The sequence below is a fragment of the Paracoccus zhouxuedongae genome, from assembly GCF_041927815.1.
Taxonomy (GTDB): Bacteria; Pseudomonadota; Alphaproteobacteria; order Rhodobacterales; family Rhodobacteraceae; genus Paracoccus.
Genome location: NZ_JBHFHM010000012.1, coordinates 1 through 52,513, shown reverse-complemented (window position 1 = coordinate 52,513; position 52,513 = coordinate 1). Strand labels below are relative to the sequence as shown.

At 67.2% G+C, this 52,513-nt stretch carries 59 protein-coding genes and 2 pseudogenes (1 of these 61 cut by a window edge); 16 read left to right on the top strand and 45 right to left on the bottom strand.

Annotation, left to right across the window (positions count from 1 at the left end):
* The 7 genes and pseudogenes from ACEYYA_RS13115 to ACEYYA_RS13085 all read right to left on the bottom strand — a co-directional run.
* A protein-coding gene (locus ACEYYA_RS13115; RefSeq protein WP_374801351.1) for a hypothetical protein crosses the window boundary here: on the bottom strand, positions 1-200 show its 5' portion. Its footprint begins 166 nt before the window's first position; 200 of the gene's 366 nt are visible here — the first part of the coding sequence; its start codon is at positions 198-200; the stop codon falls past the left edge of the window.
* Positions 201-420: 220 nt separating this feature from the next.
* Entirely contained in the window at positions 421-678 is a 258-nt protein-coding gene (locus ACEYYA_RS13110; protein WP_374801350.1) for a hypothetical protein, read from the bottom strand.
* A complete protein-coding gene (locus ACEYYA_RS13105) occupies positions 678-1,358 on the bottom strand; it encodes a YcbK family protein (RefSeq protein ID WP_374801349.1) in 681 nt (226 codons plus the stop codon). The genes ACEYYA_RS13110 and ACEYYA_RS13105 overlap by 1 nt, the downstream gene beginning before the upstream one ends.
* Positions 1,359-1,490: 132 nt before the next feature.
* Entirely contained in the window at positions 1,491-1,799 is a 309-nt protein-coding gene (locus tag ACEYYA_RS13100) for a hypothetical protein (RefSeq protein ID WP_374801348.1), read from the bottom strand.
* 10 nt (positions 1,800-1,809) lie between these two features.
* Positions 1,810-3,716, bottom strand: a pseudogene (locus ACEYYA_RS13095) (DUF2793 domain-containing protein).
* A gap of 32 nt (positions 3,717-3,748) precedes the next feature.
* On the bottom strand, positions 3,749-7,756 hold the full coding sequence (locus tag ACEYYA_RS13090) for a baseplate multidomain protein megatron (RefSeq protein ID WP_374801347.1): 4,008 nt from the start codon (positions 7,754-7,756) through the stop codon (positions 3,749-3,751).
* A gap of 9 nt (positions 7,757-7,765) precedes the next feature.
* Positions 7,766-8,254 (bottom strand): NlpC/P60 family protein, encoded by a 489-nt coding sequence (locus ACEYYA_RS13085; protein ID WP_374801345.1) that lies wholly within the window; start codon positions 8,252-8,254, stop codon positions 7,766-7,768.
* A gap of 31 nt (positions 8,255-8,285) precedes the next feature.
* Between ACEYYA_RS13085 and ACEYYA_RS13080 the strand changes: the two genes are divergently transcribed.
* Complete coding sequence (locus ACEYYA_RS13080; protein WP_374801344.1) at positions 8,286-9,173, top strand: dihydrodipicolinate synthase family protein; 888 nt, start codon at positions 8,286-8,288, stop codon at positions 9,171-9,173.
* 9 nt (positions 9,174-9,182) lie between these two features.
* On the opposite strand, the gene ACEYYA_RS13075 is transcribed toward ACEYYA_RS13080, so the two are convergent.
* The 4 genes from ACEYYA_RS13075 to ACEYYA_RS13060 are packed head-to-tail and all read right to left on the bottom strand — an operon-like array spanning position 9,183 to position 13,047.
* A complete protein-coding gene (locus ACEYYA_RS13075) occupies positions 9,183-10,067 on the bottom strand; it encodes a DUF2163 domain-containing protein (protein ID WP_374801343.1) in 885 nt (294 codons plus the stop codon).
* Entirely contained in the window at positions 10,064-10,690 is a 627-nt protein-coding gene (locus ACEYYA_RS13070) for a phage distal tail protein, Rcc01695 family (protein WP_374801341.1), read from the bottom strand. The genes ACEYYA_RS13075 and ACEYYA_RS13070 overlap by 4 nt, the downstream gene beginning before the upstream one ends.
* 11 nt (positions 10,691-10,701) lie before the next feature.
* On the bottom strand, positions 10,702-10,869 hold the full coding sequence (locus ACEYYA_RS13065; protein WP_374801340.1) for a hypothetical protein: 168 nt from the start codon (positions 10,867-10,869) through the stop codon (positions 10,702-10,704).
* 3 nt (positions 10,870-10,872) lie between these two features.
* Complete coding sequence (locus tag ACEYYA_RS13060) at positions 10,873-13,047, bottom strand: phage tail tape measure C-terminal domain-containing protein (RefSeq protein WP_374801339.1); 2,175 nt, start codon at positions 13,045-13,047, stop codon at positions 10,873-10,875.
* A 59-nt stretch (positions 13,048-13,106) separates the two neighbouring features.
* On the opposite strand from ACEYYA_RS13060, the gene ACEYYA_RS13055 reads away from it, so the two are divergent.
* Positions 13,107-13,448, top strand: coding sequence for a type II toxin-antitoxin system RelE/ParE family toxin (locus ACEYYA_RS13055; RefSeq protein ID WP_374801338.1), 342 nt, complete (start codon positions 13,107-13,109; stop codon positions 13,446-13,448).
* Positions 13,445-13,735: a helix-turn-helix domain-containing protein gene (locus tag ACEYYA_RS13050; protein WP_132696844.1), complete on the top strand. Its 291-nt coding sequence runs from the start codon at positions 13,445-13,447 to the stop codon at positions 13,733-13,735. The genes ACEYYA_RS13055 and ACEYYA_RS13050 overlap by 4 nt, the downstream gene beginning before the upstream one ends.
* A gap of 5 nt (positions 13,736-13,740) precedes the next feature.
* On the opposite strand, the gene ACEYYA_RS13045 is transcribed toward ACEYYA_RS13050, so the two are convergent.
* The 13 genes from ACEYYA_RS13045 to ACEYYA_RS12985 form a co-directional block, all read right to left on the bottom strand.
* Entirely contained in the window at positions 13,741-13,971 is a 231-nt protein-coding gene (locus ACEYYA_RS13045) for a DUF7697 family protein (RefSeq protein ID WP_374801337.1), read from the bottom strand.
* Positions 13,968-14,405 (bottom strand): hypothetical protein, encoded by a 438-nt coding sequence (locus ACEYYA_RS13040; protein WP_374801336.1) that lies wholly within the window; start codon positions 14,403-14,405, stop codon positions 13,968-13,970. The genes ACEYYA_RS13045 and ACEYYA_RS13040 overlap by 4 nt, the downstream gene beginning before the upstream one ends.
* Positions 14,405-15,349 (bottom strand): phage tail tube protein, encoded by a 945-nt coding sequence (locus ACEYYA_RS13035; protein ID WP_374801335.1) that lies wholly within the window; start codon positions 15,347-15,349, stop codon positions 14,405-14,407. The genes ACEYYA_RS13040 and ACEYYA_RS13035 overlap by 1 nt, the downstream gene beginning before the upstream one ends.
* A 26-nt stretch (positions 15,350-15,375) precedes the next feature.
* Positions 15,376-15,795, bottom strand: coding sequence for an acyl-CoA transferase (locus ACEYYA_RS13030; protein ID WP_374801334.1), 420 nt, complete (start codon positions 15,793-15,795; stop codon positions 15,376-15,378).
* Complete coding sequence (locus ACEYYA_RS13025; protein WP_374801333.1) at positions 15,792-16,424, bottom strand: DUF6441 family protein; 633 nt, start codon at positions 16,422-16,424, stop codon at positions 15,792-15,794. Before ACEYYA_RS13025 ends, ACEYYA_RS13030 begins: the two co-directional genes overlap by 4 nt.
* Positions 16,421-16,732: a head-tail joining protein gene (locus ACEYYA_RS13020; protein WP_374801331.1), complete on the bottom strand. Its 312-nt coding sequence runs from the start codon at positions 16,730-16,732 to the stop codon at positions 16,421-16,423. The genes ACEYYA_RS13025 and ACEYYA_RS13020 overlap by 4 nt, the downstream gene beginning before the upstream one ends.
* Before the next feature lie 11 nt (positions 16,733-16,743).
* On the bottom strand, positions 16,744-17,766 hold the full coding sequence (locus ACEYYA_RS13015; RefSeq protein WP_374801329.1) for a major capsid protein: 1,023 nt from the start codon (positions 17,764-17,766) through the stop codon (positions 16,744-16,746).
* A gap of 48 nt (positions 17,767-17,814) precedes the next feature.
* Entirely contained in the window at positions 17,815-18,195 is a 381-nt protein-coding gene (locus ACEYYA_RS13010) for a head decoration protein (protein WP_153749783.1), read from the bottom strand.
* A gap of 107 nt (positions 18,196-18,302) precedes the next feature.
* A complete protein-coding gene (locus ACEYYA_RS13005; RefSeq protein ID WP_374801327.1) occupies positions 18,303-19,739 on the bottom strand; it encodes a S49 family peptidase in 1,437 nt (478 codons plus the stop codon).
* A complete protein-coding gene (locus tag ACEYYA_RS13000) occupies positions 19,739-21,226 on the bottom strand; it encodes a phage portal protein (RefSeq protein WP_374801325.1) in 1,488 nt (495 codons plus the stop codon). Before ACEYYA_RS13000 ends, ACEYYA_RS13005 begins: the two co-directional genes overlap by 1 nt.
* The gene (locus ACEYYA_RS12995) at positions 21,226-21,435 is read right to left on the bottom strand and encodes a phage head-tail joining protein (protein WP_374801323.1); all 210 of its coding nucleotides are present in this window, start codon (positions 21,433-21,435) and stop codon (positions 21,226-21,228) included. The genes ACEYYA_RS13000 and ACEYYA_RS12995 overlap by 1 nt, the downstream gene beginning before the upstream one ends.
* Before the next feature lie 11 nt (positions 21,436-21,446).
* Positions 21,447-23,483, bottom strand: coding sequence for a phage terminase large subunit family protein (locus tag ACEYYA_RS12990; RefSeq protein ID WP_374801321.1), 2,037 nt, complete (start codon positions 23,481-23,483; stop codon positions 21,447-21,449).
* Positions 23,431-23,967, bottom strand: coding sequence for a hypothetical protein (locus ACEYYA_RS12985; RefSeq protein ID WP_374801319.1), 537 nt, complete (start codon positions 23,965-23,967; stop codon positions 23,431-23,433). The genes ACEYYA_RS12990 and ACEYYA_RS12985 overlap by 53 nt, the downstream gene beginning before the upstream one ends.
* 136 nt (positions 23,968-24,103) lie before the next feature.
* Between ACEYYA_RS12985 and ACEYYA_RS12980 the strand changes: the two genes are divergently transcribed.
* The 6 genes from ACEYYA_RS12980 to ACEYYA_RS12955 all read left to right on the top strand — a co-directional run bounded on the left by ACEYYA_RS12980 (position 24,104) and on the right by ACEYYA_RS12955 (position 26,264).
* Complete coding sequence (locus tag ACEYYA_RS12980; RefSeq protein WP_374801317.1) at positions 24,104-24,310, top strand: DUF6900 domain-containing protein; 207 nt, start codon at positions 24,104-24,106, stop codon at positions 24,308-24,310.
* A 12-nt stretch (positions 24,311-24,322) separates the two neighbouring features.
* Positions 24,323-24,541, top strand: a complete 219-nt coding sequence (locus tag ACEYYA_RS12975) for a hypothetical protein (RefSeq protein WP_374801315.1) — start codon at positions 24,323-24,325, stop codon at positions 24,539-24,541.
* Between the two features lie 11 nt (positions 24,542-24,552).
* Complete coding sequence (locus ACEYYA_RS12970; protein WP_374801313.1) at positions 24,553-24,858, top strand: hypothetical protein; 306 nt, start codon at positions 24,553-24,555, stop codon at positions 24,856-24,858.
* The gene (locus tag ACEYYA_RS12965) at positions 24,855-25,217 is read left to right on the top strand and encodes a hypothetical protein (protein WP_374801311.1); all 363 of its coding nucleotides are present in this window, start codon (positions 24,855-24,857) and stop codon (positions 25,215-25,217) included. Before ACEYYA_RS12970 ends, ACEYYA_RS12965 begins: the two co-directional genes overlap by 4 nt.
* Before the next feature lie 113 nt (positions 25,218-25,330).
* Positions 25,331-25,600: a hypothetical protein gene (locus ACEYYA_RS12960; protein WP_374801309.1), complete on the top strand. Its 270-nt coding sequence runs from the start codon at positions 25,331-25,333 to the stop codon at positions 25,598-25,600.
* Between the two features lie 94 nt (positions 25,601-25,694).
* Positions 25,695-26,264: a DUF3489 domain-containing protein gene (locus tag ACEYYA_RS12955; RefSeq protein ID WP_374801307.1), complete on the top strand. Its 570-nt coding sequence runs from the start codon at positions 25,695-25,697 to the stop codon at positions 26,262-26,264.
* On the opposite strand, the gene ACEYYA_RS12950 is transcribed toward ACEYYA_RS12955, so the two are convergent.
* From ACEYYA_RS12950 to ACEYYA_RS12935, 4 genes are all read right to left on the bottom strand, one after another.
* Complete coding sequence (locus ACEYYA_RS12950) at positions 26,246-26,557, bottom strand: hypothetical protein (protein WP_374801305.1); 312 nt, start codon at positions 26,555-26,557, stop codon at positions 26,246-26,248. The genes ACEYYA_RS12955 and ACEYYA_RS12950 overlap by 19 nt on opposite strands.
* A gap of 133 nt (positions 26,558-26,690) precedes the next feature.
* Entirely contained in the window at positions 26,691-26,936 is a 246-nt protein-coding gene (locus ACEYYA_RS12945) for a DUF7220 family protein (RefSeq protein WP_374801303.1), read from the bottom strand.
* Positions 26,933-28,309 carry a site-specific DNA-methyltransferase gene (locus ACEYYA_RS12940; RefSeq protein WP_374801301.1) on the bottom strand — a complete coding sequence of 459 codons (1,377 nt, stop codon included), beginning with the start codon at positions 28,307-28,309 and terminating at the stop codon, positions 26,933-26,935. The genes ACEYYA_RS12945 and ACEYYA_RS12940 overlap by 4 nt, the downstream gene beginning before the upstream one ends.
* Positions 28,306-29,568, bottom strand: coding sequence for a site-specific DNA-methyltransferase (locus tag ACEYYA_RS12935; RefSeq protein WP_374801367.1), 1,263 nt, complete (start codon positions 29,566-29,568; stop codon positions 28,306-28,308). Before ACEYYA_RS12935 ends, ACEYYA_RS12940 begins: the two co-directional genes overlap by 4 nt.
* 568 nt (positions 29,569-30,136) lie before the next feature.
* Between ACEYYA_RS12935 and ACEYYA_RS12930 the strand changes: the two genes are divergently transcribed.
* Complete coding sequence (locus tag ACEYYA_RS12930) at positions 30,137-32,428, top strand: AAA family ATPase (protein ID WP_374801299.1); 2,292 nt, start codon at positions 30,137-30,139, stop codon at positions 32,426-32,428.
* A 116-nt stretch (positions 32,429-32,544) separates the two neighbouring features.
* Here ACEYYA_RS12930 and ACEYYA_RS12925 read toward each other — a convergent pair whose 3' ends face one another.
* From ACEYYA_RS12925 to ACEYYA_RS12860, 14 genes and pseudogenes are all read right to left on the bottom strand, one after another.
* On the bottom strand, positions 32,545-35,676 hold the full coding sequence (locus tag ACEYYA_RS12925; RefSeq protein ID WP_374801297.1) for a type I restriction endonuclease subunit R: 3,132 nt from the start codon (positions 35,674-35,676) through the stop codon (positions 32,545-32,547).
* The gene (locus ACEYYA_RS12920; RefSeq protein ID WP_374801296.1) at positions 35,673-36,104 is read right to left on the bottom strand and encodes a hypothetical protein; all 432 of its coding nucleotides are present in this window, start codon (positions 36,102-36,104) and stop codon (positions 35,673-35,675) included. Before ACEYYA_RS12920 ends, ACEYYA_RS12925 begins: the two co-directional genes overlap by 4 nt.
* Positions 36,105-36,154: 50 nt before the next feature.
* On the bottom strand, positions 36,155-36,730 hold the full coding sequence (locus ACEYYA_RS12915; RefSeq protein WP_374801294.1) for a hypothetical protein: 576 nt from the start codon (positions 36,728-36,730) through the stop codon (positions 36,155-36,157).
* Complete coding sequence (locus ACEYYA_RS12910; RefSeq protein ID WP_374801292.1) at positions 36,730-38,019, bottom strand: restriction endonuclease subunit S; 1,290 nt, start codon at positions 38,017-38,019, stop codon at positions 36,730-36,732. Before ACEYYA_RS12910 ends, ACEYYA_RS12915 begins: the two co-directional genes overlap by 1 nt.
* A 2-nt stretch (positions 38,020-38,021) precedes the next feature.
* On the bottom strand, positions 38,022-39,560 hold the full coding sequence (locus ACEYYA_RS12905; protein ID WP_374801290.1) for a class I SAM-dependent DNA methyltransferase: 1,539 nt from the start codon (positions 39,558-39,560) through the stop codon (positions 38,022-38,024).
* Between the two features lie 109 nt (positions 39,561-39,669).
* Entirely contained in the window at positions 39,670-40,353 is a 684-nt protein-coding gene (locus tag ACEYYA_RS12900) for an RES family NAD+ phosphorylase (protein WP_374801366.1), read from the bottom strand.
* Positions 40,354-40,355: 2 nt separating this feature from the next.
* On the bottom strand, positions 40,356-40,769 hold the full coding sequence (locus ACEYYA_RS12895; RefSeq protein WP_374801288.1) for an MbcA/ParS/Xre antitoxin family protein: 414 nt from the start codon (positions 40,767-40,769) through the stop codon (positions 40,356-40,358).
* A gap of 57 nt (positions 40,770-40,826) precedes the next feature.
* Entirely contained in the window at positions 40,827-41,498 is a 672-nt protein-coding gene (locus ACEYYA_RS12890; protein ID WP_374801286.1) for a hypothetical protein, read from the bottom strand.
* The gene (locus tag ACEYYA_RS12885) at positions 41,495-42,148 is read right to left on the bottom strand and encodes a DNA methyltransferase (protein WP_374801284.1); all 654 of its coding nucleotides are present in this window, start codon (positions 42,146-42,148) and stop codon (positions 41,495-41,497) included. The genes ACEYYA_RS12890 and ACEYYA_RS12885 overlap by 4 nt, the downstream gene beginning before the upstream one ends.
* 55 nt (positions 42,149-42,203) lie before the next feature.
* Positions 42,204-42,593, bottom strand: a pseudogene (locus ACEYYA_RS12880) (DNA cytosine methyltransferase); the annotation flags it as partial.
* 71 nt (positions 42,594-42,664) lie between these two features.
* A complete protein-coding gene (locus ACEYYA_RS12875; RefSeq protein WP_374801282.1) occupies positions 42,665-43,702 on the bottom strand; it encodes a helix-turn-helix domain-containing protein in 1,038 nt (345 codons plus the stop codon).
* Positions 43,699-44,094 carry a VRR-NUC domain-containing protein gene (locus tag ACEYYA_RS12870; RefSeq protein ID WP_374801280.1) on the bottom strand — a complete coding sequence of 132 codons (396 nt, stop codon included), beginning with the start codon at positions 44,092-44,094 and terminating at the stop codon, positions 43,699-43,701. Before ACEYYA_RS12870 ends, ACEYYA_RS12875 begins: the two co-directional genes overlap by 4 nt.
* Entirely contained in the window at positions 44,091-44,339 is a 249-nt protein-coding gene (locus tag ACEYYA_RS12865; RefSeq protein ID WP_374801278.1) for a hypothetical protein, read from the bottom strand. The genes ACEYYA_RS12870 and ACEYYA_RS12865 overlap by 4 nt, the downstream gene beginning before the upstream one ends.
* Positions 44,339-44,596, bottom strand: coding sequence for a helix-turn-helix transcriptional regulator (locus ACEYYA_RS12860; protein WP_374801276.1), 258 nt, complete (start codon positions 44,594-44,596; stop codon positions 44,339-44,341). The genes ACEYYA_RS12865 and ACEYYA_RS12860 overlap by 1 nt, the downstream gene beginning before the upstream one ends.
* A gap of 624 nt (positions 44,597-45,220) precedes the next feature.
* Here ACEYYA_RS12860 and ACEYYA_RS12855 point away from each other — a divergent pair.
* Complete coding sequence (locus ACEYYA_RS12855) at positions 45,221-46,498, top strand: tyrosine-type recombinase/integrase (RefSeq protein WP_374801274.1); 1,278 nt, start codon at positions 45,221-45,223, stop codon at positions 46,496-46,498.
* A 24-nt stretch (positions 46,499-46,522) separates the two neighbouring features.
* Here ACEYYA_RS12855 and ACEYYA_RS12850 read toward each other — a convergent pair whose 3' ends face one another.
* Together ACEYYA_RS12850 and ACEYYA_RS12845 are read right to left on the bottom strand one after the other, a co-directional pair.
* Positions 46,523-46,795 (bottom strand): hypothetical protein, encoded by a 273-nt coding sequence (locus ACEYYA_RS12850; RefSeq protein WP_374801272.1) that lies wholly within the window; start codon positions 46,793-46,795, stop codon positions 46,523-46,525.
* A 62-nt stretch (positions 46,796-46,857) separates the two neighbouring features.
* Positions 46,858-47,127 (bottom strand): hypothetical protein, encoded by a 270-nt coding sequence (locus ACEYYA_RS12845; RefSeq protein WP_374801270.1) that lies wholly within the window; start codon positions 47,125-47,127, stop codon positions 46,858-46,860.
* A 505-nt stretch (positions 47,128-47,632) separates the two neighbouring features.
* On the opposite strand from ACEYYA_RS12845, the gene ACEYYA_RS12840 reads away from it, so the two are divergent.
* The 5 genes from ACEYYA_RS12840 (at position 47,633) to ACEYYA_RS12820 (ending at position 52,066) form a co-directional block, all read left to right on the top strand.
* Positions 47,633-47,821 carry a hypothetical protein gene (locus ACEYYA_RS12840; protein ID WP_374801268.1) on the top strand — a complete coding sequence of 63 codons (189 nt, stop codon included), beginning with the start codon at positions 47,633-47,635 and terminating at the stop codon, positions 47,819-47,821.
* A gap of 11 nt (positions 47,822-47,832) precedes the next feature.
* Positions 47,833-48,807, top strand: coding sequence for a hypothetical protein (locus ACEYYA_RS12835; protein WP_374801266.1), 975 nt, complete (start codon positions 47,833-47,835; stop codon positions 48,805-48,807).
* A gap of 8 nt (positions 48,808-48,815) precedes the next feature.
* Positions 48,816-50,420: a 3'-5' exonuclease gene (locus ACEYYA_RS12830; RefSeq protein ID WP_374801264.1), complete on the top strand. Its 1,605-nt coding sequence runs from the start codon at positions 48,816-48,818 to the stop codon at positions 50,418-50,420.
* Between the two features lie 81 nt (positions 50,421-50,501).
* Positions 50,502-51,842 (top strand): hypothetical protein, encoded by a 1,341-nt coding sequence (locus tag ACEYYA_RS12825; RefSeq protein ID WP_374801262.1) that lies wholly within the window; start codon positions 50,502-50,504, stop codon positions 51,840-51,842.
* A 41-nt stretch (positions 51,843-51,883) separates the two neighbouring features.
* Entirely contained in the window at positions 51,884-52,066 is a 183-nt protein-coding gene (locus tag ACEYYA_RS12820) for a hypothetical protein (protein ID WP_374801260.1), read from the top strand.
* A gap of 136 nt (positions 52,067-52,202) precedes the next feature.
* On the opposite strand, the gene ACEYYA_RS12815 is transcribed toward ACEYYA_RS12820, so the two are convergent.
* The gene (locus ACEYYA_RS12815; RefSeq protein WP_374801258.1) at positions 52,203-52,394 is read right to left on the bottom strand and encodes a hypothetical protein; all 192 of its coding nucleotides are present in this window, start codon (positions 52,392-52,394) and stop codon (positions 52,203-52,205) included.
* Positions 52,395-52,513: the final 119 nt, after the last annotated feature.

Here is a 52,513-nt window from a genome sequence, read left to right as displayed (position 1 = left end):
TTCTCGTCGATGCGCGAGACCTCGCTCCAGGGGATTTGCCGACCGTCCGCGTCCACGACGAAAACATCCGAATAGTTGCCGGTCCGGCTGACAGGGGTCAGTCCGGAATGCAGCGTCTCCAGCTGCGTATTGCGCACGCAAAGCATGGCCATGATTCTGGCCAGCTTCGCCGCAATGCGCTTTTCGTCGTCTTCGTTCATGGCACGAGAATAGGCGCATCATCGCGGTTACGCCACGATTCAGGCGACGCGCACAGTTTACCTTCTGACGCATGCCCGCGCCTGATCACGCAGGACAGCGTAATCGGCGAGCCAGCCTGCGATCAGCGCCCCCTCGGGCAGCGCGGCGACTTCCTCGGCGACGCGCAACTGCTCAGCCGGGCTATACGCCACGACGGGCGGGCAGGCGCCGGGCGGGACGTCAGAACCCGCCGTCGCGCAGGCGGTCAAGAAGATCGTCGCGGCTGCGAGGACGGCGCGCGGCGGCGTCCAGCATCTGCCGGTGGATGGCATGGGTCTGCTCCAGCTGGTCAAGCCGCTCGGCGGCGCGGCCTGCGCGCTCGGCCGTGCGGCGGAGGTTGACGATGAACAGGGTGATGGTGAGGGCGACGAGAGCGATGGCCGGCACCCGCCGCGCCCATGGCCGGGAGAGGATCCCGGCCAGCAGGCTGGCCCACATCAGCGCAGGCCCCTGCGCCAGTCGTCGAGCCGCGCCCAGACGGCCACCGTGACCCCGCCCAGCGCCAGCGCAATGAACACCCAGCGCAGCGTGTCCAGGTAGGGCACCAGCGGCAGGACGGCGCCTTGCGCTTCGGTGAGAACCTCCTGTGCGACCTCGACCCCGGCGGCCCCCACCGTCGCCACCCCGGCCGCGCCCGTGCCGCGCAGCGTGCGGCTTGCGGCCAGTGTCTCGCGCGCGGGCGGGGTCTCGGCGGCGAAGGGGACGGCACGGGGCGGGAAGGGATCGCCCCACGAGCGGGCAGGGCCGAGGTCGATATGCATGAAGCCCGAGCGGGGGTAGGTGCCGAAGCCCAGAAACCCCACCGCTCGCGCCGCAGCCTCGAAGGCGGCAGGGTCGTGGTTCGACATGGCAATATCAAACGCCGTGCCGTCCATGTGCTTCGAGCGCGGCGCCCCACCGACGGCGCGATTGTGCTCGGGGCTGCGATAGGCCGAGCGAACGATCAGCGGCTTGCCCAGCCGGTCGCGCAGGGCCTGCAGCTTGTCGAGCGCCGCCGGGTGGAGCTTCAGCTGGCCGGTGCCGCGGCAGGCAATCTCGGCCGGCGAGAAGTTCGGCCAGCGCCAGAGGTGCAGGGGCACCTCGCGGAAGTGACGGAAGGTACGGACGGGGTCGGGCATGATGGCCTCCTCGGGGCGTTGGACATGCGGGATTGGGCACCCCGGCGCGTCAGGGGCGGCGGGGCGGCTGTGGTGATCAGGTTTCTGGGTCTGGCGTGACGCGCGGCCGTGGCGCTGGGCGCGAGGCGCGCGTCAGTCGTCGCGGCGGCGCTGGAAGGCTTCGAACATCAGGTTGCGCATGGCGCGGATGTCGCCCTCCATCCGCTCCAGCCGGTCGGCATCGGCCTTGCGATCCTCGGCGCGTTGCCTGTCCACCCGATCCCGCTCGATCAGGAGCTCGCGGTCGAGGCGTGCGAGCATGGCGTCATTGGTGAACGCCCTGCGCGTGATGGCTGCGAGGAGCGCCAGCGTGCCGCCGATCAGCGCGGTGATCGCCGCGGTGATCCCGTGGTCGCGGAAGGCCCGGGCGACCTCCTCCAGAATAGGTGTGCGGTCGGTCATGGCGGGCCTCTCAATAGTCGGTCTCGACGTAGACACCGCTGCAGTCATAGGCGACGGCGGCGGCGGTGCTGCCGGTGTTCATGTAGTTGCGGGGGCTCAGGAGCTGGGTGGCGGCGGGGAGGTTGGCGGTGATCTCGACCTCGGCGATGGCGCCGGAGACGTCCTCGACGACGCGGACCCAGACCGAACCGGCGTTCGGGCGGCGTAGAGGAACAGCGTCAGGACATTGGTCGCCGAGTCGACGGGGAAGCTCGCGCCCAGATTGATCAGCGTGGGTGCGCCGGAGCCTGAGTTGTGGACGATCTGCCAGTTGGCGTGGGTGCCGCGCTGGAAGCCGATGCCGATGGCGTTGACGACCGCGCTCAGAAGCAGCGTGGTCGCCAGTGCGGCGGTGGATCCCATCAGCCCGAAGAACCCCATGCCGGTGGGCTGCAGGGTCGTGAGCGAGAGCCGGTTCACATAGGTGAAGCCGCCGAGTCCTTCGGCATTGCCACGCCAGCAGACCCAGCCGGCGGAGCGTTCCTCGGCCGCGGCATCGACCGTGGCCGCGCTGGTCATCCGCCAGCGGCGCATGGAGGTGGAGAGGTTGGTGGTGGCAAGCCCGGGTGTGGAGGCGGTCCCGACGCCCGAGCGCGGCATGCCGATGGCGTTGATCGTGGTGCCCGAGGACGGCGCCCAGTAGGCGATCCGGTTGACGCCGAAGTGGGGCTGCAGCGGAAACAGGCGACCCGAGGGCCGCATGACCTCGAGCCAGGCCGAGCCTGCCCGGTCGCGGGCGTAGAGATGGATGCGGCCTGCAGGCGGCGGATCGGGCGGCGTGGCAAGGCCGGGCAACACCATGGGCTCGGGCAGCTCGACCCTGCCGCTGGCGCGGTCGATCCGGATGGCATCGAAATAGGCCGATCCGTCCGGGCTGACCTTGAAGCTGAAGTCGTCGTTGCCCAGCAGTCCGATCAGGGCGCGGGCCGAGAATCCGGTCTTGAAGGCGAAGGCGGCATCGTCGCCGGGGGTGTTCTTGTTGAAGGTGGCCTCGATCCCATTGCCCGCATGGTTGAACAGCATCGCGGGGGTGTTGATCGAGAAGCGGTTGAAGGCGTCGGCGGTGGCCCAGCCGAGGCCCAGCTGCTGGGCCGTCAGGTTCGCCTGGGGCATGCCGACCTGCGTGACGGCATTGGCGAAGGTGACCGTCGGCGTGTTGATGACGGTCGTGCCGCCCGCGCCGGAGGTGGCCGAGCCGATGTTGATGACAGTGTTCGATCCGGACGCGCCGCCGGTGCCGAGGTTCACGGTCTTGGTGGTGCCGTTGGTGGTCGCGCCCGTGCCGACGCCATAGGTGGCGGTGCCGGTCGATGTGCCGATGGTCGCCGTTCCCCCGGAGGCGGTCAGCGTGCCGGAGAAGGTCTTGTTGCCCGTGAAGGTCTGGGTGCCCGCGAGGATCGCCAGTTCCGAGGATGTGTTGGGCAGCGTGTAGGTCCGGGTCTGGCCGGAGGAAATCGAGGCCAGCGAGAAGACCGCCTTCCTGGTCGGATCGGCGTCGTTGACGAGGCTGAAGACGCTGTCGGGCACGTCGCGCGGCTCGCCCACGCTGGCCCAGCTGCTGCCCGACCAGACGAGGAAGGCGCCCTCATCAGCGACCCAGACCAGCCAGCCAGGGCGCGGGACCAGCCGGATCCATGCGCCGTCGACATGGAAGGCCACGTTCAGATCCCAGCCGGCCCAGAGGCCGGCGGCGCCCGAGGCCACGAGATGGCGGTCGCCGTCGGCGGGGCTCGCGGGCGGCGCGGTGCGCGTGCGGTCCAGCACGGCCAGTTGCACCATGGCGTCGAGCAGGCGCAGCGCCTCGTTGTGGGTGACGTGCTTCTGCGCCTGCGCGGCCATGAGGTACGGCAGGCCGAGATGGGTGGTGGTGTCGGACATGGTCGATCCTGTGGGGTTGCCGATGCCGGCGATCAGAATTGCAGCGTGACGCTGGCCGGCGCCCCGCGCCCGAGGCGGGCGGAGAGTTGGAAGATGCGGATGGCGAGCGTGTCGCCGTGGGCGAGCAGCGCGCCCCAATCGGCGGTCTGCTGGGTGGCGCTGTAGAGAACGGACGTCGTGCTGCTCGTGAGCACCCGCTTGACGGCCGCCCCGTCGCGGATCTCGACCTCGTAGCCTTCGACCTCTTCGCCTACCGGCACCTCGACCTGTTCCCAGGCATCGGCCTCGAGCGCGCGGGAGCGCCGGATCCAGCGGATGGTCAGATCGCCGGGCACACGGGCCTGCCGCCAGGGCTGTTCGACGTGCACCGGCGCGAAGGGCCGCAGGCCGAGGCTCGCGGGCGTGAAGGCCTGCGCGACATAGGTCTCGTCGGAGGGTGGCCGCGTCGCCGGGCCCACACGCCAGTTCCACGGCAGGCCGATGTCCCCCAACGCGATGGGGAGTGGCGCAAGCGTGCTGTCGAGCACCACCACCCGCGCTCCGGCCGGGGCGGGATTGCCCATTGCGCCTTCCGTCCCGCGCTGGCCGCGAATGAGACGGGTCAGGCGATAGCGGCCGGGCGCAATCAGCTCGACCGTTCCGGCCTGCACGATCTCCCAGACGCCGGGGCTCGCCTCGACTGCCAGCGCATTGGCCCCTCCGAACAGGGCCAGATCGGTGACGCTCTCCAGCGTGCCGGTGAACAGATCGAGCGTCAGCGCATTGCCGAGATCGAAGCGCGAGACCGGGCCCGGCCAGAGGTCGAAGGCCAGCACGCCCATCCGCGCCCGGGCGGGCACGGTCGTCAAGAGATCGAACCCGTCGCTGCCGGGGCTGCGGAACACCGCGAGCTCGCCCGGCCATGGCCGCGCATGGGCGGCGAGGAAGGGCCGATGGGCGGGCTGGTCCTCGGTCAGCTGCGGCAGGTCGAGGAAGGCGACCTCGGGGGCGGCCAGCACCAGCGGGCGCGCGAGCGAGGCGGGTCGCGGATCGCCGGGCGGCAGATCGTAGGCCGCGCGGTCCTGGCGGATCGCTTCGATGCCGCGCGCCTCGGCATCGGCCGTGGAGAGCAGGCGGAAGTCGAGGCTGCGCCCGTCATGCTGGAGCCGGATCACGTCGGCGGGGTCCAGCGCCAGGCGCGAGGGCGGCAGGCGGAAGCTCGCGGTCTCGCGGCCGATCCAGGCCTCCATCAGCGCGCGGCGGCAGCGGCGCTCGGCTTCCTCGGGCGCGACGGCCATCGGGAAGGCCTCGGAGGCGATGCGGCTCGCCGATACGGTGATGCGCTGCGCCTCGACCTGTGCCGCGTCGTAGTCCTCGTCGGCCCGCGCGACCTGCCACTTCAGCGCTTGCGGCAGTTCTGTCTCCTGCGCACGGGTGAGTTCCAGTCCCTCGGCGCGCGGATCCGGGGCGGCGACCAGATCATCGGCACCGATCTCGGCCACGGTTGCGCGGCCGCGCATGACGAAGCGGATCACCCCTCCGGTCTCGACCGCGTCGAAGCCGAAATGCCGCGCGAGCGTGGTGATCGAGGCCCGGGGACTTTCCAGCGCGCCGATGACATAGCCCTCAACCGCGCCCCAGAGCCCGGTGACGTCGATGCGCTGCGCGGGCAACCCGGCGCGCAGGCAGAGGTGGCGGACGAGGGCCGCGAGCGACACTGCGCCGAGCCGTCCGGTCAGCCAGTGGCCCAGCCGCCAGTTGGGCCCGTCCGTCCAGACGGCTTCGAGCGCAGGAAAGAACGGATAGGGCCGCGCGTCCCATGTCCAGGCCGCGCATTCCGGAACATGCACCATCCGGCCGCCATAGACTGCGGAGGTCGGGTTGTTCGCGGCCTCGCCCCACCAGAGATAGGTCGCCTCGAGATAGGCCCGCTGGATCGCGTCGTCACGCCAGCCGCGGGAGAAGTAGGGCGTGAAGCTCTCCGACGACTTCGGGTCGAAGAAGACGTTGGGCTGGTTCGTGCCCCGGTCGATGGCGGGGCATCCGAGTTCGGTGAACCAGACGGGCTTCGATTGCGGGACCCATGCGGTGGGCGTGCCGCTTTCGACCCCGCCCGGGCGGTTGAAGTGGGGCTCCGACCACCAGGCGCGCAGATCCTTGTAGCGGAACACCCATGGTTTGCTGTGTGCGCCGTCGGCAATCGGCGTCCGGACCTGTGTGGCCCGGTCGGCCTCCGAGCCATAGAACCAGTCGAAACCTTCCCCGCCCGCGATGTTCGCCTGCAGGTAGCCACGGTCGTGGATCGCGGGCCAGCCCGCCTGCGCGTCAAGATGGTCGAACCCGTCCCGCCAGTCCGAGAGCGGCATGTAGTTGTCGATGGCGATGAAGTCGGTGTTGGCGTCGGCCCAGAGCGGGTCGAGATGGAAGAAGACGTCATTGCTGCCGTCGCCCGGCTGGTGGCCGAAATACTCCGACCAGTCCGCCGCGTAACTAATCTTCGTCGCGGGACCGAGGATGCTGCGCACGGCGACGGCGAGATCGCGGAATGCATGCACGGCCGGATAGGTGGACGCGCCCGAACGGATGGTGGTCAGCCCGCGCATCTCCGAGCCGATCAGGAATGCATCGACCCCTCCGGCCGCCGCGCAGAGGTGGGCGTAATGCAGGATCATCCGGCGCAGGCCCCAGTCACCGGCGGGACCGGTCCAGCTGACGCTCTCGCCGGAGACGGCGAAGTTCGCGGGCGTTGCCGCGCCGAAGAAGCCCGTAACCTGCGTGGCCGCCGTCGCGGTCTTGTCGACCGTGCCCGCGAAGCTCGCAGCCGGAGAACAGGTGATCCGCCCCCGCCATGGGAACACGGGCTGGCCCGTCTGGGCGGCGTTGTCGCTGTAGGGGTTCGGCAGGCTGTTGCCGGGCGAGACATCCATCAGGATGAAGGGATAGAAGGTGACGCGCAGCCCACGCGCCTTCATCTCCTGGATCGCCTGAACCACCGCGAAGTCGGAGGGCGTGCCGCCATAGACGGGCCGATCCTCGCTGTCGCGGCTGACCAGATGCGCAGCGGCGCGGCCCACGCCATTGACCGACCACACCCGCGGGGTCGTGGCCTTCGCCGCCACCTCGACGCCCGGCTTGATCTGGCAGTTGCCCGCGCGCAGGTCGGTGCCGAACCAGGCGACGACGAGGCTGACGCTCTCGACTGCCGGGGCCATAGCACGCAGCCGGTCGAGGGCGACGACCATGTCTGTCGTGTCCGGCAGCGCGTTAAGGTTCTCGGCCGTGGTAGTGCCGCCGCTCGAGGTGCCGAAGGGGCCGGTGGACCCGCCCGTGGTCTTGCGGATTGCCTGCGTGGAATAGGTGAACTCGCCTGAGGCCGGGATCATCGTGACCGCGCGCGTCAGTCCCTCGGCCGTGTCTGGGTCGGCCAGCGGGCGGAAGACCTCGAAGGAAAGCTGCGGAATGCGGTTGCCGAAATCACCCAGCGGCAGATCCTCGAATACCACATAGGCCGTGCCGCGATAGGCCGGGGTGCTGGCCGCGCCCATCTTCGCGGCGATGAACGGGTCGGTGGCCTGCGCCTCGTCGCCGGGATACCAGCGCATTGTGATGCCGCTGAGATCGAGCGGCTTGCCGTCGGCCCAGATGCGGCCGATGCCGGTGATCGGGCCTTCGCACAAGGCGACCGCGAAGCTGGAGTAGTAGAGATACTCCGTCGTCCGGACCTTCCCGCCGCCACCGCCCTTGCCGCCGCCGCGCTGGGTGGTGGTCCGGGTCTCCTCCCGGAAATCGGTCGCCCAGATGATGTTGCCACCGATGCGCATGCGGCCGTAGAGGCGCGGGATCACGGCACCCTCGGTGGACGAGGTGATCCGCAGGCTTTCCAGCCGCGCGCCCTCGATGCGCTGGGTGGGGGCGAGCGAGGAGATGATCCAGCTGTCGATGACCGACCCTACTGTGGAGCCAATCAGCCCGCCGATGGCGGCACCGGAGAGGCCGAGGATCGCGCCGCCGAAGCCCATGCCGATGCTGGAGCCGACGACGCCGAGAACGAGGGTGGCCATGTGTGGGTCTCAACGTTGCGGGAACAGGAAGGCAAAGGCGATGCGCCGGCGCCAAGACGGGGTGAGCGGTTCCTCGATCACACCGAGACGCTCATAGGCGTGGAGGAAGCTGTCAGGTCCGGTGAGGATCCCGAGATGCTTGGCGATGGCGCGCGGCATCATCCGGAACAGGACCAGCGCACCGGGTGGGGGCTCGGTGGGTGGCACCTCGACCATCATCGCGCGCGCGCCCTCGGCCAGCACCTCGCGAGGTCCGGTCTCGCCCCAATCCCGGCTGTAGCGCGGGATCGGGAAGGGCTCGGGGCCGACCACCTCGCGCCAGATGCCGCGCGCCAGCCCGAGGCAGTCGCAGCCGACCCCGCACAAGCTCGCCTGGTCGTGGTAGGGTGTGCCGAGCCAGGAGCGGGCGGCGCTGATCACCCTGTCCGGATCGGCGGCGAACGCGCCGACCGCGCGCGGCGCGCGCTTGCCATGGCGCGGGATCGGTGGTCTCGTCATGAGGCTCCTTTCTCCCCTCGAGGCTCTTGCGATGACCTTTGCCGGGCTTTCCGCCTTTCCGATCACGCCGATGACGGCGGATGGCTGCGTGCAGGCCGATGCGCTTGGCCGTGTCCTGGAGCGCCTCCGTCGCCCCGAACTGGGCTCGGTCGGCCTCCTCGGCAGCACCGGCACCTTCGCCTATCTCACCCGCGCGGAGCGGTGCCGTGCGGTGGGCGTGGCGGTCGAGGTGCTGGGCGGCAGCGTGCCGCTGATGGTCGGGGTTGGCGCACTGCGCACCGACGAGGCCTGCGCGCTCGCTCAGGACGCGGCCGAGGCCGGGGCGGATGCGCTGCTTCTCCCTGCAGTCAGCTACACGCCACTGACCCAGGACGAGGCCTTTGAGCATTACAGCGCCGTCGCCGCCGCGACGGATCTGCCGCTGTGCATCTACAACAACCCTGGCACGACGCATTTCACGTTTCAGCTCGCGCTTTTGCGGCGGCTGGCTGCGCTGCCCCGGATCGCGGCGGTGAAGATGCCGCTGCCCGCCACCGGGACCGTGGCCGAGGAACTGGCCACGCTGCGCGGCGCGCTGCCCGCGGGGTTCGCCATCGGCTACAGCGGCGACTGGGACTGCGCCGACGCGCTGCTGGCAGGGGCGGATACCTGGTACAGCGTGATCGGCGGCCTTCTGCCCGACGTTGCGCTGCGGCTGACCGCGGCGGCGATGGCGGGCGACAGGGCCGAGACACAGCGGATCGATGCCAGCCTCGCTCCGCTCTGGGCGCTGTTTCGCGCCCATGGCTCCCTTCGCGTGGTCCATGCGATGGCGCAACAGATGGGCCTGAGCGATGGCCTGGCGCCTCGTCCGCTTCTGCCGCTCGATGCGGCGACCTGCGACCGGATCGCCGACGCGACCGAGGCCCTGGCAGGCTGAACGGCACTGTCACAGCACCGCCCCGTCATGGCCGCCATCGCGCGAGGCATAGCGCAGGATCGTGTCCTGGCCCGGGATATGCGGGAAGCCCCGGAAGTTCGCGACATTGCCGAACTTCGTGCTGCAGGTGGCCAGCCGCTTGTCGCAGCCCGCGCGGGCGAGGAAGCTGTCGCCCTCGGCGATGGCGCGCACCGGGGGTTCGAGTAGCGTCAGTATCGCGAGCCCGTCCACGAGATCGTGCGACAGCACTTCCGCCCGACGACCGGCATTGGCGCCGGAGGTCCACTCGACGGTGCCATTCCCAAACCAGCCCGCCGCGAAGGCGGACAGGCCCGAGGCCGTGAAGGCCCGGTCGCGCAGGATATCGGTGACCGCGCCCGTGCCCCGGAAAGCGGCCGCCTCAAGGTTCACCCCGCAGCGCGTATCGCCCAGCGCGGCGTCGCACCCCGCCTGAAACGTCCGCCCGACCGTCTGGCCCAGCACATGGGCAAGGCTGCGAACCTCTGCCACGAAGGCCACCCGCCCGCGTCGGACCTGGCCGATGGCGCCCCGGCGCAGCAGCGCGCGCTGGCCGGGATCGACCCAGTTCACGCGCCAGAGCTCGACCTCCGCGTTGTCCCAGCGGCCGTCGAGGATGTCGGTCTCGGTGATGCGGTCCGAGGACAGCACGCCCTCGGCATCCTGCGCATCGACGGACAGGTCCGAGCCCGCACGAACCTCTGAGGCTGTGAAGCCGCTCTCGGGCTCGAAGTCGGTGCCTTCGAAGCTGAGCGTCCGGTCGTGGTCGGTGAAGCCGAAGGCCACGCCGTCGGCGCGCGTGATCCGCCAGCACCAAACGAGGGTCGTGGTGCCCTCAATGAGATGCGCTTGCAGGGCGGGGGCGAGCTGCTTCATCTGCGGATCTCAAGGAGCGGGATGGAGGCGATGGACCCGAGGCGCTCGAGGTCGAGCGTCACGTCGAGCGTGTCGGTGTCGAAGCGGACGGGGGTGTCGAATTCGAAGCCCGCGGTGACGGGGACGCCTGCGGCGGGGGCCGAGCCGAAGGTGATGACGCCGGTAGTCGTGTCGACCGACCAGCCCGACAGCTGCTCGGTCCCGCCGAATGCCACGCGGACCGTGCCCGCGACGGGCTTGGTGATCGCGCGCGTCCAGGACTGTGGGCCGGAGGCATAGCGCTTTGCCAACTGGAAGGCAGTCCTCACCCCGTCGCCGGTGCCGAGCGGCTGGTCCAGCGGCGAGGGCGTGCCCGAGGGCAGGCAGGACTTGTGGTCGCCCCAGTCCTTGAAGCGGAAGCCATGCAGCCGGCCGTTTCGCGCCTCGAAGAAGGCGACGACCGCCGCCAGATCGTCGGCGCGACGGATGCCGTACGCCACATCGTAGCGGCGGCGCGAGTTGGCCCAGCTCGCGTTGCGCTCCTCGTCGCCGCTCGCCAGCTCCACCACCTGCGTGCGCCGCTCCGGCCCGCCGCGCGCGCCACGGCTGATCGCGTCCGGAAACCGGACCTCGTGAAATGCCATTGTCAGGATCCTCAGAGACCGCGGCGGCCCATGGACACCGCGCGGGCGATGTCGGCGTTCGGCGGGTGGAACGTCCACTGGACGTTCCACTCACCGGCCTCACCCTGCGTCCGCGACTGCCGGAAGCGCTCGGCGACGCACGCCTCGGAGCAGGCGTGCCTCGAGTACTGATCGAACATGGACTACATTCCCCTGCGTCCGAGACTGACCGCGCGTGCGATATCCGCCGCAACCTGTGTTCTGGATTGCCGGAAGCTCTCGGCATCGCGGGTCATGATGGTGACATTGACGGAGGGTGCGCCACCGCGCCCGCCATATCCGACGGCCTCGCGGCGGGAGAGCACGCGCTCGCCGCGCTGCAGGATCGCAGGCACCTCGTCCGGCTTCAGGCCCACCCAGCCGCCGGAATGCATCCGCGGGGCACCCGCGAAGGCCAGCGCCGGGACCATGCGGCCGAGGCCGGGTGCGCCGACCATGCCGCCCGCATGCAGGACCGAAGCAAACATGCCGCCCGCGCCGCCGAGCACGCCCGACAGCAGCCCCGCCAGAGGGCCGAGGATGAAGCGCCGCGCGGCGAGCCGGGCCAGATCGGCAATCATCGAGGTGACCAGATCGCGGAAGTCGAGCTTGCCCTTGCGGACGAAGTCGGCGACGGCGTTCTCCGCCGCCCCAAACGCGCCCACCAGCGCCTGGCCGATATCCGCGCCGATCTCGCGGGCCCTTGCGGCATAGTCCGCGAGCGCGGCGGTGACCGCCTGCCAGCCGGTGACGGCTTCCTCGGCGCCGGTGGCGGTCTGGGTTCCGGCCTCGCGCCCGGCAGCGCCTGCACGACCGGCCGAGGTTTCCGCCTCGTCCAGCGCCTCGGCCACGCGCCGGGCCCCGGCGGCGGCGGCGTCCAGCGCGCCTTCGGTCTCTTCGCCCGAGCCGCGCACCGCCTCGACCAGCGCGGTGACCGCCTCGCGGACCCCGTCGAAGGCCCCGGCACGTGTGTCCGCCGCCCTCTGGCGGAATCGCTCGGCCATGGTGCCCGCGTTGCTCGCGGCATGGTCGAGCATGGAGGCCCAGGACTGCGCGCCGAACCAGTCGATCTGGAAATCCGCCCCGATCCGGTCCGCCACGGCGTTGAAGGTGGGCCCGATCATCCCGAGGAAATCGGCCCATTTGCCCGCGAGGAAGGCCATGAGCCGAGACCAGATGCTCTCGATGTCGGCACGCAGCGCCCGGAAATCGTCGACCAGCGAGCCCATCGTGGTCTTGATGCCGTCCCAGACCGCCCGGGCCACGTTGCCCATAAGCTCCAGCGCGTTGCCGAAACCCCCGGCACCCGTGACGAGGCGGGAGAATTGATAGACCAGCTCACCTGCGCCGACGATCAGTGCGCCGATCCCGGTGCGGATCAGCGCGCCGCGCAGGACCACCAGGGCCGTGGCCAGCCCACGCACCGAGAGTGCGGCCGCCGCGAGCCCGGCAACCCAGCGCCCCGCCATGAGGGCGGCGAAAGTGCCCGCGATGCTCACCAGCCGCCCGAGGTTGTCGAACAGCGTCCGGATCGCGATGCCGAGCGGGCCCGTCGTGCGCGCGACCGCCGCCATGGCGTTGGCGACGGCCTCCAGCGCAGGCGCGGCGGCGACCGCCAGCTGGTTCGACAGACCGCGCCAGATCAGGCCGAGGCGCGAGATCGCGTCGTTGGTGCGTTCGATCTGGCGAGCGTCCTGATCGCTGACCACCACGCCGAAGTCGCGCACATCCTGCGTGGCCTGCCGCAGCGTGGCGGTGTCGATCCGCGTGAAGACCAGCGCCGCCCGATCGCCGAAGAGCTGCGAGGCGACGGCCGCGCGCTCGGCCTCGGGCACGAACTCCGCCAGCCGATCCTGGATCAGCGCAATGCGCTGGTCGAGCGGAAGGGCCTGCAGCTCCCCGGCCGAGAGGCGCAGGCGGCGCAGGGCTTCCGTCGCAGGCCCAGCCCCGGCGGCGGCCTGTGACAGCCGCCGCGTCAGCTGCGCGGTCGCCTGCTCGATCTGGCCCATGGACACGCCCGCCAGATCGCCCGCGCGCTCGAGCACCTGGATGCTCTCAACCGTCGTGTCGAGCGAGGCTGCGAGCTTGGCCTGCGCATCGACGGTGGACAGACCCGAGCGGATCATCGCCGTGGCCGCCGCCGAAAGCGCCCCGGCCGCCGCCGCCGCCGCGATCCGTGCCCTACGCGCGAAGGCGGCGAGGCGGGTGTTGGCCAGCTCCATCTCGCGCGACAGCCGTCCGAAACCTCGGGCCCCGGCCTCGCCGATACCCTCCAGTTCGGCACGCACCTGCCGGCCGCCCACCGCCGCGAGGCGGATGGATACGCGTTTTTCGGTCATCCCGCCATCCTCTTTGCATGCGCCATTGACATATGCGCCATTGGCGCACATATGGGGTCATGAGCCTTGTCACTGTTGTCGAGACACCGGAGTTCCAGCGCCGTGCGCGCAGCCTGATGTCGGAGGACGAACGGCTGGCCCTGATCGATTTCGTCGCGCGCAATCCGACGGCAGGGGTGTCCATCGGGGGCGGGGTGCGCAAGTTCCGCTTCGCGCGTGACGGTGGCGGCAAGAGCGGCGGGTATCGGGTGATCCACTTCTTCAGCCCGGAGGCTGGTGTGCCGATCTTCCTCATCACGGTCTTCGCGAAGAACGAGAAGGCCAATCTGACCCCGCGCGAAACGGACATGGTCAGGCAATTGGGCGAGGCCCTTGCGGCAAGTTACGGGAGGACGCCATGAGCGACGCATTCAAGAGCATCGAAACGGGTCTGCAGGAGGCTCTGGCGCATGCGCGGGGCGAGAGGGTCGGCACCGTCCACGAGATCGAGCTGCCGGACCCTGATGTGCAGGCGATCCGGGCGCGCACGGGTCTGTCGCAGTCGGAATTCGCGCGCAGCATCGGCGTGAAGAAGGGCACGCTCCTGAACTGGGAGCAGCGCCGTCGCAGCCCCGAAGGACCGGCGCGGGTTCTGCTGGCGTTGATCGACAAGGATCCGCAGATCGTCCAGCGCACGCTCGTGCGCTGAGACAGCTACAGGCGCGCGGCTGCCAACTGCTCGTTGATCCGGCGCACCATCACCGCCTCGATGGGCGGCAGGAGTTCGGCCATGGCCAAGGGCGGCACGCCCAGCGCCCGGCCGAGGCTGAGCGCCGCGCCCATGTCCCAGCCGATTACCGCGCCGGGGAGGATGCGCAGCTGGCCGCCGAGGCGTTGTGCCAGGTCCCAGATTTGCGCGCCCTCCCAGGTCAGCGCGCGGTTCAAGCGCGCGGGGCAGTCGGGGCACGGCCCCGCGCACGCCGCGCAGTAGCTTTCGCCCCCACCGTAGGACCATTCGGCGAGGGCGCAGAGGCGTTTTTTTCCTGTTCCAGCAGCAGGCCCTTGGCAACATAGGCCGCCTGGAAAGCCTCGAAGGCGGGCCAGATTTCCAGCAGGGCGTCGATGCCCTCGGGCGTCACCCCGACCGGGTTCCCGTCCGCATCGCCGACGCCCTCCCAGTCCAGCACCGCGCGCCGGGCGACTGCCTTGGCCATGGCCAGCGCCAGTTCCTCGGTTGTCGCCTCGGGCGGCAGCGCCTCGACCACTGGATCGGCGCGGGCCGAGACCATCAGCGCGGTGGTGAGCGGGCGCAGCTTCAGCCGGACGCCGGGCAGAAGGTCGAGCCAGCGCGGCGCATTCGTCAGATCCAGAGTCAGCATCAGTAGGTCCCTCGCTCATTCACCAGCGTCACCGTGCACATCCGCCCCAGCGCCGGATCGACCGCTGCCTGCCAGTCGAAGGTCGCCTGGATGCCCTGCGGCCCCGGCACCTCGATGCGCGGGCGCGGCAGGTAGACGGAGTGGATGGCGAAGGTCAGGCTTTCACCGGAGGGCAGCTCCCAGCCGAGTTCGATCTCGCACGGATCCCCGGCGATGGCCTGGTTCGCCAACACCTGGTCGGCAAAGCGCACCTCCATCCGCCCCGTGAGCGCGGCCATGCCGGGGTCGGCCCCGTCGATCCGGCCATCGGCTCGGATGGTCTCGATCCGGTCGAGATTGTTGGCATAGGTCACCTCGGCGGTGACGAGGTTGCCCAGCGCCGTGCCGTTGCGCGTCACCGTGCCGTTGAAATGGCCGAAGCGCAGGAGGTCGAGTGCTGCCGGTGTGCCCGCGCCGGTGGTCGCGGTCAGGGCCTCGCCTTGTGCCACCAGTCGGGCGGTCGCCGTCAGCAACCCCGCCCGCTGCATCTGGAACGACAATTGGTCGACGACGCAGCCCGCGTACATCGCGAAGCGCGGCACCTCGGGCATGGCGACCTCGATGGCCATCGAGGGCAGCACCCAGCCGCCCGAGCGGAACTCGTGCGTGAAGGGGCCAGGCCCGGTGCCGGTGGTGGTGGGCGCGCCGAACGTCCCCTTCAGCCAGAAGCCGAAGCCATTGGCATCGATCGGCACGACCACATCGCCGTCCGCCGTCAACGCATCCTTGATCGGCGCCAGCGGATCGCGGCCGCAGCCGAGAAGCTCGGAGTTCAGGAGCGGCTGCTCGGCCCCCAGCGTGGTGCTGGCAAACGGCATCCGCGTGTAGCCGCTGGCGGGCGGCGTGCCATAGGTCGTCTCGAACGCCAGCGCCATCTGCGCCCGCGCCCCATGGGCTCGTGCCATCGTCTCGTCTCCTGTGATGTTGGGGGTCAGGCCAAGGGGTCGGCCGTGCTGTAGTGCAGGATCACCGGGATTACGGCCGCCTTCAGGCTCGCCGCGCCCTCGACCGGCAGATCGACCGGGCGCGGGGCTTCCGCCTCGACCCAGTCGCAACGCCCGCCCAGTGTGCGGTCGGCAGAGATGGCCGCACCGATGCTGGCGCAGAGCACAGCGAAGGTCGTGTCCCGATCAGCGCTCTGAACCACCGCCTCGATCTCGGCGCGGTGCTGGTAGTGGTAGCGCAGCGGTGACAGCGTCACGCCCGGCTCTCCCGGCTCGCCATCGCGCAGGATCATCAGACCGGCCGCGGGCACGCGCTCGGGCAGCACATCGCCGCGCAGCACCGGCACATGCGGCACCGTACGCAACAAGTCCGCCAGGGCAATGAGGATGGTCTCGCGGGGTGTCATCCGATCTTTCCTTCCACCCAGTTCGCGACAATGGCTCCGGGGATGGCCTCCTGCGCCCGGGCGGCATCGCGGGCGAGGTCAAGCCGCTTGCGCAGCTGCACCTGCGGCACGAGCAGGAAGATCGGGACCGTGGTCACGCCGCGGCCCGTCCTCGATCTGCTTGCCACGGCCCGCCCGCGCGTGTTCAGCCGCCCTTCGGCCACCAGCAGACTCGGGCCGGTGCGGCGATATACGAAGCGCAGGCGCAGGCCCGAGCGGCGCTCCCATTCACCGGGGGTGATCCGCCGACCGCGCGAGGATTTGCCCGCCGCTTCGGTCGGTATCGCCAGCCAGAACCCGTTGCGCGAGCGGATCAGCGGGCCGGTATCATGGGCACCGATGATGACCGGGGCCTTGGACCAGACCACCGCTGCCGCGCTGAGGCTGGGTCGGCCCTTCGGGAACTGCTCGGAGCGGATGGTGTTGGCCAGGCGCTGGCCCAGCCCCGCGCCGGTGATCTGCGCGCGCCAGGAGGATTTCACGCTGTTGCCAGCCTCGCTGACAGCCTGGCTGACGGCCCTCTCGCCGACCTTGACCTCGGCGGCCATCATGGCGACGAGGTCAGGGGTGATGTCGAGTTTCAGCTTCATGCGGGCCTCAGATCCACGGTCCAGATGAGCCGTTCCCTGTCCCGCACCGGCTCGCCCTGAATGAGGAAGGCCTCGCCCTCGATCTCGACCCGGTCGCCCGGGCGCGGGGCTGGCACCTCGGCCACGCGAAGGTCGATGCGCGTGGTCTCGGACCAGAGCCGCGCGTCGCCGAAACCCGTGATCTCGTCCGCGCGGCGCGTCACCACGCGGATGAGCAGGGGTGCGCCACCGTCCGCGACGTAGGTTGCATCTCGGGCGATGTTGGGATCGCGGAACAGGCCGTCGATGGCAGCGGCGAAGACCGACATGCGCGCGCCCGTCAGTTCGAGCTGTGCAGGCGGATCGCGAGGCGCGGGCGCTTGTTGACCGGCAGGATCGAGGCCTCGGTCATCAGATCGATCCAGCGGCCCTTGGCGTCCATCATCTGGCGGGCATAGAGCGGCAGGCCGATGGTATTGGCGGTTTCGAGCAGGTTCGCAGGCCCGCCATAGGTGGTGAAGGTGTCGAAGGTGCCGAGTGGGAAGGCGATGCCCTCGCCAGTGGGGATCAGCCGTTCCGATGTCCCGTTCGAGAGGGTGACCGAGCCGTTGTACTCCTCGAAGAGGATGCCCGCGAAGGGAAACGCCCGGCGCATGTCCTCGCGCAGGGGCTGGCCGCCGGTGGCTGAGAAGAACTTGTAGGCGTCCTCGGTCTTGGGGTGGCTGATCAGCTTGTCGAAGAATTCCGAGCTGACCAGCGCATGCGCCGTGGTCATGGTCTCGCCCAGCAGATTGTCCTCGATGGCGCGCAGGGTGGTGCGGACCTTGCCCTGAATGTTGGTGCCTGCCGTGCCGAAGACGAAGTCGACCGAGATCTGCGCGAGCCCGAATTCGGTGAAGTAGTTGTAGAGGGTCGTGCCCGCACCATCCTTCACGATGCCGCGCAGCGCGTTCATCTCCATGTATTCCCGGGTCTGGGCATGCTTGCGGCGCATCAGCGTCAGCTTGCGGTTCATCACCTCGACCAGCGGATCGGCCGCGTCCGAGACGCCCAGCGCGGGCATGCCCTGGATGTCGGCGGGCAGGATCACGTCGTCATGCGGGATCCACGGGAGCGCGAAGCTGCGCATGGAGCGCGCCTCGCGGTTGCCGACGGTGGCGGGGGCGCCGAGCGGGACGGAGGGCAGGAGGCTCAGCACCCCCTCGCGCTGTTCGATGACGATGGAGCGCTGGGTGACGCCCGCGAAGCGGAACAGGCCGATCTGGCCGAGGCGGGTGTAGAGGTTCGGCAGGATGTTGATGGCCTGCGTCATCTCGGCGAGCGAGTAGCCGCCCGCGTCGAACGGGTTGCGGGTGATGGTCATGGGGAACTCCGGGGAAAGAGGGGCAGGGGGGAGATGCGCGCCGCCGGATCAGGCGGTGTCGCGGGGCACGATGCCCAGCGCGGCCAGCTGGCCATGCTTGGTGGCCGTCTTGGGCGCGTCATCGACGGTGGCATCGAAGACCAGCGCGGCCTTCGAGACGATGGCGGGGCCGCGCGCGACCACCACGCCGATGGCGTCTGTGGCGCTGGCATCGACGGCGTAGAGCAGCACGGCGGCCGCGGTCTGCGCGCCGTCGGAGCCGCCCGATGTGGCGAGCTTGTACTTGCCGCTCGCGGTGATGCGGCCGAGCACGGCACCGACGGGATAGTTGGTCCCCTCGAGCAGCGTGACGGTCTCGCGGGTGTAGTTCGGGTTGACCTCGTACTTGAGGACATCGCCCGTCGTGGCGGGCTGGTGAAGGACGGTCATGGCGGGGTTCCTTTCTCGGGGATGCAGGGGACCGGACCTCGCCGCGGCGAAGCGGCGGGGGTGAGGGACGGGCGGTTTCAGGGTGTGGCGATGGGGGCTGTCGGGTTTCAGGCCCGGTGGCCCGATGCCGCGGCGCGTTTCGCGGCGGCGACGATGGGGCTTTCCTTCGCCAGCGGCAGGACCGGCGAGCGCGGGGCGGCAACGATGTCGCGGGCATCTGCGGCCGCACTGGCGCGCTCGAGCACCAGGCGGCGCAGGGCCTCGGGGGTGGTGCCCTCGCGGAGCGCCTTTGCCGCGTCGATGGCGATGCCGAGGCGGCCCGCCTGCGCCGCGATCTCGGCGATCTCCGCCGCCGCCTCGCGCAGCTGCGCCGAGAGCTCGGCCAGATTGCCCGCCTGCGGGGCGGTCGGCGCGGGGGCAGCTGCCGTGGCGGCAGGCGGTTGCGATGGTTCCGGAGGCGCGGCAGGCAGATCATCGGGGGTATCGGTTTCACCGTCATCGATGTCCGTCACGTCTGCTCCCACGTCCTGCGGGCTGTCCTCGTTGTCGTTCTCGGTGGCCATCATTGCCTCCTGTCTGGGGTGGGTTGTGGATCGGGTTGGGATGCAGGCGCGGAAGCGGCCTGGCGTGAGGCCAGGTCCGCGCGCCAGCATCTGCCGGAAGGCGGCAAAGCCGCGGGCCAGATCACTGACCTCATCGGCGAGGCCTGCGGCGACGGCATCCGCCCCGCGGAAGGTGGCCGCCTCAGTCGCCAGCGCAGCGTCTTGGCTCAGCCGCCCGGCGCGGCCTGCGGCGACGGTTTCCGCGAAGAGAAACCGCAGCACGTCGATCTCGCGCTGAATGTCGTCGCGCACGCCCCCGGGCAGGGGCTGGTAAGGATTGCCATCGACCTTGTGGCGGCCGGAGTGGATCAGCGTCACGCGCACCCCGTCCTGATCGAGCTGGCCGCTGAGGTCGGCATGGAGCACAACGACACCGATGCTGCCCAGCGCGCCGGTGCGTGGCACGAGGATGCGGTCGGCCTGAGATGCCAGCGCATACCCGGCCGAGAAGGCGTGTTCGGCGACAAAGGCCCAGACCGGCTTGGCTCCTCGGATGGCACGAATGCGATCTGCGAGGTCGAAGACCCCGGCCACCTCGCCGCCGAAACTGTCGATTTCCAATGCGAGGCCGCGCACCGCCGGGTCGCTGGCCGCCGCCTCGATCTGCGCCGCGATCCCCTCGTAGCTGGTCTGGCCCGAGGACTGTCCGATCCAGCCACCCCGGTGGATCAGCACGCCCGCGATCTCGATCACCGCGATGCCGTCGACGATCGGGTAGGGCGCATCGCCATGCTGGCGCAGGTTCTCGGTCAGGCCACCGCCGAGAATGCTGGCGCGCGCCGGCGGGGTGGTATTGGGCGCATCGGGCAGTTCATGGTCTGCCAGCTCGACCTTGCGCCCGAGGACGCGCGGTCCAAGCCCTGACAGGAACGCCATGGCCTTGGAGGGTTCCACCAGCAGTGGCGTGTTGAAGGCGCGCGCGGCAATCCGGGCGTGGAGCATCAGGGCTGGTCCTCGTCTGTGCGGGGGCGGTCCTCCGCGTCATCGGTTGTGTCGGTGTCGTCATCGCCGTGCGGCACCGCCTGCACGCCCTGCGCGGGCGAGCCGGGGCGGCGGAAGTCGAGGCCCAGCAAGCGCTCGCGGGCCCGTTCCACCGCGATCTCGCGGTCGACCTGTTCGGCGTCGTAGCCCCGCTCGGCGATGGCCTGCGTGCGGGACTTCAGCCCGGCCTCGATCTGGGCGATTTCGGCATTGGCGTCCTTCAGCGGATCGACCCAGTCCCACTTGGTGGGCAGCCAGTCGGCAGTGAGCAGCCGCGCGCGGTTCGCCTCGTAGCCGGGCAGGGTGAGGGTGCCCGACAGCACGGCTACATCCATCCAGCGCGCATAGACCGGGCGGCAAAGCTGCCAGACCATCACCGAATGCTGCCAGGCCGAGACGCGGCGGCGGAACTCGATGAGCGCCAGACGCGAGTTCGAGAAGTTGCCCTTCACCATGTCATTGGCAAGGTAGGGATAGGGGATCCCCAGCGCGGCCGAGATCTGCAGGAGTGTGCGGTACTGGAACGGCTCGTAGGTCGCGCCGCTGTCGGCGGGCTGGCCCACGGTGACATCCTCGCCGGGGTTCAGGCGGACGATCTGCCCCGGGCTGAGCTCCACACTTGCAGGGGCGTCCTCGTCCTCGGCCGGGGCGAGCGGGTTCTCAGGCGCGGGCGAGGTCACGAACATCGCGTACATCGCCGCGACCTTCTTCCGGTCGAGCTCGGCATCATCGTACTGATCGAGCAGGAAGAGCTTCACGATGGCCGGGGCCAGTTTCGACACGCCGCGCAGCTGGCCGCCCTCGACCGGGTCGATGACGTGGATCACCTCGGCGGCGGGCACGCGGACGATCTCGCCCGCCAGCCCCGGATCGGTGCTGTCGCCGGGATGCCGGCGCAGGAAGTGATAGGCGACCCGGCGCCCGATCCGGTCGAACTCGATCCCCTGGCGGATCGCGTTGCCATTGGCGGCCGTGCCGGTCTGCTCCAGCGGCAGCATCTCCGCAGGCAGCATCTGCAGCTGCAGCGGCACAGTGAGCCCATCGCCCGCTCGGCGCATTCGGATCCGGAAGAAGACCTCGCCCGCCATGAACACCTCGCGGGCTGCGCGGCGCTGCAGCCCGTAGAAATCCGTCAGCCCCTCGGCGTCGGCCTCGTCGGTCCATGCGAGCCAGAGGCGCTGCAGGTCCTCCTTCTGCGCGGCATCGCCGATCTTCGAGATCGGCTTGATCCCGTCGCCGACGGTATTAGCGGCCCAGCTCTCGACCGCGTTCACCGCATAGCCGTTGTTGCGCACAAGCCAGCGCGCGCGAGCAGTGATGTCGGGGCCAGCGGCCGCAATCAGCGCGTTGACATGCGCGCGGGTCGCGCGAAACCCGCGCAGGCGGCGATGGTGCTGGCCGGCGTCGAACCCGCCGATGAAGGCCCCGAGGCGCTGCCGCCAGTTCATCACAGATCCTTCACGGCATGGGGGCGCAGCACTCTGCGACTGATCCGTTCCAGCGCCGCGATACGGCGCTCGATGTCGGCAATGGCGGCGGCCAGTTCCGCGTCCGAGCCATAGTTGATGCTCTTGCCGTCATAGCTGACCGAGCGCGTGCCACTGTAGCGCGCGGCCAGCAGCGCGCTGTGGCGGACCTTGAGATCATCGAGGGTCATCGGGGTTCCGGTCATTCCATGTAACGGGGCGTGCTGATCTTCCAGCCGCGCCGCCGGGGGCCGGTGATGCGCCCGGCCTCGGGCACGGTCGGTTTCTCGGGCGCCGCGTGCTGCGCGACGGCGGTTTCCACACCGGCCTGCTTCTCCAGCTGCCGCCACATCCGCTCGTCGAAGCGGTCGGCGCCAAGGATCCATGCCGCAGCCCGGGCATAGATGCGGGCGTCGAGCGCCTCGTTGCGCTCGCGCAGCTTTTGCCATTCCTGCCGGGCATAGCCGCGCCGGTCCCGGATGGTGACCAGCTGCTCGGCGACGAGTTGCTTGAGCCATTCGCTGTCGGCCCAGTCCGGCAGGTGGATCGTGCCAGCCGGATCGGGAGTGCCCCGCGCGCGATCTTCATCTGACGGCCGCTCGATGCGCAGATAGCGATAGGTTTCGGCCTTGAAGGTGGCCGTGGCCACGGTCCAGAGCCGCGCCCCGCGTTTCAGCTTGCGGCCATTCACGGTCGCATCGACGAAGGTCGGCCCCGACACGGGCGTGGCTCGGTTGAACCCCTCGAGCCCTTTCACGGGCGCGACCTGCGCGATGCCCTGCTTGCGGGACCAGGCATAGACGGCGGCGGACTCGTAGCCGGTGTCGATGGCGAGCTTGGCCAGCGTCATGAACGCGCCGTTCTCGTGCTGCCATGTCTGGCTCAGCAGGGTGGTTAGCTTCTCCCAGCAGGCCGGGTCATCGGGTCCGCCCGGAATGACGATGTGATCGACGAGCCAGCTTTCCAGACCACGCCCCCAGGCCCAGACATCGACCTCGATCCGGTCCTTCTGCACATCCGCCCCTGCGGTCAGGAACAGCCCGCCCATGGGGATCTGCGCTTGGAAAGCAAAACGCCGATCCGCCAGCCGCTGCCATTCCGGCGCCTCGCCGCTCTCGATCCAGGTCTCGCCCAGAAGCGTGTTGCGCGCGGCGCGCAGCATCTCGTCCGAGCCCTGTGCCGCGAGCCAGTCCCGCGCGATCTGCTCCCAGCTTTTCCAGCCGATCGGGGAATAGAGGGCCGAGAGGTGGAAGCCGATCGACTTCGGGTCCGTCGCGACGGAGGTGGCCCGCCATTCGCCCCGCGCCAGCATCTCCGTCTTGTGATGCTCGGCGATGGGGCGTTCGCAGCCCGCGCAAGTGTAGGCCGCCGTTTCCGGTCGCCCCTTCGCCCAGCGCAGCCGATCGAACTGCAGCCATTGCCGATGCCCGCAATGCGGGCAGGGGACAAAATACCGTCGCTGGTCGGAGGCCTCGAACTCGCGCTCGATGCGCGACAGCCCCCGGATGGTCGGGGTCGAGACCATGAACACCTTGCGCCGGTGGGCGAAGGTGGTTGTCCGCGCTTCGGCCAGTGTGACCGGATCGCCCTCCTCGTCGGCGGAAGCCGGATAGGCGTCGACCTCGTCGAGGAACACATAGCGCGCGGGCATCGACCGCAGGCCGGTCGCGCTGTTGGCCCCGGTCAGCACCAGAATGCCGCCGGGAAATTCCTTGGACAGCATCGAATTGCCGGCATCGCGCGAGCGGGCGGGGCTGACGCGTTCCTTGAGCGCCGGGCTGTCCTCGATCAGCGGATCGATCCGGCCGCGCGAAGTCCGCTTGGCCATCTCGACCGTGGGCAGCACCGCCAGCATCGGTCCCGGCGCATGGTGGATCACGAAGCCGATCCAGTTGTTGCCGGCTTCCGTGGCGCCGACCTGCGCGGCCTTCATGAAGCTGATGCGCTGTGCCGGGTGGCTTGGGGACAGCGCATCCATGATGCCGCGCAGATAGGGCGTGCGCGCGGTGCGGTACCGTCCCGGCTCGGCCGAGGCGCGCGAGCTGAGCCAGCGGTGCGCATCCGCCCATTCCGACACGGTCAGGTCGGCGTCCGGCCGCATGCCCCGCCGCCAGGCGCGCAGGATGTCCTCGGCCCCGTCGAAGCCGAGGTCGAGCCCCTCGGTCAGGTTGTTGTCTTGTTCTCCTTCATGCAAGCGAGACCCGGAGGTCTGCGAGGGCGTCGAGCTGCTCTCGGACATGGGTTTCCAGCACCCTCTGCAGGATCGCAGTCTCGATCGTCACGGGCACCCCCGAGGCCTTCTCCATCTCTGCGGACAATTGCGCGGCCATCAGCGCGGCCACGCGGGTGGGCCAGGTGACCCATGTATCGCGCTCCTGGCGCGCGAGGCGAAACGCCAGCGTCTCGGCGCGCGCGCGGTCGACCAGAACGCCCTTCTTCTTCTGAATGGCGATCTGCTTGTCCTGCGCCATGTAGACGGTCAGGGCGGTGCGGGCCTTGATGTAGGACGAGGTGTCGCCCGGCCCGCTGATCATCCCCTCGCCACCGCGCGACCGCATCTGCTGGTCAGGATCCGTAATTGCGCCGCGCCGCGCATCAGACGCCGCCGCGTTGATCGAGCCGTCGGCGAAGAGCACCAGCCGCCCGTTCTTGCGCGCCTTCTGCACCGCCCCGCGCGAGAGGCCGGAATGTGCGGCATAAGCGCGTTCGGACATGCCTTCCATGGCGCTGTGATGATCCTCAAGATATTGGAATTAAACAGAAATAGTCCGCTTATCCAGTTGATTACACTTCCGGATAGAGCGATTCATGGTGTCAGGAAACGGGTGCATCGCGCCCCGCCAGACAAGGAACGAAGCCATGCCCAGGCGCAAACCGAACCCTGAAGCCGCCCGCGACGCCCAGCTGCTCGAGATCGCCCGGCGCCAGTTCCACCTCGAGACGCTCGAGACCCGCAACCGGGACCGGCTGGATTTCCACGACGTCGCCGTCTGGGCCATCCGCGCCGCGCTCGAGGAAGCCTTCGAGGCCGGACGCCGCGCAGGCCCTGCCGACACCCAACCGTGAAAGGACACCCACATGACTGCCATCACCACCATCCGCATCGATCACGCCGCCCTGCCGGACCCGCTGAACCTGAAGGACCGCGACGCCGCCGCCCGCATGATCGAGGCCGCGCTGCGCGAGGAGGGGATCACGGCCGAGGCCTCGGACGTCATCTCGCACATCAAGATCGAGCTGCCGACCACCCAGCTCGCCGCTGCCAGCACCATGCTGGCGAGCCTCCAGCTGATCTGAGGGAGGGCAGGATGAGCACTCGCGCGCAGATCGCCATCCAGATCGGGGCCGAACAATGGGCCCATGTGTACTGCCATTACGACGGCTATCCAGAGCACATGCTGCCCGCGCTGGCCCCGTGGACGCCAGAGGACATTCTCGGGGCCCGCGAGATCCGGCAGGTCCGTGCCGATGCGCTCGACTGCTTCGATCCACCCCGCGAGCCACCGATCCTGCCGCGTCCGACCCGCGAGCTCTGCAACCTCTACGTCTGGCAGGACGGCGCGTGGGTCGAACTGGATCCCGAGGCCGCGAAGCCTGAGGAGCTCCCATCATGACGCAATCCTTCAATTGCCTGACCGAGGGCGAGACCCTCGACGACCTGATCCGCCGCGAATGCGCCGTCGGCTTCGATCTGCGCTTCTGCCGCAGCGTCGCCGTGTCCGAGCACGACCGGGACACGATCACCTGCGACCCGCCCGAGGCGGAGTTCGCGACGCTCTATGCCCTGACCGATCTGGGTGAGGCCATCGCGATCCATGACGCCGACCTGACCAGCGCCGGAGCGGATGAGGTCGCCGCCGTCGCCCGCGCGCTGTTCGTGGCCTTGGTCAACGCTCGCCGCGATCCGCCCGATGCCGCCCAGCGCCACGAGGCGGAACAGGCGGTGCTGACCGAGCCGGATCGCATCGCATGATCTGCCGCGCGATCAGATAGCAATCCTATTGCTCTGATTTGCCTACGATAATCGCAGCGTCAGAGCGATGGTTGTCTCACGGAAACGATGCAACTCACCACGGAGCCACCAGGATGACCCGCCTCAACCCGATCACCACCCCGCGCCATGAACTCCGCGCCGAGAAGGCGCGCCGCAACCGCGAAGCCGCCTTGGCCGCCTTCATCGGCAAGAAGGCCGAGATCGACGAGATGCTCGCCCGCCTGCAGGCGCTCAGCGACGACCACTTCGACTGCCACCCCGACGAGGTCGGCTGGGCCATGGTCGGAACGATGGAACACTACGCCAGCCTCCTGAAGCGCATCACGGACAGCGCCTTCGGCGAGGGCGAACACGCCCGCTGATCTCCGGCACCGCCGGAACTCCTGCCGCGCGCCTGCGCGGCCTGGGGTCGTGGAAGGCCGGCGATGATCGCGGCCGTGACCCGGAGACGCTCTGATGCCCAAACTCACCGACACGCAGTCCATCATCCTCAGCCGCGCCGCGACCCGCCCCGGCAATCTGGCCATGCCGCTGCCCGAAGGCCTGCATGGCGCTGCCGCGCAGAAGGCCGTCATCGCGATGATCACGCGCGGTTGGCTGGAGGAGGTCGATGCCGACCTCCGCCGTGGCGAGCCGCTCTGGCGCGAGACCGGCGATGGCCACGGCACCACGCTGATCGCCACCGAGGCCGGGCTGGAAGCCATCGGGATCGAGCCGGTCGCGGCCAGTGCCGTCGCCAGCGCGCGGAAGGCGACGCCGCAGAAGGACGCCGAACCTGCACCGACGAGAGGGGAAACCGACGCGCCAAAGCCCGTCACCATCCGCGCCGGCACCAAGCAGGCGCAGATCATCGCGCTGCTGCAGCGGCCCGAGGGCGCGTCCATCGCGGAGATCGTCGAAGCGACGTCGTGGCAGTCTCACACCGCTAGAGGGGCCATTTCCGGCGCGCTGAAGAAGAAGCTGGGCCTGCCTGTCACGGCCGAGAAGGTCGAGGGCAGGGGGACCGTCTACAAGTTGAGCGCCTGAGCCTTCACTGATCGCGGAGGCACGCCGCCGTCCTGTTGCCGGGACGGCGGTTTTCCCTTGCCGCAGAGCAGGTCTTGCGCGGCGGCCTGCGGGCTCAGCTTTTCTTCTTCTCGCCGAGCGAGACCGGCTTCGTCGCGCCGGAATTTGCCGTCGCCAGAACCTTCGGCTTCTCCTGCTTCGGCTTTTTCGCTTCCTTGTTTCCGCGGCTGTTGTTGCCTTTTCCCATGACGTCCTCGCAGGCTGATTTTCCGGTCCGGCGACATGCCGGACGGACCGATCCTCAGGAAAATCATGGTTGCCTGATCAGCGTCAGGGCGATGACCTTGATGAGTCGCGCGGGCTGTCTGCTTGAGAACCACCGCGCTGAGGAAATCTATGTATCCACGCGCTTTCTCGCAAGGCTCGCGGATGGTGATCGCTCGGGCTTCATCGCAAGGACGCCACGCGGATCGCCTCGAACAGCCTGCGCAGGGCGTAGCCACGAACCAGGGAGATCGCGGTGAAGATCCCGCCCAGCGCCAGGTTTTCACCAAGGCTCGGGTGCAGGCCAAACCAGGGGAACACCATGATCTGCGTGGCGACGGCCAGCGCGTAGCCCAGCGCGACAAGCGCGTAGCCCAGCGCGACATTGGTGACGGCCTCGATCAGCGACATGCGGCGCGATTGCGTCATGCCCGCTTCCTCGACCGGCGCGCAGGCTTCTGGGCTTCCTCCTCCATGACGATACGATTGGCTGCTCGCCCCGTCGCCATCTCCCACCGCCGGACAGCGACGTCGCAATAGACCGGGTCAAGTTCCACCGCGCAGCAACGCCGCCCGGTGCGTTCGGCCGCGATCAGCTGTGTGCCGGAGCCGCAGAAGGGTTCGAATACCATGTCGCCGGGATCGGTGAAGGCCTCCAGCACCGCCTCGACCAGCGCCACGGGGAACACGGCTGGGTGAGATCCGGCGGCACCCAGCCCGCCCTTGTGGCGCATGACGCGGAACACACTATCGGGGATGCGGTGGCTCTGGATCGCGTTGCCGAAGCCGGTCTTGCGATGGACGGTACCATCAGCGCCGCGCAACCCGCCGCCGCCGAGAGTCTCGCCCGCATGCTTGCTCTCCACCGTCTTGTTCGGCTTCCGGGGCTGGCGATTGAAGTGGAAGATGAACTCGTGCGAGGGCGCCAGCCGCCCGTTCCAGTCGCCAGGCAGGCCGGGCCCCTGGTCCCACACGTACCAGCCAAACCGCCGCCAACCCTGCACGCGCATCCAGTCGACCCAGTCCTCCCAATACGGCAGCCACTCGCCATCGCGATGGACGAGGCCGAGGTTCACCAGCAGCTGGGCATCGGCGGTGACGGGCGCCGCGGCGAAGACACCCTGCATCAGCGCATCCCAATCGCCGACCTTTTCCTTCGCCGCGCCGTAGTCGCGTTGCTGGGCATAGGGCGGGGAGGTGAACAGCAGCGAGGCCCGCGCCCCGTCCATCAGTCGCGCCACCACGGCCGGGTCGGTGGCATCGCCGCAGATTAGACGGTGCTCGCCCAGCGCCCAGATGTCGCCGGGGCGGGTGATGGGCTCGACCGGAGGCTCGGGGATGGTGTCGGCCGTGTCATCGTCGATGGGCGCGCGGTCGTCGGCAGCATCGTGGAGCAGGGCATCCAGCTCGTCCTCGGGGATGCCGATCAGGCCGAGGTCGAAATCATCGGCCAAGAGCCCGCGCAGTTCTTCCAGAAGCAGGGCCTCGTCCCAGCCGCCCATCTCGGTCAGTTTGTTGTCGGCGATGCGGTAGGCCCGCCGCTGCGCCTGGGTCAGATGGTCCAACACGATGACCGGCGCCTCGGCCAGCCCCAGCTGCGCCGCGGCCAGGACGCGCCCATGGCCCGCGATCAGCTCGCCGTCGGCCGCGACGAGGCAGGGAACGGTCCAACCGAACTCGGCCATGCTGGCGGCGATCCTTGCCACTTGGCCGGCGTCGTGGGTCTTCGCGTTCCTGGCGTAGGGTTTCAGCCGATCCAGCGGCCAGAACGCGATCTGGCTTGGGCGGACATGATGCGTCATGCAGCCAGCCTCTTCGCCTTCAGGGCGGCGAAACTCTCGCCGGTTTCCGCCAGCACCGCCTCCTTGCCGGTGAAAGATTGCCAGCGTTCGATGGCCACATCGACATAGGCCGGGTTCAATTCGATCCCGTAGCAGACCCGGCCGGTGGTTTCCGCCGCGATCAGCGTCGTGCCGGATCCCATGAAGGGTTCATAGACCGCCTGGCCGGGGGACGAGTTGTTCAGGATCGGGCGGCGCATGCATTCCACCGGCTTTTGCGTGCCGTGCACGGTGTCTGCGTCCTGGTCCCGGTTGGCGATCTGCCACAGCGTCGTCTGCTTGCGGTCACCTGCCCAGTGACCCTTGCCCTTGGCGCGCACCGCATACCAGCAGGGTTCGTGCTGCCAGTGGTAATCGCCGCGGCTGAGGACCAGCCGGTCCTTGGCCCAGATGATCTGCGACCGGATCGCGAAACCGGCCGCCACCAGGCTGTCCGCCACGGTCGCGGCATGCAGTGCGCCATGCCAGACATAGGCGACATCGCCGGGGAACAGCGCCCAAGCCTCGCGCCAGTCGGCGCGGTCGTCGTTCAACACCTTGCCGGTGCGCTTGGTCTTCGCCGCGCCCGCCTGGTTGCGCCAGGACGGGTCATACTCCACGCCATAGGGCGGGTCAGTCACCATCAGGAGCGGGCGCACATCGCCCAGCAGCCGCCCGACCACATCGGCCGCGGTGCTGTCGCCGCAGATCAGCCGGTGAGAAGCCAGCTGCCAGAGGTCGCCCGGCACCGACACCGGCGTGACGGGAAGCTCCGGAACATCGTCCTCGCCCTCGACTGGGCCATCCCCGCCCAGCGCCTCGGGATCCCGGAGCAGGGCGTCGAGATCATCTTCGCTGATGCCGAGCAGGGTCAGGTCGAAGTCCTCGGCCAAGAGCCCCGCGATCTCGTCGCGCAGCAGGGCCTCGTCCCATTCGCCCAGTTCGGTGAGCTTGTTGTCGGCGATCCGGTAGGCCCGGCGCTCGGCCTCGTCCAAGTGGCTGAGCCGGATCACCGGCACCTCGGTCAGCCCGAGCATGGTCGCGGCCAGCACACGGCCGTGACCCGCGATCAGTTCGCCGTCATCAGCCACCATGCAAGGGACGGTCCAGCCGAACTTGGCCATGCTGGCGGCGATCTTCGCGACCTGGTCGTCGCCGTGCATTTTGGCATTGCGGGCATAGGGGCGCAGCCGGGCAATCGGCCAGGTTTCGATCTGGCTCGGCGCAAAGACCAGGTCCATGGGGCGGGGCTCAGGATGTGGGGATGAAAACGAAAAGCGCCCGCGAGGGAGTTCCTGCGGGCGCAATTCTTCGATGATCAAGGGGTAGGGCAAGGGGGGCAGGTCTGTCAATCTGAAAAGCGACGTGGATTCAATAGGTTCTCACGAAGTGGTTTCCCACGATGGCTTCTGGTCACCTGGCTTCCCCGGAGGTGGCTTCCCTGGCTTTCGGAACGGAATCCACCTCGGCAGCGGGTCTGTCACATAAGTCTTTGAACCTGAGTCAGAATTTCGGGCGCGCGGACGAAGGTGGCTTCCAGGTGGATTCCCCGGCGAAATGGCCAGACGCTGGAATACTGCCGCGCTCAGCCCCCCCGTATACCGATCGCGCCTGGGAGGAACCATGGGAGGGGGGGCGCATCCCGGCCCAATGCGGACACTTGAAGTCATTGGTCGATGCTGCACTGCAGCCCCTTGAAGCGGGCATTGGTGTCGGGCAGGCGCAAAAAGGTCAGGACAGCTTTGCCATTATCGCTTACCTTGGGTTAGGCGCCTTCTCGGGGCCCTGAGGATCGTTGCGGAATGAAAGATGATTGAACGTATTCAGCTTCTTAGAAATATTGGCCAGTTTGATAATGTCAGCCCCCTGCCGCAGACGGCCCTGACCCCGTTCTCCTTGGTCTATGGGGAAAACGGTCGGGGTAAGACGACTCTCGCCGCTATTCTGCGCTCTCTTGCTACGAACAATCCTGGTTTACTGACTGACCGGCACAGGCTTGGCGCGCAGCATCCGCCCCATGTGGTTATCGGTCATGCAGGCGGGCAATGCGTCTTTCAGAACGGCGCTTGGACACAGCCGCGGCCGCAAGTTGCCGTCTTCGATGACGCCTTTGTCTCTGCGAACGTCTGTTCCGGCATCGAGCTACAGACGTCACATCGCCAGAACCTGCACGAGTTAATTCTGGGGGCGCAGGGCGTAGCGCTGAACGACGCGCTTCAGGGCCATGTCACACGCATCGAAGAGCACAATACTAGGCTCCGTGAGTTGGCCGACGCGATACCTGCGAATGCGCGAGGCCCGTACAAGGTCGATATCTACTGTAGTCTTGAGCAAGACCCGGCCATCGACGCGAAGATTCAGGACGCAGAGCGCCGACTTGCTGCCGCTCGCTCCGCCGACACGATACGCCAGCGACCGGGTTTTCAGGAATTCGGACTGCCGGACTTTGATCTTGATGCGATAGACTCAGTTTTGGATCGCAGTTTGGCCGAGCTTGAAGCCGCTGCCGCTGGCCGAGTTCGCGCGCACATTGCGAGGCTCGGGCGTGGCGGTGAGGCGTGGGTCTCAGACGGCATGACCCGCATCGAACCGGTCTCCGAGGGGCATGACGGCGAGATTTGTCCGTTCTGTGCTCAGGACCTCGGCGGCTCTGAGTTGATCGGTCACTACCGCGCCTATTTCAGCCAAGCCTATGAAGATCTTAAGCTTGCAATCAGGCAGACCGGCGTTGCGATACGCGATATGCATGCCGGAGACATTCCGTCTGCCTTCGAGCGCGACATTCGAACCGCAGTTCAGGCGCACGAATTCTGGAAGGACTTTGCCGAACTGCCGGAAATCGAGGTCGATACCGCCGCTATCGCACGTCAGTGGAACGCTGCTCGCGAGGGTGTGCTCGAACGGCTACGCGCCAAGGCCGCTGCGCCTCTGGATCGCATGGTACTATCACCCGAGGTTCGGCAGGCCGTAATGGACTATCGTGCGCGCATTGCCGAAGTCGCCGATCTGTCCGAGCGCCTAGGTGCCGTCAACGCGCGGCTTGATGTCGTGAAGGAACAGGCGCAAGCCGATGATCTCGCCGCCCTGACCGATGACCTTACGAAGTTGAAGGCGCAGAAGGCCCGCTTCGATCCCGCCGTCGTGCCGCACTGCGATGCCTACACGGCAGAAAAGACCGCCAAAGCGGCAACGGAAACTCTCCGTACCCAAGCCCGCGCCGCACTCGACCAGTATCGCGAACAGATTTTTCCTGCCTATGAGATAACGATCAACGAATACCTGCGGCGCCTCGCGGCATCCTTTCGTTTGGGGGAAGTCCAGTCCGTCAACAACCGCTCCGGCTCATCCGCGTCTTACTGCGTCGTCATCAACCAGCAAAACGTCAACGTGACGTCAGACGTGGGCCCGTCTTTCCGAAACACCCTGAGCGCCGGTGACAGGAACACGTTAGCACTGGCTTTCTTCTTTGCATCGCTAGACCAGGACCCCGACCTCGCGAACAAGATTGTCGTCATTGACGATCCCATGACCAGTCTCGACGAACACCGCACCCTGCGGACGCGCGAAGAGATTATGGCGCTGCGCGCAAGAGTGCGGCAGGTCATCGTCCTTTCTCATTCGAAGCCGTTTCTATGCAACCTGTGGGAACAGTCTGACCGGAACGTTTCGACAGCGCTGCGCATCAACCGGGCCGCCGTCGGTTCGGAGATTACCGTTTGGGACGTTCGGAACGACAGTATTTCAGAACATGACAAGCGACATGAACTCGTCAGAGGCTATTTGCAGGCAGCAGATCCCGACAAGGAACGTCAGGTTGCGGCAGCGCTTCGGCCAATTCTGGAAGCCTTTATGCGCGTTGCGTATCCCGAGTATTTCCCGCCGGGAACGCTTCTCGGTCCCTTCCTCGGATTGTGCGATCAGCGCGTAGGGCGGCACAACGAGATATTGTCGGCGGGCGACATTGCGGAGCTGAGAGCCTTGCTCGGGTATGCGAACCTTTTCCACCACGATACTAACGCCGCTTGGCAGACGGCTGCGATTAATGACGCCGAACTGGCTGATTTCGCAGAGCGAACACTTCTTTTTGCCTCGCGGCGTTGAACTGCCGCGCGTCAGCTAGCGAAGGCCATGTATAAGTGCTCTCCCGGCATCCGCGCCAGATGTGCTTGCGCGCGCAGAGATTGGCGGATTCCCGCCCATTGGGTTCGCGACTTCCATCAGCGCGCCACCTCCGAAAGGATTGCCTCTGCCTGCGCGAGAACACCCTGAACTGCCGCGTCCTCGAGATCCGGTGGATAGCCGTACTTGCGCAGGATCCGCTTCACCAGCACGCGAAGGCGAGCGCGGGCACTGTCCCGGTGCGCCCAGTCGACACTGACATTCGCCTGGAGCCCCTTGAGCAGTTCGTGGGCAATGACCTTGAGTTGGTCGTTGCCCAGAACCTCGACGGCGCTCTCATTTTCAGCGAGCGCGTCGTAGAAGGCCACTTCCTCTGGTGAAAGGCCGGTTTCCTCGCCCCGGTTCCGTGCCTCGCGAACGTCCTTCGCCAGCGCGATCAACTCCTGCAGCACCTCGACCGTACTGATCGCGTTGGTGTGATAGCGGGCGATGGCCTCTTCGAGGCGCTCCGAGAACTTCCGTGTCTCTATGACGTTCGACCGGCTTCGTGACCTGATCTCGTCGTTCAGGAGCTTGCGCAGAGCCTCGAGGGCGAGGTTCTTTTTCTCCATCTGTCCGACCTCGGCCAGGAACTCGTCGGACAGGATCGAGATATCCGGCGAAGACAGACCCGCGGCTGAGAGAATGTCGACGATCTCGGTCGAGGCGACGGCGTCGTTGACGATCTGCCGGATCGCCAGGTCGCGCTCGGCGGCCGACCTGCCGCTGGTGTCGGCGGCCTTGACCATTGCGGCACGGACCGTCTGGAAGAACCCCACCTCGTCGCGCACCTCGCGGGCGGCGTCGCTGGCCGAGCTGAGCGCGAAGGCCTTCGACAAGGCGAGAACCGCATCCTGGAAGCGCCGATGGGCGGCCTTCTTCGCCTCCTTGTCGGTTTCGCGCTGGGCAGCCTCGTTTTGCCGCGCGAGAATCCAGTCCAGCGCCGCCGCGAGGGTGACCAGGCGTTCGTGCGGTGTGCCAGTGATGCCGAGATCATAGTCGAAGCCGTGGAACATGGCGCGCACAACGTCGAGCCGTTCCAGAAGCGCAGCCACCGCCTCGGCCTCGTCGATCCCGGCCTGGCGCTGATCTGCCGCCGAATACTGGCCCAGCGCGGATTTCAGGTTCTGGGCGATGCCGATGTAATCGACGATTAACCCGGCCGGCTTGTCGCGGAACACCCGGTTCACCCGGGCGATCGCCTGCATCAGCCCATGCCCGCGCATCGGCTTGTCGACATACATCGTGTGCATCGAGGGCGCATCGAAGCCGGTCAGCCACATGTCGCGGACAATCACCAGTTTCAGCGGGTCCTTCGGGTCCTTCGCGCGTTTGGCCAGCAGGTCACGCCGCGCCTTGCCGCCGATATGGGGCTGCCAGGCTTCCGGGTCCGAGGCCGCGCCGGTCATCACGATCTTCACCAGCCCGGCGTTGTCGTCGTCGGAATGCCACGCCGGCCGAAGGTCGATGATCTGGTTGTAGAGCTCCACGCAGATGCGGCGGCTCATGCAGACGACCATTGCCTTGCCGTCCATCGCCTGCACTCGTGCCTCGAAATGGACGACCAGGTCCTCGGCGACCATCCGCAGTCGCTTTTCGGACCCGACCAGCGCCTCGACGGTCGACCACTTGCGCTTCAGTCGTTCCTGTTCACCGACGGCCTCATCCTCGGTAAGCGCCTCGATCTCGGCATCGACCCTGGGCTTCTCGTCCTCGGGAAGTTCGATACGGGCAAGTCGGCTCTCGTAGTAGATCGGCACCGTCGCCCCGTCCTCGACGGCGCGGCTGATGTCGTAGATGTCGATGTAGTGGCCGAAGACGGCGGGGGTGTTGACGTCGTCCTTCTCGATGGGTGTGCCGGTGAAGCCGATGAAGGACGCATTCGGCAGCGCATCGCGAAGGTGCTTGGCAAAGCCATAGGCGATGTCGCCGGTCTTCTCGATCCGGGCCTTGAACCCGTACTGGCTGCGGTGCGCCTCATCGGCGATCACCACAACGTTGCGGCGGTCGGTCAGCATCGGATAGGCTTCGCCCTTCTCGGGGGCGAACTTCTGGATCGTCGTGAACACCACCCCGCCCGAGGCCCGGGCCAGCGCGCGCTGCAGGTCCTCGCGGCTGTCGGCCTGCACCGGGGTCTGGCGGATCAGGTCGCGGCACATGGCGAAGGTGGCGAACAGCTGGTCGTCCAGGTCGTTGCGGTCGGTAATCACCACGATGGTGGGGTTCTCCATCGCTGGCTCGCGCACCAACTGCCCGGCATAGAAGGCCATGAGCAGGCTCTTGCCCGAGCCTTGCGTGTGCCAGATCACCCCGGCCTTGCGGTCGCCGTCGCCACGGCTGGCCTCGACCGTGCTGGCCACCGCGCGCTTGACGGCATGGAACTGGTGATAGCCCGCGATGATCTTGGCGATCCCGCTTGGGGTGTCGCCGAACACCGTGAAATCCTGCATCAGCGACAGCAGCCGCCCGCGCTGAAACACCCCTTCAATCAGCACCGACATTTCCGGCGCGCCTTTGGGGGCTACGTCTACGCCATCAGTCGTACGCCAGGGCATGAAGCGTTCCGGATCGGCGGTCAGCGAGCCCACGCGCGCCATGATGCCGTCGGTCGTGACCAGCACGGCGTTGGTGCGGAACAGCGACGGGATTTGCGCCTTGTAGGTCTGCAGCTGGTTGAAGGCCGCGGTCAGCGAGGCCGCCTCGGCCCCCGGCTTCTTCACCTCGATCACGCCCACCGGCAGGCCGTTCAGGAACACCACCACATCCGGGCGGCGCTTATTGCCGTTCTCTGTCACGGTGAACTGGGCGATGGCGAGCCAGTCGTTCAGCCGGTCCTCGGGGTCCAGCAGGCGCACGGCATCGCCCCGGATCGTGCCATCCTCGGCCCGAAACTCGACCGGCACGCCCTCGACAAGGGCGCGGTGCAGGCGGCGGTTTTCCTCGATCAGCGAGGGGCGGTCGGCCGCCACCACCCGGCGGATCGCATCCTCGCGGGCATCCTCGGGGATGTGGGGGTTCAGCCGGGCGACGGCCTCGCGCAGGCGGCGCGGCAGGATCGTGTCGGAATAGGCGTCGCGTTCTGGTGCGCTGCCATCGGGGCCCGAAACCGTGTCGTTGAGGCAGGTGTAGCCCAGTCGCTCGAGGTGATCGAGCAGGACAGCTTCGACTTCGGCTTCGGTCAATGTGGTCATGCGCGCATTGGCCTCGTGACCTGTGCCAACGTTGCCAGAACCCGATCCAGATCCGCCATGTTGCGCAACGCGAAACACACGAGGTCGGCCTTCCCGAGTTGCATCATGTCCTCAAGCGCCGAGTGCCGCCCATACTGCTTCTCGCCCGTCTTGCCGACGGTCTGGTACAGCTTTGATGCGGGCGATGGGGTGAACGGAATGCTGCCATCAAGAAGGTCTCTCACGAAGTCCTGTCTGACCCAGAGGTTGGCGGGGGACTTGTCGCCCTTCTCGAACATCAGCTCAACCAGCGCGCCGTCGTAGGATCGCATCGAATAGCGGTTCGCGTAGCTCTTCTGGTGGCCCTTGGAATGCTCCTTCGCCTCGCGGTCGAGCCGCATGACGATGGCTCGTTTCAGGTTCGTCAGATCGATTTCGGGTATGCTCATGCGGTTTGACCTCAAATGTGGGAGGAGCAGCCAATACTTGGCTTGGCTATTCAGAGTATGTCGGACGAAAGGGCTTTGTGTCTTTCCCGTTCTGCTTCGATCTCTTTTCGATTTTCCTGAAGTTTGATTTCGGGGTTCCATTCGCCGAACGTGCGCCTGGGCAGATCGTGTGTGTCGCGCAGGATACGGGCGAGCCTTGCAGCTTCCAGTCCAAGCAGCGCGTACCTGTATCGCCTTGTCTCGAAATACTCGTCGTAGTCAGGGGGCGATGAGAAATCGGCCGCTGCATTGATCGCCTGCCGGGCGTCGTGCAGCTTGTTGTCGAGCGAGAGAAGATCATAGGCCATCTGGTGATCGATGCTGCGCCAGTCCACATCTTCGGGAAAGTCGATCGGCGACGGATCCTTGGTGGTGGCGGTCGCTTCTTCGCGAAATCCCTCAAGATGCCCGTTGTCGAGAGAGACGATCGCACATTCGTCAACGAACCTGTCCAGCGTGATCACGACGCGGATGGCAAGGTATCTCGCGCGTTTTCTACCGTCGACCTTCCCAGCCAGCCATTCCCTTAGAACGACGATCCCCGAACCTACAATGGCACCCACCAGGGCAGCAACTGCCTCGCTCATCATGCCACCTCGCCAACAAGGCGCTCGGCCTCAGCCAGCCGCAGCTCGCCCAACATCAGGCGCGGCAGCAGGAGGTCGCGGGTCTGGGCGAGGGTGCGGGATTCGCGTTCGTTCTTGGCGATGCGCTCGTAAAGCGGCTTTGCGATGGCATCGAAGGCACGCAGCACTGCCTCTGTCGGAACGACGACAGGGAGCGGGCGGAAGTTGCTTTTGCTGATCTCCTGGAAGGTCGAGCCGTTCGCTTTGGCGAGGATCGCTGCCATGTTTTCCAGCGTCCAGAGCCAGGCAAAGACGTTGGACACTCGCTTGTCGCAGATCATGCCGATGAAGCCCTGGTTGATCGCCACCGGCACCTCAGCGATGGCGAGATAGCCGATGGGTGCGCGGGACGACAACAGCAGCGACCCCACGGGCAGCAGACCCGAGCTGATCTTCGCGAGGCCCGCCGCGGTGATCGAACGAGTGGTTTCAAGCAGGACAGGGGCTGAGAGAGTGGACAGGTCCTTCGGCGTGGCCCAGTTGATGCCTCCGTCCCAGAAATCCGGTTCTTTGGTGCTCGGGGTCGATCCGCCGACGACGCGCACCTCGTCGCCGACGGTCGACACCTCCCACCCCTCCGGCTTGCCCTCGGCGTCGAGGCGGTCGGGGAAGAGGGACCAGAGGTCGGGCGAGAGGTAGGGTTCGCGGCCTTCCATCTTGGCGCGGGTGGGGCCGAAATCGACGAACCAGTCGCGGAACAGCGCCCGCGCCATGGCCTCGAGCGTGGCGTTCATCTTCCGGTTCAACTCGATCTTGTCATCCAGCGCCCCAAGGGTGGCGGCGATAGCGCGTTGTTCGGAGAGGGGAAGGTCGGGAATTGGCAAACTGTTCAGCTTGTCCGTCGGGAGGACGCCAGTGCCATGTCCTGCGGCCTCAACGGCATCCAAGAGTTCAGGAATCTTCGCAAGCAAAGCGTATTGGAGAAATCGCCCATCAACTGCGGCGACTGGCGTGATCGCCTTTATGTCCTGATTGAAGGCCATTTTGCGCTTGGGCCTGACAACCCGGATCTCGTTGTGGAGAGACATACCCCTAACGGCTATGAACAGGCTGTCCTCGGATGCCTCCCGAGTTCCGTTTCCGATGGCAGCGCGTGTGACACTGTCCTTCGTGTTTCCGTCAAACCGGGACATGTCTTTCGGTGTGAGCCAAGCAATTGGCCCCCCCCAAAAGGATGGATTGGACTTGGAGGGTGTCCCACCGGACGCAAGCCGGGCGCACTCGCTAAGCGGTTTTGTTGGAAATGCCATTTCTATATCGCCAAGTCCAACAGCCGCGCCCGGATGGTCGCCGTCAATTCCTCGGCTTCGGCGAACTGCGCCTCCAGTTGCTCTTGAAGCGCGGCGAAGCGTTCAGCAAAGGACGTCTCGTCCTCCTCCGCCGCCTCGGCCCCCACATAGCGGCCTGGGGTCAGGACGTGGCCGTGGGACCGGATTTCCTCAAGGCTTGCCGATTTGCAAAAGCCCGGCACGTCGGCGTAGCCCTCGCCCAACCGCCACGCGTGGTAGGTGTCGGCAATGCGGGCGGTGTCGGCGTCGGAAAACTCGCGCCGCGTGCGGTCCACCATGAAGCCCAGCTTGCGGGCGTCGATGAACAGCACCTCGCCCCGCCGGTCGCGCAGCTTGCGGTCCCGCGCGATGCCGTTGGATTTATCCTTCGCCAGAAACCACAGGCAGGCCGGGATCTGGGTGGAATAGAACAGCTGCCCCGGCAGGGCGATCATGCAATCGACCACCTCGCCCTCGATCATGGCGCGGCGCATCTCGCCCTCGCCCGACTGGGTCGAGGACATCGAGCCGTTGGCCAGCACCACCCCCGCCGTGCCGGTGGGCGACAGGTGGTGCAGGATGTGCTGCAGCCAGGCGAAGTTGGCGTTGCCCGCCGGCGGGATGCCATATTTCCAGCGCCCATCCTCGCGCAGGCGCTCCCCGCCCCAGTCCGAGATGTTGAAGGGCGGGTTGGCCAGGATCACATCGGCGCGCAGGTCGGGCAGTTCGTTCTTGTGAAACGTGCCTTCGGAGTTCCACTTGATGTCGGCGTCGATGCCACGCACGGCCAAGTTCATCTTGCATAGCCGCCAGGTGGTGTAGTTGGACTCCTGCCCGTATATGGCGATGTCGCCCAGACGGCCGCCGTGCGCCTCGACGAACTTCTCCGACTGCACGAACATGCCGCCCGACCCGCAGCAGGGGTCGTAGACGCGGCCTTTGTAGGGCTCCAGCATCTCGACCATCACGCGGACGACCGAGCGGGGGGTGTAGAACTCGCCGCCGCGCTTGCCCTCGCTGCCCGCGAACTGGCCGAGGAAGTATTCATAGACCCGGCCCAGCAGGTCGCGCGCGCGGTCCTTGCCCTCGCCCAGCGCGATGCCCGAGATCAGGTCGATGAGTTCCCCCAACATGACAGCGTTCAGGGCCGGGCGGCCGTAGTCCTTGGGCAGGACGCCCTTGAGGGACGGGTTGACCTTCTCGATGGCGATCATCGCCTCGTCGATCAGCTTGCCGATGGTCGGCTGCTTGGCGCTGGCCTGCAGATGGGACCAGCGCGCCTCGGGCGGGACCCAGAAGATGTTGTCGGCGAGGTATTCGTCGGGGTCCTCGGCGCCCTCGGGGTAGTCGGCCAGCAGCGCCTGGCGTTTCATCTCGAACCCGTCCGAGATGTGCTTGAGGAAGATCAGGCCGAGGGCGACGTGCTTGTAATCCGACGGCTCCATGTTGCCACGCAGCTTGTCGGCGGCCTTGAAGAGGCTGGCCTCGATCCCGAGGTCGGAGCCGTTGTCGATGGATGCCATGGGGTATTCGCCTCTTCCTGCCGTTGACCCGACCGTATTCCAGCCGGATCAGGAAATCCAGAAATTCGCGCGCCAAATGAACGGGTTGCGGAGCGTGTTCAATGTGCGCTCAGATCACTGCCATCACCTCTCCCGTTTCCAGCCGCTTGACGAAATCGACGGTGGTTCCGTTCCAGTGATATGCGAAATGCCCACCCTGTGTGGGGATCGGGACCACATCGGGCCAGAACACGGCGATGCACTGCCCGCCCGAATAGCGGACGCTGTGCCAGGTGATGCCGTTCGACCCGGCCGCGCGGCGCTCGGCGCCGAAGATCTGCGAGGGGCGGTAGTCGTCGGGGTCCAGCAGATCTGCGCGTCCGGTGGCGTCATCCAGATCGGCATCGACGGACCCGATCAGTTCTCGGAACTGCGACGTCCAGCCTGGGGCTTCGTTCGTGGCGCGCATGAAGCGGGCGTGGTGGTGGATGGTCTCGGCGATCGCCACCTCGGTTCGGTCGCCGGCGTAGTACAGGCCGTAGCTGCCATCGGAGAACCGCCCGGGCCGAAGGGGCGAGCAGTGGACGAAGGGCGCCATGACCCAACTGGCACCGGGGCCTGTTACCCGGCGCGCGACCGGAACCTTGGACAGATCGCCGATGCTGTCTCGGATGCGCGGGTTGAACTTGGCCTCGGCCGAGGCCAGCGCCTCCCAATCGGCCGGATCGGCGATGTCCTCGAAGAGGTCGATGGGCGGGTGGATCGAGCGGATGATGCGGGAAGTGCGCGGCCATGTCACGCGTCGGACAGGCACATTCACCAGGCGCCCCGCTCGGCGTCGAGATAGGCGCGCAGGTCGATCAGGTCGGTGATCTCGCCACACAGCATGATGTCCAGTGCACTGCGTCCCCCGAAGGCCTCGCTGGGCTTGCGGATCCATTCATAGCCGCGCGTGGGCTCGGCAAATAGATAACGCAGTGCCTTGTGGATCCCCATCAGGATCGCCATGCGCGCCCGCAGGTCGCGGTCGATGCGGCCGATGTCGCCGGTCTTCCAGCGTGCCCATGTGCGCTGGGCCATGTCGCCGAGCAGGGTGCGGGCTTCCGCGTCGGTCAACCCCCAGGCGCGGAACAGGTTGACGGTGGCCCGCGCCAGCGCTGCCGCTTCCTCGTCCGTGATGACGGGAAGGTCGGGGCGAGCGATGATCGGCTGGACCGTGGCAAACTGCATGGCTGTCTCCTTTGGCATCAATATAAATATTGTGTGCCAAAAGGCAATGATGTTTTCCTACCTGAGCGCACGCTCCCGCGTCCAGGGCTGTGACACCGGCAGCGCCGATGTAACCTCCACCTCCCGCAGCATCCCGCCCTCGATAAGCCCGTCCCGGATCCAGCCCAGCGCCAGCCACCAGTCGCCATAGGCGCGACGGGCCGCCTCGATCTGGTGGGGATGCGGGGAGAAAGTCACCGGACAGGCCAGAACCTCGACGGTGCGCCACTTCCCACGGGTGAGGATGCGTGTGGTGCCGACAACGATCGTGCTGGCCCGTTCGCCATGCTGGTTGCGCTTCACGTCGACCGGCACGCAGCGCGGCACCGAACCCGGCATCCAGTCCGGTGTCAGACCGGCGCGGGCCAGCTCCGCCACCCGAATCGCCATGCGCTTGCCGCCGAGACTGTCGGGCATCCCGGCGACGGTGGCCGCGATCACCTCGGCGTCCTCGTGGGTATAGCCGCCGATCTTGTGCTGGCCGCCATCGACCTTGCAGCCCAGCGCGGCACGCTGGAGGAGGACGTGTTCCAGGCCGAAACCGAACCCCTCCTCGTTGACGTCCCGGGGCAGAGGCAGCTCCAGCTGGGCCTTCTCGACCCGGAACGCCCATTCCAGCGCCGCCTGCACGCCCAGCGCGCGTTTGACCTTGGTGCCGCCCGCGCGGCCGACTTGCCTCTGGAAACTCATGGCTTCAATCCTTCAAGGAAATCCATCTGCGCCGGGCGCTGGGCCTGATCTGATGGCCGCCAGATCCACGGGCCCGAGGCCATGGGCAGCTGCGAGAGAGCGCCACGCATGTGCTGCTGCCAGAGGGTGAACTCCGTTGCCGAGCAGGCGCAGAGCGCGTGCCCGATGGGCCAACCCATCAGCCATCCGACGAAGAGCGGGTTCAGCCGTCGCCGCGACCGGCCCTTCAGGATCCTCCGCGAGACGACGCGCCCATGCGAGGCAGTCATCGAAGCCCAGAGCCGGCGCGAGATCGGGGCGTGCGGCGAGGATCGCGCGCCATGCATCGTGATCGCCGGGTCCGGGCGGGTGAAGCCCTGCTCCGCCCGGTAGTGCAGGATGTCCATCCGGGACTTGCCGTCCGCCCGTGTGACGCTGGCTTCCGAGCTGCCCTTCCAGTTCTGTGCGGCCGGGGTCGGCCATTGCGCCGCCTGCGCGGGCAGGGGCGGGGTGCCGCCCGAGCCGTAGCTCTGACCCGGCCCGCCCTTTGAGCCGTCCGTCGCCTTCGGCGTCGACCAGCTGGTGATGCCCAACGCCAGCGCTTCGGCCTTGCGGGTGAAGTCGCTGTTCCCCGCCGGGTTGTAGCGGGCCGTGCCGGGATGCAGGCTCATCGGTGTGGGCCAGGATGAAGATCCGCAGCCGCTGGTGCGGCGCGCCGACCTCTGCCGCGCTGAACAGGCCCGCCGCAGGCGTGTAGCCCATGCCCCAAAGCTCTCGCAGGACGGTCTCGAGGCCGAGGGTGACGTGGCCGGGGACGTTCTCGAGGAAGACCCATTCGGGGCGGCATTCGCCGATGATCCGGGCGACGTAAGGCCAGAGGTGGCGCGGATCGTCGGCGCCACCGCGCTTTCCGGCTGCGCTGAAGGGCTGGCAGGGGTATCCGGCGAGGACGGTGTCAAACACCCCGCGGAATGGCCGGGCGTCGAAGCTGCGCAAGTCAGTCCAGATCGGGGCCGGGGCGAAGTATCCCGCGCGCTGGGCCGAGATGAGGACGGTGCGCGGCCAGTCCTCCCATTCGACAAAGGCGCGGGTGTGATAGCCGGGTTCGGCGAGCATGAGGCCCATATCCAGGCCTCCGCCGCCGGCGCAGAGGGAGAGGCCGTGCCGGGGACGTGACACCATGCCATTCACCGCACCCCGCGCTCGCGCAGGCGCTCGGCCGTCACCAGCCCGCGGGTCAGCATCGCGTCGCGCATGGTGTTGCTGATCGTGCTGGGCGGCAGGAACCGGTCGGAGTTCACCAGATCGGCGTAGAAGGCCGCCAGCTCGTCGTCGCTGGGCCGCGGACCGTCGTAGCGCTTCCGGCGTCGGGTCTCGCCGTTGCCGTTTGCTGAGCCCTTTGCCGGAACCGGCGCGCCGGTCTGCTTCAGGCGCTGGGCGGCGCGCTGCATCGCGCGGTCAAGCGCCTTGGGGCCATCAGGGGGCTCCGGATGGTCGCGCCGCGAGGCCTCGGCGACTTCGAGGATCGCCTCCTCGTCGAGACCCAGATCGTCGCGCCAGCGCCGGACATGCTCGCGCGGCGGCCAGCCCTGCCACCAGCCGGGCAGGGCGGCGGGGTCCACGCCCAGCGCTGAAAGCAGTTCCCCGAAAAACTCCTCGGAGATGGCCTCGCGCGCCTGCGCGCCCTCCTCCTCCTTTACTGGTTTACTTAGAGGTTCCCTTACAGGGTTAGTGTCCGGATTCCGGACACGGGCTTGGGCATTTTCCGGACACGGGTCAGCGGCAAAACCGGACACGGCTCGGTCGCCACACCCGTGTCCGGTTTCCGGACACGGCTCGGGCTCGGCGGCCACCTCATCCTCGAAAGGCGCTGGTTCTGCACCGGTTTCGCCGCCGTCCAGGTTTCCATGTCCGGTTTCCGGACTCGGGTCTGGCACATGCGGTGTGAAGCCCGGTTCGAACCCCAGAATGTAGCGCGTCGGCATCTGCCGCCTGGTGACGGGATGCAGGCGCGGGACACGGCGCAGGAGCCCTGCTGCCTCGAGCTGGCCGAGATGTTCGTTCAGGGTCGACCGGCTGATCTCGCAGTCCTCGGCCAGCCTGTCCTGTGAGGGGAAGCAGCCGTAATCCGGGTTGAACCGGTCGCAGAGATGCCAGAGCGCGATCTTGGTGGTCGGCTTCAGCCCGCGCTGCTTGATCGCCCAGTTGGTGGCCTCGTGGCTCATGGCGCTGGCCTCCGAACCGGGGCCGCGACACGCGTGGTGAACCCATGGTCCGCCAGCGCGCCCAGCGCGTCATCGAGCGAGCGCACCAGCGCCCAGCCATGACCCTGTGCCAGCACCGCATCGCGAAACGCCTCCTGATCCGGGCTGAGCTGGCCCTTGCTGGACTTCAGCTCGAGGAACAGAATGCGCCCGTCGCAGAGAACCATCAGATCGGCAAAGCCGGGACGGACGCCCATGCCGACCAGGATCGCCTGGCGTTTCGCGCCGCGTGGTCCGGGCTCGGTCACCTCGTTGGCGCAATGGTGGATGATGGCCGAGCGGGGCAGGGCGAAGCGCAGGGCCTGCACCACCGCGCGCTGCAGATCGGCCTCGGGTGTGCCACGGCGCTTCATCGGCGCACCTGCGGGGCATCATCGTGATCGGTGCGCTGGGCGCGGCGATGCAGGGCCGGACAGCGCGCCTCGATCGCGTACAGGAGGGCGCGGGCATCGCGCCGCTCCTGCTCGGTCTCGCCATGCGTGGTCAGCACGTTGCAGGCGAGCCGGACGAGATGATCGGAATGATGTGCGACATCGGCGATGACGGCGCGGGCCTCGAGCACCCGGGCCTTGGGCCATGGAAGCGATGCGGGTCTCATCACCGATGCCCCCGCCCGCGCGCCTGCTTGGCGGCCTCTTGTGCTGCGAGCCAGTCCTGCACCGCCGTGCGGCGGTAATAGACCCGGCGTCCGGCGCGGACGCAGACCGGGCCGATGCGACGGTCTTCCCAGCGGCGCAAGGTGTCCTCGGTCAGGCCCAGTTCGCGGGCCAGCTCGCCCCGGCTGATCCATCCCGCCAGGATCGCCCCCGGCGTGTCCTGGCGGGGGCTGGAGGTCACGGCTTCCGTCTGTCTCATGTCTGCTCTCCCGAGTGTCGCCCGATGCGGGCAGGTGTCGGGAACCATCAGGGACAGACGGGCGGGGGTGGCAGGAAGGCAGTGACCGGCAGTCACCGGCACTGGATTTGCGAGGGCCGTGCCACCCCTTGTTTCATTGGGTTTTCGCGATTAACGGGGCCTCGCGTGCTGCGCTGCAGCGAAGCATTCAGCCTCTCTCCGGGGTTGCCCGAACCGACGGCGGGGAGGGTGGAGGGCCCGGCCAATGCCGCAACCCCCCGAAATTCAGGAGGCTTGGAGGGTTTCGGGGGGGATTTCGGGGGGTGGCAGGGTGGCACTGACCGGCAGTCACCGGCAGCGAGGTCGTCAGATCGCTGCCGGTCACTGATTTCATTCCGAAATGCCCGGAATCCGTTCGTGAGACCCCATCGTGGGTGGATGCCGGTGCCCGGAAGTGACGCCCAGCGCTGGCCTCCAACCTGGGCGCAGCACCTCAATCCTCAGCAAATCATGGGGTGGCACGGGCTCGGCAGCGTCACTGCCGGTGACTGCCGGTCGCTGCCTCGACGCCACCGCACCGGCCATGATTGCCTTGCTATCGCTTTGAATTCACGCGTCATGGAGATGAAAAGGGGGCCATTGCCGATGCCGAACCGCGAACGTCTGACGGAGAAGATCCTGCGCGATGCCGTGCCGGTGCCGGGGCGGGACTACCAGATCTTCGATGCCGACATTCGCGGCTTTGCCGCCTGCATCTATCGCGGTGGCGGGCGCGCCTTCACCTTCGACTACCGCGTCGACGGGCGCCAGCGCCGGATGACCTTCGCCCGCTGGCCGGAATGGTCGGTCACCGCGGCGCGCGAGCGCGCCAGGGAACTGCGCCGCATGGTCGATGCCGGAGGCGATCCGCTGGGCGAGCGTTCCCGGCGACGCGAGGCGCCCCGGTTTCAGGATCTGATCGACCGCTACATGAAGGAATACGCCCCGCGGCTCGCGCCCGTGAGCGCGGCCGATCAGAAATCCATGATGGTCAAGCTTGTCGCGCCGCACTGGGGGCGGAAGCTCGTGACCGAGATCACCAAGCCCGATGTCGAGAAGCTGCTGGCGAAGATCGCCGAGGGGCGGGCGCGACCGCACAAGGCAAAGCCCAACAATCGCGCCCGCAAGCTGCAAGGCCCGAAGCCCACGCCGGTGCGCGCCAACCGCGTGGGCGAGGTGCTGCGCAAGATGTTCAACCTCGCCATCGAATGGGGCTGGCGCACGGACAACCCGGCGAACGGCTTCTTCCGCCGGATCGAGAACCCACGTGAGCGCTTCCTGTCGAAGGACGAGATCGACCGGCTGGCCAGGGCGCTGGACGCGGCCGAGGATCAGCGCGCGGCAGGCATCATCCGCATCTGCATGCTGACCGGCGCCCGGGTGGGCGAGGTCCGACAGGCCCGGTTCGAGCAGTTCGATCTGGAGCACTGCCTTTGGTCGAAACCGGCGGCCACCACCAAGCAGCGCCGTGTGCACCGCGTGCCGATTTCCGAGGATGTGGCGGCCATCGTGCGCCAGCGGCGGCTGCTGGTGCCGAAGGGCAGCCCCTGGCTGTTCCCCGGCGATGTGCCGGGCCAGCCCGTCAAGGAGATCCGCCGCTTCTGGATCCGGATCCAGAAGGAGGCGCAGATCGAGGGCGTCCGCATTCACGACCTGCGACACACCTTCGCCTCGCTGCTCGTCAGCGGCGGCGCCTCGCTCGAGATGATCGGCAAGCTGCTGGGGCACACCCAGATGCAGACGACCCAGCGCTATGCCCATCTCATGGAGGGACCGCTCCGCGCCGGGGTCGATGCGGTGGCCAGTGTGTTCCGCCCCAAGCCGACGCTGGTCCATGATCGGGATGGGCAGGGGGATCGTGACGGCGACCGCAAGTCTGCATGACGGGCGCCGCCAACGTCCGTGCCGTCAGGCGCTCCGGCGGAGCTGCGACAGTGTCTTCCAGACCGCGCTGATGCGGCGTCGGATCGACCTCTCGTCCGGGAACTGGCCGTCGGCCGACTGCTCGGCGAACCACGCCTGCATGTCCGCGATCAGCTCCGACTGGCTGGCGGGCAGGCCCTTCTCGTGGATCCTCACGATCAGCGCGCTCGTCATGCCCTCCCAGTCGTATGGTGAAGTCGAGCCTGAGCCGCCGGCGATGCGCCGCATCAGCTCGTGGTCGTCCTCGAACTTCTGCACCTGCTGGCCGGTAATCAGCAGATCCGCGATCGAGACCTCGACACCGACCGCGGGGTCGGTGATCAGCGACCAGTCGGTCGAGCCATGGCCCGGACGCGACGGACGAACGCCGACTGGGGTCCGGTCCCGCAGCGGCGAAACATCGGCAGGATGTCGAAAGCCGAAACAACGACCTCGCCCGCGATGATGTCGCCTCCGCAGGTCACGGGTGGGATGCCGGTCACGATGTCCAGGCGACCCTTCGACGACCAGCCTGCGAGATCGGCGATGCTGCAGCCCCAGCGTGCGGCGACTTCATGAATCGTATAGTATTCCCTTTGCGGTAACCTCATGTTCCACTTCCCCAATTTTCAACCCGTGCCAGAGCACGCCATATCTGGCGCGCGGCTTGGCGCGGTGACTGATGTTGTTCGCGGGTATCAACGCAGAGCGACTCGCGCTCTGGTTTAGCCGCCAGTCTGTCGAAGAGTCGCGGCGAGAACAAGACATGAACATCTTCGAGCTGACGTTCTGAACGATCCGTTACCGATTCTCCAGCCAGCGGCGGGGAAGCAGCCTTTCAGAAGCGGGGTGGCGAGAAGGGTTCGGAAGCGGTCATCACGAAGATGCGCCCCGGGCCAAGAGAGGTGGATGGCAGCTGAGCGCTGTCTTCTGCTTTCTGTGGTGCCAACGAGGGCGAAGGAAAGTGAAACAAAGACAGTGGCCTGGAAGGCTCTCCATGGGCCGGTCAAAGCAGATGAGGTAAATATGGTGAAACGTGAAGCCACGCCATTGACATGATCGGCTTGCGGGCTCATATACGTGTAACAACAAGGATGAATTCACGGAGAATGCCTCATGCGCAAGGTCGTCAGAGAGTATCAGCAGCTTTGCTGTGCTGAAGGTGTTGACTTGCTCGGCATCGAGCCGCGCGGCCGTCACTACGCTCTTCCTTTCGAGAGAGGGTTCCTCATCGCGGCCGCCACCCCCTCCGATCACCGCGCGCGCCATAACCTTCGCGCCATGATCCGCCGCTTGCACGCTTGAAGGACAAGACCATGAACATGCCCGCCCTCACCCCTGAGATGATGACGGCCGATGATCGCCGCGAGACCTGGTTTCAGCGCGAGCTGGCCGGCTACTTCAGTAGCGAAAACGCCGATTACAAGGAGAACTGGGACTATGGTCCTGAGATTCTCGCCCTTCTGGCCTCGCGTTTCCGCGCGATCGAGATGATCCTCGGCGCCGAGGAAGTCGCGCCGCATCTGTTTGCAATGCTGCACGGCCCCGATGTCGAGGGTGAGGCCTGGCGCGAGGCGTTCGAAACCTATGACCCGGTTCTGACGCCGCACTGGACGGGCACGAAGCTGATTGACAACGCGGGCATCTACGGCCTGTACGGTGTGCTTCCTGCAGACGTCCCGTTCGATGCCCGCAAGCCCTGGGTTGATGCGCTGGCTCAGCAGCTTGACCAGTTTCGGCAGGTGGCTAACCCGGAACCGCAGGGCGTGATCGCCCGGATCATCAATCTCGCCCTCTCGCGCCACGCCATCGACACCGGTGCGGGCGAGGTCGACCTGCAGTCGCTCGCCCTGTTCGGTGGCGTCACCGAAGGCCGGATCCGGAACATCCTCTCCAGCGGGGATGGCGGTCTGGAAAAGGTCGGCCAGCGGGTGACGGCCGTCAGCGCAGCCGCGTGGCTGAAGGGTCGGAAGGAATTCTTTGCCTCGATCTGGCAGCAGCCCGATGAGGTGGTGCCCGAAGCGCCGAGCCCGGATTTCTCGGACGAGGTGGTCTTCGTCCCCGTCGCCGCAGACGGTAGCCACTTCCATCCCGGTCTCGCGCGCGGCGGCAAGTTCATGATCGGCGCCAAGGGCGAGGAGGTTCAGTATCCGTCCTTCGACGAGGCGCTGTCTGCCCTGCAGAAGATGGCCACGCCGCGCTGGCGCCGTCCGAATGAGGCGGGCAACTGGGGCATTGTCTCGGGGCGCGACTGGAAGCGTATCGAGCGCCGCCAGCTGATGTCGATGTGATCCGGAGTATGATGATGCGTTTCTCTGCCGAAGACCTTTTGTCCGCCCTTCTGGAAGCGACGCCCCGCCCGACCGCTCAGGCGCCGCGCGATGCCAGCGGCCTGTACGGCCTCGTCGATCACCATGGTGATCTTCGCTACATCGGCTCGACCAGTTCCGCCGCTGAGACCCTTTACAAGCGGATCCACCAGCGCCATCGCACCGGATCCGAGAACACGAGCCACTACTTCTCGGCCATGTACAACACCGGCCGGATGTGGCGCGACCGGAAGGATGCGCTGACCAAGGCGGATGGCGACATCGCCAAGGCGTTGCGGAACGAGTTCGTCGTCGATCACTGCCGCGCGGTCTGGCTTCCCTTGCCCGACACGGAGGACATCGCCCGGCTGGAGGCCGAGGTGCTTTGCCTCGCGCCCGACGACGCCATCGCGTGGAATCGGCGCCGGATGCAAGCCTATGACGAGCCAGTCGATCTGGTCGAGGCTACGCTGCGCCGCCTTGGCTGGGGTGCCCGCGAAAAGGCGGCCATCGAACGGCAGCGTCTCCGTTTTCTGACCTCGACTTCGGGTTCCATCACGGTGCGGACACCGAAGGCCATGCCGAAGCGTCAGGTCCGTGTCACGCCCTTTCCCAAGGGCGCGTTTCGCTTCTTCGCACTGGATGTCGAGACCGCGAACCATGACCGTGGCAGCATCTGCCAGATCGGTGTCGCCTGTGTGCGCCCCGACAATTCCATCGAGACCTGGGTGACCTATGTCGATCCGCAGGTGGATCGCTGGGTGTTCACGTATCTCCATGGAATCAGTGCCCGCACGGTGCAGGGCGCCCCGACCTTTGCCGAGGTGCTGCCGGTCCTGCGGGATGCGCTGAACGGCGCGACGGTCTATCAGCACTCCGGCTTTGACCGCAGCGCCATTGCCGCCGCCTGTGGCAACTGCGGCCTGCCCGTCCCGGCGTGGGACTGGCGCGACAGCGTCCATGTCGCCCGCGCTGCCTGGCCCGAGTTGCGGGGCAACGGCGGCCATGGCCTTGCGAGCCTCAAGCAGCACCTTGGCCTTGTGTTCGACCATCACGACGCAGGCGAAGATGCCCGCGCAGCGGCAGAGGTTGTCCTGCGCGCCGAGGGCGTTCAGCCTGTTCGCAAGCGGCCTCCGGTTCCGACGGGCCGGATTGCGATTGTGGACGACGAGGATTTTGACCTGATCGAGGATGCCGGCGACACCGTGATGGTTGTCCGCGAACCGGTGGCCGCACCAATGCTTCCAAATGCCATCCCGCGCCAGCACGCTGCGCGCCACATCGGCACGACCGAAATCACGCAGGGCAACATCGACAACAACCACATCTACCTCAGGAGCTTCTTTGAGAAGTTCCCGGCTGATGCGATCGGCGGATCGAACCGTGCTTCGGCCGCCCAGCGTGAAATTGCCGTCGATTGGGGCGGTGGTACTGTGGTCATGACCGACCTCGATGGTGCCAAGCGGTTCTTCCGCAAGCGTGGCTGGATCCGGGAGTTTTTCGAGCGGCATGGTGCGCGCGCCGGAGATATGGTGACGGTCGAGGAAGTGGCACCCTACAGCTATCGTGTGGCGCTCCAGCAGCGTTTTTCCTAGGAATGGATGCCAGGCTGCGGGATTCCGGCCCGAGGCGGAATCCTGCGGCTATGTTCCAGGTAATCACGTGAGTGAGGGGCGATGGCTGAACGCAATGACATTTCCGGCCTTCTGGCCTTTATCGGCCGGGAAGGCGACTGGCGCGACCGGCTGCAGGATGTAGTCGCCGAACACCTGATGCCCGCGCTGGAGGAATTCGAGATCGACCATGACGGCTTGACCGATCTGCTGGGCGATCAGTGGGCTGGCGTCCTCTGGGGTTGCGGGTTCGAGGACTTCCTTGGCCAGCGGTATGAGGACGGCAACATCGTCGATCTCTATCTGAAGCGGCGCGGCTGGAAGGAGACAGCCTTGAACCGGGCCTATTTCAGCGCGCTACGGGATGCGCCCGTCAGTCTATACGAAGTCAGCGATGTCCAGCCCGGCACGTCGATGGTGCTGCGCGATATGTTGTCGGATGCCCCACCAGTCACTGTGCGCGAGAAATCCGCCACGCGCACGCTGAAGCAATGGGACCGTATTGCCGTGCGGGTGGTGCCCGAACGCGATCACCATGTCATCTCCGGCGCGCTGTTACCCTTCCGCCCCGAAGCGGTGGATTTCCTGTTTGCCGGGTTGCGAGATGCCCTGAAGCTGAAGAAGCGGGATGCGCTGCGGCTCACTCGCGACCAGCTTCTGGGCTGCGCGCCCATCTTCACCTCCGCCTGGCTATTCATCGAGATCGACCGCGCCCTCACTTCGTCTGAGCCGCAGTTCACGAATTCGGACGGGGATGATGTGCTGTTCCACGACCTGCGCTACTCGCTTGCCAGCGGCGTCACGCAGAAGGCGGCGGCCGAGCGGCTTGACCGGGTGAAGGGCTTCCTGCCCGAGGGGCCGAAGTTCTGGAACTGGCTGGCAGCACGCAAGGGGCGCGGTGGCAAGGCAGGCAGCGGCATCATGCTCGACACGCAGATGGAGGGGGCCACCGTTCTGGGCTCTGTGGAGCTGAAGGGCAAGATGCTGCTCGTGACCGTCAACTCGGCCGAGCGGGCGGCCAAGGTCCAGACGTTGATCAGCGCGGCCGCCGGGGATCTGCTGAAGGCACCGTTGACCACGATCCGGACGGTGGAGCAGATGCGGGCTGACCAACGGCGTGCCGGGCCACGCGAGTCGGCCGACGATGTCCCGTCAGAAATCGCTCGCCACCTCATGCGGGATCACCTCGACAAGCACTACCGCGAAACGCTCGATGCGCCGATCCCGGCGCTCGGCGGCAAGTCACCGCGCCAGGCTGTCCGGACGACGGCGGGGCGTGAGAAGGTTATCGACTGGCTGAAGTACCTCGAAAACCGCAGTGCTGGGCGTGGGGAGGGTCCGATTGCCGAGTATGATTTCTCCTGGATGTGGGCCGAGCTCGGGCTGGAGAGCTTCCGGAGGTGATCTCTCGGTGCTGGAGGAGCGATGATAACGGAGCAGCAGCGGTGCCGGGCTACATCAACACCACATCAACCCGCGAAAGCACGTTTCGCCCTGGTTTTGCAGGCGAATCCGTGCGAGTGCTGATGTATGTGGGGATGAAAATCGAGCCAGAACAAAGGCTTGCGGCGCAAGCAATTGGTTTTCCTAAGTTATTGGAATCGCTCGACTTTGGGCTCATAACCTGAAGGTCGCAGGTTCAAATCCTGCCCCCGCAACCAAATTACTTCGCGTTTCCAAACGCTTAAGCGCCGCCCTCCAGGGCGGCGTTTGTGTTTGCGCCCACCGTGGAAGCACTGTGGAAGCAAGAGGGCGCGAAGTCCTTCATATCGCTTCGTAAATCGGTGTCTTCGATGTCCTTTGCTTCCAGTTCCGCTCGATAGGGATCATCGCATCGATTCCGGCCGGAATCCCGCTGCCAAAGGCGAACTCTCGAACGTCGACCGCGACGACATCCAGTACCGGCCGCTCTTCGGTCATGAGCACGAACTCGGTGATCCCGATGGACAAACGCAAGGACGCTCAGTGCGCTCTAGGGTCAGGACCCATTGATCTTCCGGATGCGGCCTGATTCACGCTCCGCAAGGAGACTGGATCATGAGCAACCTTTTCTGGCTGACCGAGGCGCAGATGGC

Excerpts from the sequence above, each read along its gene's own strand:
- ACEYYA_RS13110 (WP_374801350.1), bottom strand. The coding sequence starts at position 678 with ATGTGGGCCAGCCTGCTGGCCGGGATCCTCTCCCGGCCATGGGCGCGG.
- ACEYYA_RS13105 (WP_374801349.1), bottom strand. The coding sequence starts at position 1,358 with ATGCCCGACCCCGTCCGTACCTTCCGTCACTTCCGCGAGGTGCCCCTG.
- ACEYYA_RS13100 (WP_374801348.1), bottom strand. The coding sequence starts at position 1,799 with ATGACCGACCGCACACCTATTCTGGAGGAGGTCGCCCGGGCCTTCCGC.
- ACEYYA_RS13090 (WP_374801347.1), bottom strand. The coding sequence starts at position 7,756 with ATGGCCACCCTCGTTCTCGGCGTCGTCGGCTCCAGCATCGGCATGGGC.
- ACEYYA_RS13085 (WP_374801345.1), bottom strand. The coding sequence starts at position 8,254 with ATGACGAGACCACCGATCCCGCGCCATGGCAAGCGCGCGCCGCGCGCG.
- ACEYYA_RS13080 (WP_374801344.1), top strand. The coding sequence starts at position 8,286 with ATGACCTTTGCCGGGCTTTCCGCCTTTCCGATCACGCCGATGACGGCG.
- ACEYYA_RS13075 (WP_374801343.1), bottom strand. The coding sequence starts at position 10,067 with ATGAAGCAGCTCGCCCCCGCCCTGCAAGCGCATCTCATTGAGGGCACC.
- ACEYYA_RS13070 (WP_374801341.1), bottom strand. The coding sequence starts at position 10,690 with ATGGCATTTCACGAGGTCCGGTTTCCGGACGCGATCAGCCGTGGCGCG.
- ACEYYA_RS13065 (WP_374801340.1), bottom strand. The coding sequence starts at position 10,869 with ATGTTCGATCAGTACTCGAGGCACGCCTGCTCCGAGGCGTGCGTCGCC.
- ACEYYA_RS13060 (WP_374801339.1), bottom strand. The coding sequence starts at position 13,047 with ATGACCGAAAAACGCGTATCCATCCGCCTCGCGGCGGTGGGCGGCCGG.
- ACEYYA_RS13055 (WP_374801338.1), top strand. The coding sequence starts at position 13,107 with ATGAGCCTTGTCACTGTTGTCGAGACACCGGAGTTCCAGCGCCGTGCG.
- ACEYYA_RS13050 (WP_132696844.1), top strand. The coding sequence starts at position 13,445 with ATGAGCGACGCATTCAAGAGCATCGAAACGGGTCTGCAGGAGGCTCTG.
- ACEYYA_RS13040 (WP_374801336.1), bottom strand. The coding sequence starts at position 14,405 with ATGCTGACTCTGGATCTGACGAATGCGCCGCGCTGGCTCGACCTTCTG.
- ACEYYA_RS13035 (WP_374801335.1), bottom strand. The coding sequence starts at position 15,349 with ATGGCACGAGCCCATGGGGCGCGGGCGCAGATGGCGCTGGCGTTCGAG.
- ACEYYA_RS13030 (WP_374801334.1), bottom strand. The coding sequence starts at position 15,795 with ATGACACCCCGCGAGACCATCCTCATTGCCCTGGCGGACTTGTTGCGT.
- ACEYYA_RS13025 (WP_374801333.1), bottom strand. The coding sequence starts at position 16,424 with ATGAAGCTGAAACTCGACATCACCCCTGACCTCGTCGCCATGATGGCC.
- ACEYYA_RS13020 (WP_374801331.1), bottom strand. The coding sequence starts at position 16,732 with ATGTCGGTCTTCGCCGCTGCCATCGACGGCCTGTTCCGCGATCCCAAC.
- ACEYYA_RS13015 (WP_374801329.1), bottom strand. The coding sequence starts at position 17,766 with ATGACCATCACCCGCAACCCGTTCGACGCGGGCGGCTACTCGCTCGCC.
- ACEYYA_RS13010 (WP_153749783.1), bottom strand. The coding sequence starts at position 18,195 with ATGACCGTCCTTCACCAGCCCGCCACGACGGGCGATGTCCTCAAGTAC.
- ACEYYA_RS13005 (WP_374801327.1), bottom strand. The coding sequence starts at position 19,739 with ATGCTCCACGCCCGGATTGCCGCGCGCGCCTTCAACACGCCACTGCTG.
- ACEYYA_RS13000 (WP_374801325.1), bottom strand. The coding sequence starts at position 21,226 with ATGAACTGGCGGCAGCGCCTCGGGGCCTTCATCGGCGGGTTCGACGCC.
- ACEYYA_RS12995 (WP_374801323.1), bottom strand. The coding sequence starts at position 21,435 with ATGACCCTCGATGATCTCAAGGTCCGCCACAGCGCGCTGCTGGCCGCG.
- ACEYYA_RS12990 (WP_374801321.1), bottom strand. The coding sequence starts at position 23,483 with ATGTCCGAGAGCAGCTCGACGCCCTCGCAGACCTCCGGGTCTCGCTTG.
- ACEYYA_RS12985 (WP_374801319.1), bottom strand. The coding sequence starts at position 23,967 with ATGGAAGGCATGTCCGAACGCGCTTATGCCGCACATTCCGGCCTCTCG.
- ACEYYA_RS12980 (WP_374801317.1), top strand. The coding sequence starts at position 24,104 with ATGCCCAGGCGCAAACCGAACCCTGAAGCCGCCCGCGACGCCCAGCTG.
- ACEYYA_RS12975 (WP_374801315.1), top strand. The coding sequence starts at position 24,323 with ATGACTGCCATCACCACCATCCGCATCGATCACGCCGCCCTGCCGGAC.
- ACEYYA_RS12970 (WP_374801313.1), top strand. The coding sequence starts at position 24,553 with ATGAGCACTCGCGCGCAGATCGCCATCCAGATCGGGGCCGAACAATGG.
- ACEYYA_RS12965 (WP_374801311.1), top strand. The coding sequence starts at position 24,855 with ATGACGCAATCCTTCAATTGCCTGACCGAGGGCGAGACCCTCGACGAC.
- ACEYYA_RS12960 (WP_374801309.1), top strand. The coding sequence starts at position 25,331 with ATGACCCGCCTCAACCCGATCACCACCCCGCGCCATGAACTCCGCGCC.
- ACEYYA_RS12955 (WP_374801307.1), top strand. The coding sequence starts at position 25,695 with ATGCCCAAACTCACCGACACGCAGTCCATCATCCTCAGCCGCGCCGCG.
- ACEYYA_RS12950 (WP_374801305.1), bottom strand. The coding sequence starts at position 26,557 with ATGATTTTCCTGAGGATCGGTCCGTCCGGCATGTCGCCGGACCGGAAA.
- ACEYYA_RS12945 (WP_374801303.1), bottom strand. The coding sequence starts at position 26,936 with ATGACGCAATCGCGCCGCATGTCGCTGATCGAGGCCGTCACCAATGTC.
- ACEYYA_RS12940 (WP_374801301.1), bottom strand. The coding sequence starts at position 28,309 with ATGACGCATCATGTCCGCCCAAGCCAGATCGCGTTCTGGCCGCTGGAT.
- ACEYYA_RS12935 (WP_374801367.1), bottom strand. The coding sequence starts at position 29,568 with ATGGACCTGGTCTTTGCGCCGAGCCAGATCGAAACCTGGCCGATTGCC.
- ACEYYA_RS12930 (WP_374801299.1), top strand. The coding sequence starts at position 30,137 with ATGATTGAACGTATTCAGCTTCTTAGAAATATTGGCCAGTTTGATAAT.
- ACEYYA_RS12925 (WP_374801297.1), bottom strand. The coding sequence starts at position 35,676 with ATGACCACATTGACCGAAGCCGAAGTCGAAGCTGTCCTGCTCGATCAC.
- ACEYYA_RS12920 (WP_374801296.1), bottom strand. The coding sequence starts at position 36,104 with ATGAGCATACCCGAAATCGATCTGACGAACCTGAAACGAGCCATCGTC.
- ACEYYA_RS12915 (WP_374801294.1), bottom strand. The coding sequence starts at position 36,730 with ATGAGCGAGGCAGTTGCTGCCCTGGTGGGTGCCATTGTAGGTTCGGGG.
- ACEYYA_RS12910 (WP_374801292.1), bottom strand. The coding sequence starts at position 38,019 with ATGGCATTTCCAACAAAACCGCTTAGCGAGTGCGCCCGGCTTGCGTCC.
- ACEYYA_RS12905 (WP_374801290.1), bottom strand. The coding sequence starts at position 39,560 with ATGGCATCCATCGACAACGGCTCCGACCTCGGGATCGAGGCCAGCCTC.
- ACEYYA_RS12895 (WP_374801288.1), bottom strand. The coding sequence starts at position 40,769 with ATGCAGTTTGCCACGGTCCAGCCGATCATCGCTCGCCCCGACCTTCCC.
- ACEYYA_RS12890 (WP_374801286.1), bottom strand. The coding sequence starts at position 41,498 with ATGAGTTTCCAGAGGCAAGTCGGCCGCGCGGGCGGCACCAAGGTCAAA.
- ACEYYA_RS12885 (WP_374801284.1), bottom strand. The coding sequence starts at position 42,148 with ATGAGCCTGCATCCCGGCACGGCCCGCTACAACCCGGCGGGGAACAGC.
- ACEYYA_RS12875 (WP_374801282.1), bottom strand. The coding sequence starts at position 43,702 with ATGAGCCACGAGGCCACCAACTGGGCGATCAAGCAGCGCGGGCTGAAG.
- ACEYYA_RS12870 (WP_374801280.1), bottom strand. The coding sequence starts at position 44,094 with ATGAAGCGCCGTGGCACACCCGAGGCCGATCTGCAGCGCGCGGTGGTG.
- ACEYYA_RS12865 (WP_374801278.1), bottom strand. The coding sequence starts at position 44,339 with ATGAGACCCGCATCGCTTCCATGGCCCAAGGCCCGGGTGCTCGAGGCC.
- ACEYYA_RS12860 (WP_374801276.1), bottom strand. The coding sequence starts at position 44,596 with ATGAGACAGACGGAAGCCGTGACCTCCAGCCCCCGCCAGGACACGCCG.
- ACEYYA_RS12855 (WP_374801274.1), top strand. The coding sequence starts at position 45,221 with ATGCCGAACCGCGAACGTCTGACGGAGAAGATCCTGCGCGATGCCGTG.
- ACEYYA_RS12845 (WP_374801270.1), bottom strand. The coding sequence starts at position 47,127 with ATGAGGTTACCGCAAAGGGAATACTATACGATTCATGAAGTCGCCGCA.
- ACEYYA_RS12840 (WP_374801268.1), top strand. The coding sequence starts at position 47,633 with ATGCGCAAGGTCGTCAGAGAGTATCAGCAGCTTTGCTGTGCTGAAGGT.
- ACEYYA_RS12835 (WP_374801266.1), top strand. The coding sequence starts at position 47,833 with ATGAACATGCCCGCCCTCACCCCTGAGATGATGACGGCCGATGATCGC.
- ACEYYA_RS12830 (WP_374801264.1), top strand. The coding sequence starts at position 48,816 with ATGATGATGCGTTTCTCTGCCGAAGACCTTTTGTCCGCCCTTCTGGAA.
- ACEYYA_RS12825 (WP_374801262.1), top strand. The coding sequence starts at position 50,502 with ATGGCTGAACGCAATGACATTTCCGGCCTTCTGGCCTTTATCGGCCGG.